The following is a 56,860-nucleotide window of genomic DNA, read 5'->3' as shown; positions in this document are numbered from 1 at the left end:
AAGGAGCAGGGCCGCCAGGCCGAGCTGTTGCAGGCGCTCTACCAGGCCAACTTCGCCGAGGAGCGGTCGCTCTTCGGCGACGACGAGCGGCTGGTGGAGATCGCCGTGGCCGTCGGGCTCGACGCGGACGGCGTCCGCGGGGTGCTCGCCGACCCCGGCGCGTACGCCGACGACGTCCGGGCCGACGAGCGGGAGGCCGCCCAGCTCGGGGCCACCGGGGTCCCGTTCTTCGTGCTCGACCGCAAGTACGGCGTCTCCGGTGCCCAGCCCGCCGAGGTCTTCGGACGGGCGCTGGCGCAGGCGTGGGGTGAGCGCTCGCCGCTGACCCTGATCGACCAGGGCGACGCGGACGCCTGCGGGCCCGACGGGTGCGCGGTGCCGCAGCGCGGCTGAAAGCCGCAGGTCGGCGCGGACGTATAAGGGCTCCTTAGCGGAACCACGTAAATATTCGCAATGGACGAGGGTCCGGGCGGGCAGCACAGTGGACCCATGGAGACCTTCGAGAGCCTGGTCCGCGCCGAGTTCACCCCGAAGACCACGTACCTGAACACCGCGAGCACCGGGCTGCTGCCCGCGCGTACCGTCACCGCGATGCGTACGGCGGTGGAGGCGGCGGCCGTGGGGCGGCCCACGGACATGCTCACCGACGTCGAGGAGTCCCGGGCGTCCTACGCCCGGCTGACCGGCGTGCCGGTGGACCGGGTGGCGGCCGGGGCGTCGGTCGCCGTGTACTCGGGGCTGATCGCCGCCGGACTGCCCGAGGGCGCCGAAGTCCTCACCGCGGAGGGCGACTTCAGCTCGGTGGTGAACCCCTTCCACGTCCGCTCCGACCTCAAGGTGCGCACCGTTCCGCTGGAGCGGGTCGCCGAGGCGGTGCGGCCGGGTACGGCCCTGGTCGCGGTGAGCGCCGCCCAGTCCGCGGACGGCCGGATCGCCGACCTGCCCGCGATCCGGGAGGCGGCCCGAGCGCACGGGGCGCGCACCTATGTGGACGCCTCCCAGGCCGTGGGCTGGCTGGACTTCGACGCGGACGCCTACGACTACACCGCCGCCGTCGCCTTCAAGTGGCTGTTCTGCCCGCGCGGGGTGACCTTCCTGACCGTCCCCGGCGACCTGGGCGGACTGTCGCCGGTGTTCGCCGGGTGGGTGGCGGGCGAGGAGCCCTGGGACAGCTGCTACGGCCCGGTCGAGGAACTCGCCCGCTCCGCCCGCCGGTTCGACGAGAGCCCCGCCCTGTTCTCCTACGCCGGTGCCCGCCGTTCCCTCGCCCTGCTGGAGGAGATCGGCGTGGCCGCCGTACGGGAGCACGACCTGGCGCTGGCCGAGCGGTTCCGGGCGGGGCTCGTCGCGCTCGGGCACGCGCCGGTGCCCGCGCCCGGATCGCCGATCGTGTCGGTGCCGGGGCTCGGCCACCGGCAGTCCGCGCTCAGCGGCACGGGCATCGAGGTGTCCGACCGGGCGGGCAATCTGCGGGCCGCGTTCCACCTGTACAACACCCCGGCCGACGTGGACCGGCTGCTGGACGCGCTGTCCGGCTGAGCGCGCGGGCGGGCCCCGTCACCGGTGGTGGTGACGGGGCCCGCCCGCTGCGCACGGCCTACTTCACCGGGGTGAAGTCCCGTGCGCCGATGAACTCCGGCCGCCGGACCGGGGCCGCGAAGGGCTCCACGGCCTGGTTCTCCACGCTGTTGAACACGATGAAGACGTTGCTGCGCGGGAACGGTGTGATGTTGTCGCCGGAGCCGTGCATGCAGTTGCAGTCGAACCACACCGCCGAACCGGCGCGGCCGGTGAACAGCTTGATGCCGTAGTCGCCCGCCATCTCGGTCAGCGCCTCGTGGGACGGTGTGCCCGCGTCCTGCATCTGGAGCGACTTCTTGTAGTTGTCCTTCGGGGTGGCGCCCTCGCAGGCCAGGAAGGTCTTGTGCGACCCCGGCATGATCATCAGGCCGCCGTTGGTGTCGAAGTTCTCGGTCAGCGCGATCGAGACGGACACCGTGCGCATGTTCGGCAGACCGTCCTCGGCGTGCCAGGTCTCGAAGTCCGAGTGCCAGTAGAAGCCGCTGGCCCCAAAGCCCGGCTTGACGTTGATCCGGGACTGGTGGACGTACACGTCCGAGCCGAGGATCTGCCGGGCGCGGCCGACGACCCGCTCGTCGCGCACCAGCGAGGCGAACAGCTCACTGATCTTGTGCACCTCGAAGACCGAGCGGATCTCCTGCGACTTCGGCTCGATGATCGACCGCTCGTCGGCGCGGATCGCCGGGTCGGCGATCAGCCGGTTCAGCTCGTCGCGGTAGACCTTGACCTCGTCGTCGGTGATCAGGTCCTCGATGGCGAGGAAGCCGTCACGGTCGAACGACTCCAGGTCGGTCCCGGCGATCGGGCCCGGCGTGCCCGGGGCGCCCCAGACGACGGGGTCCTTGCGGGGGATCTTCACCTCGGCGGTGCCCCGGCTGGGGTAGAGGTCGGTGACGGTGGTGTTCGTGGTCGTGGTGGTCACTGGGGACTCACACCTCCTCGGTGAGCAGGGGGTAGACGCCGTTCTCGTCGTGGTCCTCACGCCCGGTGACGGGCGGGTTGAAGACGCAGATGCAGTGGAAGTCCTCCTTCACGCGCAGCGTGTGCCGCTCGTGCCCGTCCAGGAGGTACATGGTCCCGGGAGTGATCGTGTACGTCTTCCCGGTCTCACGGTCGGTCAGTTCGGCCTCGCCCTTGGTGCACACGACGGCCTCGATGTGGTTGGCGTACCACATGGACGTCTCGGTGCCCGCGTAGAGGATCGTCTCGTGCAGGGAGAAGCCGACCTTCTCCTTGGCGAGGACGATGCGTTTGCTCTCCCAGGTCCCGGACGCGGACTTGACGTGCCGGTCGGTGCCTTCGATGTCCTTGAAGGATCGGACGATCACGGTGTTGCGATGCCTCCTCAGGTGGTGCTGGTCTCTCAGGCGGTGGTCGGTGCGGTCTCCCGGACGGCACGGGCCAGCGTGCGCAGGCCCTCGTCCAGTTCGTCCGGGGTGATGGTCAGGGCGGGCAGCAGCTTGACCACCTCGCTCTCCGGGCCGGAGGTCTCCACCAGCAGCCCGAGTTCGAAGGCGCGCTGCGCGACGCGTCCGGCGCGGTCCTTGTCGTGGAACTCCATGCCCCACACCAGGCCCCGGCCGCGGTACTCCTTGACGTCCGCGAGGTTCTCCTCGGTGATGGCGATCATGGCCTGCTCGACCTGCTCGCCGCGGGCGCGGGTCTGCTTCTCCATGGCGGAGCCGTCGGTCCAGTACATCTCCAGCGCGGCCGTCGCGGTGACGAACGCCGGGTTGTTGCCGCGGAAGGTGCCGTTGTGCTCGCCCGGCTCCCAGATGTCCAGCTCGGGCTTGAACAGGCACAGCGACATCGGCAGGCCGTAACCGCTGATGGACTTGGAGACGGTGACGATGTCGGGCGTGATGCCGGCCTCCTCGAAGGAGAAGAAGGCGCCGGTACGGCCGCAGCCCATCTGGATGTCGTCGACGATCAGCAGCATGTCCTGGCGCTCGCACAGCTCGGCCAGCGCCCGCAGCCACGCCGGGCGGGCGACGTTGATGCCGCCCTCGCCCTGCACGGTCTCCACGATCACGGCGGCGGGCTTGTTCAGGCCGGAGCCCTGGTCCTCCAGGAGCCGCTCGAACCACAGGAAGTCCGGGACCTGCCCGTCGAAGTAGTTGTCGAACGGCATCGGCGTGCCGTGCACCAGCGGGATGCCCGCCCCGGCCCGCTTGAAGGCGTTGCCGGTGACCGCGAGGGAGCCCAGCGACATCCCGTGGAAGGCGTTGGTGAAGGACACGATGGCCTCGCGCCCCTTGACCTTGCGCGCCAGCTTCAGCGCGGACTCCACGGCGTTGGTGCCGGTCGGGCCCGGGAACATGACCTTGTACGGCAGGTCACGGGGGCGCAGCACCAGGTTCTGGAGGGTCTCCAGGAAGCGGCGCTTGGCGGTCGTCGACATGTCGAGGCCATGGGTGACGCCGTCGCGCTCCAGGTAGTCGATCAGGGCGCGTTTGAGGACGGCGTTGTTGTGGCCGTAGTTCAGGGAACCGGCTCCGGCGAAGAAGTCGAGGTACTCGTGGCCGTCCTCGTCGTACATACGGCTGCCCTGGGCGCGGTCGAAGACGGCGGGCCAGCCTCGGCAGTAGCTGCGCACCTCGGACTCCAGGGTCTCGAAGACGCTCAGGTCGGGCTGGGTGATGGTCACGGCGAATCGCTCCTCGGTGCGACAGTGGGCCTGCGATACGGATGGTGCGAGTGGTCGGACAGAGTTCGACTGATCGGTCAGTGGTTCGGCAGGTCGGTCAGCGGGCCGATGCGGTACAGGACCTCGGGGTCGTGCGGTCCGTCCGGGAACTGGTCGGTGGCGAACAGCACCTCGCGCTCCACGCGGGCGCCGTGCCGTGCGGCGAAGGAGGTGAACAGCCGCTCGGACGCGGTGTTGCCGGGCGTGATGGTGGTCTCGACGGCGGTGAGGTCCCGCTCGGCGGCGACCCGGGCGGTCAGCGCGTCCAGCAGCCGTGCCGCGAGACCCCGGCCGCGGTACGCGGCGTCGACGGCCACCTGCCACACCAGCAGGGTGCCGGGGCGGTCCGGACGCACGTACCCGGTGACGAAGCCGACCGGCCGCCCGTCGTCCCCGCGGGCCACGGCCGAGGTGCCGGCGAAGTCACGGCACCAGAGCAGATAGGCGTACGACGAGTTGAGGTCGAGGCTTCCGGATTCCTTGGCGAGCCGCCAGAGAGCGGCCCCGTCGGCCACCTCCGGGCGATCGATGTGCAGGTCGGCTTGCGCGGCAGTCATGCGAATTGAATTTACCGAGAGAAAACTGAAATTGCATGGCTGCGAACCCTTGGGTCCCGTGGCCCGATGTGTTATCACGCGGGCGCGAGTGATCACTCAGACGCTGGGGGTTATGGGGTGATTTGGCCCGTAAATACATCGCAAATCGGACGCACTTGTGTGACGAGTCACAAACGCGTAACCCTTGTGAGACGCGCCCGAATTATGTCGCTTGGGGTTAGCGAAATCTTTGTGTTTAGGCCGGAGAAAAGCGGGCAGAAGAATACGGGAAGCTACGCTCCGTAGAATTATGGAATTGGGGATTGTGGAATCCGGTGAAGGTCAGGAATTCAGGAAACCGTCATCCGTGCCAGCTCTCCCCGGCGGCCCGCAGCGCCGCACCCGGGTCCACCTGAAGACCCCCCTGGGCCAGCGCCGCCCCCAGCGCCACCAGACAGCCCCGCACCGCGCCCGGCGTGGCGTCGGCGCCGTAGTGGTTGACCCGGATCATCTCCTTGGCCAGCGCGCCGCCCCCGGCCGCCAGCGGCAGCGCCGGATCGGCCGCCAGCGCCCGTGCGACCAGCTCCGCGGCGACCGTGCCGGACGGCGCCCGCAGGGTCGTGGCGACCGGCGCCGCCTGCGCCGCCTCGTGCACATACGGCTCCAGACCGCCGCCCAGGGCCAGCGCACCAGCCCGGGTCGCCGCGGCGGCGCGCGCGTGCCGGGCCATCACCGCGTCCGGGCCCTCCGCCTCGATCCGCGCCACACACGCCTCCAGCGCCAGCATCTCCAGCTGGGCGGGCGCGTGCGGCAGCACCCGGCGGCCACCGTCGATCCAGCGCTCCCGCCAGTCCAGCAGCGACAGGTACGACCGGCGCGGCGCCCTCGGGTTCGCCGCCATCCGCGCCCACGCCCGCTCGCTCACCGACACCGCCGAGACGCCCGCCGGACCGCCCATCGCCTTCTGCGCCCCGATCACGCACAGGTCCACGCCCCACGCGTCCGGCAGCACCGGCTCGGCCCCGACCGAGGCCACGGCGTCCAGGTAGAACAGGGCGCCCCGCTCCCGTACCACCGCGCCGATCTCCGCGACCGGGTTGGTGTTCCCGGTCGCCGCCTCCGCGTGCACCAGGGAGACGAAGTCGATCTCCGGGTGCTCGGCGAAGGCCTCCCGGATCTGCTGCGCGGTGACCGCCGTGTGGAAGGGCACCGCCAGGTCGATCACCGTCGCCCCGCAGTCCCGCAGCCAGTCGCCGAAGGTCTGCCCGTAGGGGCCGGTGATCACGTTCAGCGCGGTGGTGCCGGGACCGGCCGTGGCGCGGATCGCGCCCTCCAGCGGCAGCAGCGCCTCACCCTGCATGACCACCACGTCCTGCGCGGTGCCGAGCAGCCGGGCCACCCGGTCCTCGATCGAGGCGAAGCGCTCGGCGGTCAGCGGGGCCAGGTCCAGGAAGGGGTGCGTCACGGCGGTGCTCTCTCCGGGTGCGGCGGGACGGTCGCTGCCGAGCTTAGGTCAGGCCGTGCCAACCCCCACCACTGGCGACTTCTTAGGCCGGGCGGCCCCGAGACCATCGGTTTAATTTGAGGAACCCAAACATCTCCTTATAATCGGAACCCACAGTTTCTGCACAGGAGGTCCCCCGTGATCACGCTCCTTGGGCGCCGGGCCCGCGTTCTGGCCGCCACCACCGCGACGGCCGGGCTGGTTCTCGTGGCCGGCTGCTCCTCGGACGACGACGGCGGCGGCGCCGGCAAGACCGCCGCCGGCGGGGTCGAACTGGTCAAGGGCGGTCAGCTCACCACCTGCACCCACCTGCCCTACCCGCCCTTCCAGTCGGAGATCGACGGCAAGGTCCAGGGCTTCGACGTCGCCCTGATCGACCTGGTCGCCGACGACCTCGGGGTGCAGCAGGAGATCCTCGACACCCCGTTCGAGAACTTCAAGACCGGCGCCTTCCTCAACTCCGGCGAGTGCGACCTGGCCGCGGCCGGGATGACCATCACCGACGAGCGCAAGAAGAACGTCGACTTCTCCGACCCCTACTTCGAGGCCACCCAGGCCGTGCTGGCCGACAAGGACAGCGGCATCGCCTCCTTCGCCGACCTCAAGGGCAAGAAGGTCGGCGCCCAGGCGCAGACCACCGGCGAGGACTACGCCAAGAGCCAGGGCCTCGACCCGGTCTCCTTCGAGTCCTCCGACGCCGTCCTCAACGGCCTGCGCACCGGCCAGGTCGACGCCGTCGTCATCGACTACCCGGTCGTCCAGGGCTGGCTCAAGGACCAGGCCAACGCCGACGCCTTCGAGGTCGCCGAGCAGATCAACACCGGCGAGCAGTACGGCTTCACGGTGAAGAAGGGCAACGACAAGCTCCGCGAGGCCATCAACAAGGCGCTCGCCGACGCCAAGGCCGACGGCACCTACAAGGAGCTGTACGAGCAGTGGATCGGCCCGTACGACGAGGACGCCGCCGCCTCCCCGGCCGCGTCCTGACCCCATGGCCGACATCGAAGCAGCACCCGTACAGCCGAAGAAGAAGAGCCTCACGCGACGGCAGAAGCGCAGCCTGTCGCGTGGGGCGCAGTACGTCGTCTTCGTCGCCGCCGTGATCGCCTTCGCGGTGGCGGCGGACTGGGACCGGCTGAGGAACCAGTTCGCCCAGAAGGCCATCGCGGAACAGATGTTCCCCGAGGTCATCACGCTGGCGCTGAAGAACACCGTGCTCTACACGGTCTCCGGATTCGCCGTCGGACTCGCCCTCGGCATGCTCATCGCGCTGATGCGGCTGTCGTCCGTGGGCCCCTACCGCTGGCTCGCGGGCGTCTACATCGAGATCTTCCGCGGACTGCCCGCCCTGCTGATCTTCATCTTCATCGGCGTGGCCGTGCCCCTGGCCTTCCCCGGCACGCAGATCCCCGGCGGCACCTACGGCAAGGTCGCGCTCGCGCTCGGCCTGGTCGCCGCCGCCTACATGGCGGAGACGATCCGCGCCGGGATCCAGGCGGTGCCCAAGGGCCAGATGGAGGCGGCGCGCTCGCTGGGCTTCTCACCGGCCCGCGCGATGGTCTCGATCATCATCCCGCAGGCGTTCCGGATCATCCTGCCGCCGCTCACCAACGAACTCGTCCTGCTCTTCAAGGACTCCTCCCTGGTGCTGTTCCTCGGCGTCACCCTGGAGGAGCGGGAGCTGTCGAAGTTCGGCCGCGACCTCGCCAGCCAGACCGCCAACTCCACGCCCATCCTGGTGGCGGGCCTGTGCTACCTGCTGATCACCATCCCGCTCGGCTTCGTCGTGCGCCGCATGGAGGCCAAGGCCCAGGAGGCCGTGAAATGAGCCGTGCCGAGACCCCCGAGGTCCCCGAGATCCAGGTCCGGGGGCTGCACAAGGCCTTCGGCGACAACGAGGTCCTCAAGGGCATCGACCTGGAGATCCGGCGCGGCGAGGTGGTCTGCGTCATCGGCCCCTCCGGCTCCGGCAAGTCGACGCTGCTGCGCTGCGTGAACCTGCTGGAGGAGCCGACCAAGGGCCAGGTCTTCGTCGGTGGCACCGAACTGACCGACCCGGACGTCGACATCGACGCCGTACGCCGCCGCATCGGCATGGTCTTCCAGCAGTTCAACCTCTTCCCGCACCTGACCGTGACCGAGAACCTGACGCTTCCGCAGCGACGGGTGCTCCGGCGGGACAAGGCGACGGCGGCGAAGGTGGCCGCGGAGAACCTGGAGCGGGTGGGACTGGCGGAGAAGGCGGGCGCCTACCCCTCCTCCCTCTCCGGCGGCCAGCAGCAGCGCGTCGCCATCGCCCGCTCGCTCGCCATGGGCCCCGAGGTGATGCTCTTCGACGAGCCGACCTCGGCACTCGACCCCGAACTGGTCGGAGACGTCCTCGCGGTGATGCGGATGCTGGCGACCGAGGGCATGACGATGATGGTCGTCACCCACGAGATGACCTTCGCCCGCGAGGTCGCCGACCGGGTCGTCTTCATGGACGGCGGTGTGGTCGTCGAGGACGGCACCCCCGAGCAGGTCATCGGCAGCCCCCGCCACGAACGCACCCGCCACTTCCTCTCCCGCCTCCTCGACCCCGCGATGGCCGAGGTCGAGGAGGAGACGTCGGACCAGGTGGGCAAGACCCCGTAGCGCCTGGCTATCGTGCGGGGCATGAGCGAAGTGCTGCACGTCACGGGGCGGGTACTGGTCGGACCGGAGGAGATCCGCGACGAGCTGTGGGTGATCGGCGGGCGGATCTCCTACGACCGTCCCGTCGGCGCCCGTGACGTCCGCACGGTCTCCGGCTGGGCGCTGCCCGGCCTGGTCGACGCCCACTGCCACGTGGGCCTGGACGCGCACGGGGCGGTGCCCCGGGACGTGGCCGAGAAGCAGGCGCTGACCGACCGCGACGCCGGGACCCTGCTGCTGCGCGACGCCGGCTCACCCTCCGACACCCGCTGGACCGACGACCGCGACGACCTGCCGAAGATCATCCGCGCCGGTCGGCACATCGCCCGCACCCGCCGCTACATCCGCAACTACGCCCACGAGATCGAGCCCGGCGAACTCGTCGCGTACGTCACCCAGGAGGCCCGGCGCGGCGACGGCTGGGTCAAGCTGGTCGGCGACTGGATCGACCGCGACCTCGGGGACCTGTCGGCGTGCTGGCCGCGCGAGGCCGTCGAGGCGGCGATCACCGAGGCGCACCGCCTGGGCGCCCGCGTCACCGCGCACTGCTTCGCCGAGGACTCCCTGAAGGACCTGGTCGAGGCGGGCATCGACTGCATCGAGCACGCCACGGGTCTGACGGAGGACCTCATCCCGCTGTTCGCCTCACGGGGCGTCGCCATCGTCCCCACGCTGGTCAACATCGCCACCTTCCCCAAGCTGGCCGCCGGTGGCGAGACCCGGTTCCCCCGCTGGTCGGCCCATATGCGACGGCTGTACGACGCCCGCTACGACACCGTCCGGGCCGCCTACGACGCGGGCATCCCGGTCTACGTCGGCACGGACGCCGGGGGAGCGCTGGCGCACGGTCTGGTGGCGGGGGAGGTGGCGGAGCTGGTCACCGCGGGCATCCCGCCCGTCGAGGCCCTGTCGGCGGCGGCCTGGGGCGCCCGGCGCTGGCTGGGCCGTCCCGCGCTGGACGAGGGCGCACCGGCCGACCTGGTGGTGTACGACGAGGACCCGCGGGCGGACGTACGGGTGCTGGCGGCGCCGCGGCGGATCGTGCTCAACGGGACGGTCGTTGACGGGGCGTGACGGGGGGCGGCAGCGGTCGTTGAACCTCGCTCATGCGCCGGGTCGGCGCCCCCGGGTGGGGGGATGTGGGTGACGGCGGGGAACAACCGTGCCGACAGATTCGAAAGTCCGCACGGAATCCCCACGATGGGGTGAAGTCACGCAGGATCGCCACGTGTTCACTCTCAGTGCGTAATTCTTGCCGGGTCCCAAGCAAGTCTCTTGTCTTCTGAGGGGTCCCACCACCTTGAACGGCCACACCTTCCGCCTGCCCGCACGCCGTCTCACCACCGTCGCCGCGGCGACCGCCCTGGCCGCCGGACCGGCCGCCCTGACCGGCGCGGGCACCGCGCACGCCACCGAGGAGGGCCGCGCGAGTGCCGTGGTGCTGCGCACCGGCCTCGACGTGGCCCTGCTCAACAAGACCGTGCAGGTCCCGCTCACGGTCTCCCTCAACGAGGTCGAGGCACCGCGGAGCGCCGAGAAGACCGCCCTGACGGCGCGACTGGACGGCGTCGACGGCGGACAGCCCTTCACCGTCCTGGGCGCGGACGTCGCCCAGGCCAGGGCGACGGTGACGGACGCGAAGGCCGAGGCGTCCACGCGGCTGGCGCACGCCAAGGTCCATGTCCCCGGCCTCCCTCTGCTCTCCCTCATCGAGATCGAGGGGGTCACCTCCACGGCGACCTGCGAGGCCGGGAAGGCGCCAGTCGCCGAGTCCAACGTGCTGGGGGCGGTGACCGTGCTCGGCAAGCGGGTCAGCCTGACGGCGGGCGGGCCGACGAAGGTGGCCGTGCCGGGTGTCGGTGAGGTGCGACTCGAACTGTCCCAGCGGGAGACGACGACGAGTACGGCGAGTGCGACGGCGCTGGAACTCGCCGTGGAGGTGAACCCGCTGAAGCTGAACGTGGCGGAGGTGACGGGGGCGGTCACCTTGGCCGAGGCAAGGTGCGAGGCGCCGCCCGCCCCCGTCGAGGCCTCGGCCGAGGCGTCGTCCGCGCCGCCTGCCGCGGGTGTCAAGCCGCAGGGGGCCCCTGCGGAGGCGAACCTGGCTGAGACCGGGGGTAGTTCGGCTACGCCGTATGTGGTGGGCGGAGCGGTGGCGCTGCTGGTTGCCGGTGGGGGAGCGGTGGCGGTGGCGCGGCGGCGTCGGGGGGCGTGAGTCCTGCCGGTGGTGCCGTCGGATGGGTCGCGCGGCCCGGCGCTGACAGGGTCCCTCCCCGCAGCTGTGGGCGGCTACGTCCGTGCTATCGCTCGTCGCAGCGAGGCCAGGAACCCGTTCGTCGTCCCCCGGTCGCGTACCGCGAGGCGCAGCCACTGGTCGTCCAGGCCCGGGAACGTGTCGCCGCGGCGGACCGCGTAGCCGAGGGAGCGGAGGCGGTGGCGGACGGTGGGGGCCTCCGGGAGGCGGATGAGGACGAACGGGGCCTCGGCGGGCCCCGCCACGGTCAGCCCCGCCGGGGTGAACTCCGCCAGGCCCGCGAGGAGGTGGGCGCGGTCCGCGGCGATGCGGTGGGCCGCGTGGGCCGCTTCCGCGAGGGCGCGTGGGCTCACGCAGGCCTCGGCGGCGGCCAGCGCCGGGGTGGACACCGGCCAGAGCGGCTGGGCGCGTTCCAGGTCGCCGATCGTCTCCGGTGCCGCGAGCACGTAGCCGATGCGCAGCCCGGCCAGGCCCCACGTCTTGGTCAGGCTGCGCAGGACGATCAGGCCCGGGACGTCCGTCCGGTCGGCCAGCGCCTCCCGCTCGCCGGGTACCGCGTCCATGAAGGCCTCGTCGACGACCAGGAACCGGCCCGGCCGGGCGAGCCCCGCGAGGGTGGCCGCCGGGTGCAGTACCGATGTCGGGTTCGTGGGGTTGCCCACGACCACCAGGTCCGCGTCCTCCGGTACGGCCGCCGGGTCCAGGCGGAAGCCGTCCGCCGCCCGAAGCAGCACCCGGTCCACACTGTGCCCGGCGTCCCGCAGCGCCGCCTCCGGCTCCGTGAACTGCGGGTGCACCACCACCGGCCGCCGTACCTTCAGCGCCCGCGCCAGCAGCACGAACGCCTCCGCCGCGCCCGCCGTCAGCAGCACCCGCTCCGGCCGCAGCCCGTGCCGCGCCGCCACCGCCGCACGTGCCGCCCGCCCGTCCGGGTAGGCGGCGAGGGACGACAGCGACGCGGCGATGTGCGTGCGCAGCCACTCCGGCGGGGTGTCCGCGCGGACGTTCACCGCGAGGTCGACGAGGGCCGAGCCGTCGTCGCGTACCTCCGCGTCGCCGTGGTGGCGCAGATCGTGTCCGTCAGTGCGCATGGGAGTGCGTGTGCCCTCCGTGATGGTGGTGGCCGTGACCGTGGTGGTGCCCGTCGTCGTCGGGGTGGAAGTGCGGCTGCTGCGGCAGCCCCACCTTGTCCTCGAAGCCGGGCAGCGCGATCCGGTACACGCACGAGTCGCAGTTCATCCGCAGATCGCCGCGCACCGCCTCCCGGTACCGCTCCATCACCAGGTCCAGCAGCTCCGGCTCGGGCCCGATGACGTCCGCCGACCGCACCTCGACCTGCGGGTGCGCCGCCGCCCAGTCCTCGGTCTGCCGCCGGACGCGGTCCGGGAGGATGCCGGTGAAGAGGAAGTAGGGGAGGACGACGATCCGCCGCGCGCCCAGCTTCGCGCACCGCTCCAGCCCGCTCGGCACGTCCGGCGCCGCCAGCGACACGAACGCCGTCTCCACCCCGGCGTACCCGCGCCCCTCCCACAGCAGCCGCGCCGCCTTGTGCACCTCGGCGTTGGCGTCGGGGTCCGTCGACCCGCGCCCCACCAGCAGCACCGTCACGTCCGCCCGGTCAACGGGGGTGCCCGCGCCGCCGCCGAGCGTCTCGTCGAGGCGCCGCTCCAGCACGGACAGCAGCGCCGGGTGCGGGCCCAGGGGACGGCCGTAGGAGTACGAGATCCCCGGGTGCCGTTCCTTCTCGCGGGCCAGCGCCGCGGGGATGTCGCCCTTGGCGTGCCCGGCGGACACCAGCATCAGCGGTACGGCGGCGAAGCGCCGTACCCCGCGCTCCACCAGCTCGGTCACCGCCTCGCCCAGCGGCGGCGGGGACAGCTCGATGAAACCGCCCGCGACGGGCAGTTCGGGGTGGCGGCGCCCCAGTTCGCGCACGAAGTCACGGAACGCCTCGGCCCCGGCGTCGTCCCGGGTGCCGTGACCGGCGATGAGCAGGGCGGGCGGCGGCGGGGTGGTCACTGGTTCTCCTCGGCGGAAATCGGGTGGTACAGCAGGGCGTTGAGGGCGGCGGCGGCGACCGCCGAACCGCCCTTCTCGGACACGTTGCTGACGGCGGGCAGTCCGCTCTCGCGCAGCGCCGCCTTGGACTCGGCCGCGCCGACGAAGCCGACGGGCAGACCGATGACGAGCGCGGGGGAGGCGTCCAGCGTCAGCAGTTCCTCCAGGGCGGTCGGGGCACACCCGATCACCCACAGCGCGCCGGGCCCGACCTGCTCGTAGGCGAGCCGGACGGCGTGCGCCGAGCGGGTCAGCCCGTCACCGGCGACGGCGTCCCTCAACCGGCAGACGGTCTCGCGCCGGGTGATCCCGGCGGCCACCATCTCCACGTCCACGACGACGGGCGCCCCGGCGTGCAGCGCGGCATGGGCCGTGACCAGGTCCTCCTCCGTCATGACGAGGTCGTCCGCGTACTCCAGGTCGGCGGCGGAGTGGATGACCCGCTCCACCACCGCCCGGGTCAGCGGCGGGAGGCCCGAGGTGTCCAGGCGGGCGCGCAGCCGCCGGAAGGACTCCTGCTCGATGGGGTGGACGACACGGCTCACTTGGGTTCCTCCTGCCAGCGGTAGCCGCGCGGGGTCACCATGCGGCCCGCTATCCGCCGGGTCGCGGTGTTGCCGACCGTCACGACCGTCATCATGTCGACCGTCGCCGGGTCGAGTTCACCGAGCGTCGTCACCCGGCTGGACTCGTCCGCGCGCGAGGCGTTGCGCACGACACCGACCGGGGTCCTCGGCGACCGGTGCTCGGCGAGGAGCTTAAGCGCCTTCGGCAGCTGCCAGTCCCGGCCCCGGGAGCGCGGGTTGTAGAACGTCACCACGATGTCCGCCTCGGCCGCCGCCCGCACCCGCCGCTCGATGACCTCCCACGGGGTGTGCAGGTCGGAGAGGCTGATGGAGACGTGGTCGTGGCCGAGCGGCGCCCCGAGGACCGCCGCGGCGGCCAGCGCCGCCGTCACCCCCGGCACCCCCACCACGTCGATGTCGTCGCTCGCCTCCGCGAGCGCGGGCGACGCCATCGCGTACACGCCCGCGTCACCGCTGCCGATCAGCGCCACGGCCCGCCCGCGCCGCGCCTCGGCCACCGCGGTGCGCGCCCGCTCCTCCTCCGCGCCGAGCCCGGACTCCAGGACCCGGGTGCCCGGCCGCAGCAGGTCGCGGATCTGGTCGACGTACTGGTCGAGCCCGACCAGCACCGACGCCCGCCGCAGCTCGGCCTCCGCACGCGGCGTCAGCAGGTCCCGCGCGCCCGGCCCCAGCCCGACCACCGCGAGCCGTCCGCGCCCCGGACGGCGTACCACCGCGCAGGTCGCCATCGCGGGCCGCGCCGCCGACTTCCGCTTCGGCACCAGCAGTTCACCGCCGCGCACCAGCGCCGCCGCCTCCGCGACCGACGGCGTGCCGACCGCGGCGAGCGGCGCGTCCGACGGGTTGGGCACCTCCACCTGGGACAGCTCCTCGGCCGAGTAGGTGACCACGGGCACCCCCAGCCGCTGGGCTGCCCCGACGATGCCGGGCTCCTTCGCCTTCGCGTGCACGGTCGCCACCTCGGCGACGCTGCGCGCGGAGAGCCCGGCGTCCCGCAGCGCGCCCTCGACCAGCGCCAGCACCTCCCCGACCGGCGCGCCCTTCGACGCGCCGACCCCCACGACCAGCGACGGCGGACGCAGGACCACCTCCCGCTCACCCGGCGCCACGGCACGGTCGGTGACCCGGACGGTGTACGCCGCCGCCCCGGGCCCGGTCAGCGGCAGCGCGGGCAGCGGCCAGGGCACCTCGGCGTCCAGCGCGACCGGCTCGCCGTCCAGCAGCGCCCGGGTCACCCCGGCGACATCGCCCTCCACCGGGAAGCCGAGCGTGTCGAGGCCGGGCAGCCCGACCGCGTCCGTCGCCGTGGTCACCACCGGCTCCGCGCCGAGCAACGCGCCCACCTCACGGGCGAGTTCATTGGCCCCGCCGCCGTGCCCGCCGACCAGCGACACGGCGAACCGGCCGCCCTCGTCGACGCACACCACACCCGGGTCGGTCCGCTTGTCGGCCAGCAGCGGCGCCAGCAGCCGTACCACCGCGCCCGTCGCCAGGAAGCACACCAGCTGCTCGCACTGCGCGTACGCGGCCCGTACGGCGTCCGGCACGGCACCGTCGTACACGCGCGTCCGGTCCGGCCAGGCCGCAGCCAGCCGGTCCCGGGCCGCCGCCCCCGCCGCGGTGGCGGAAATCAGGCCGATCACTGGTCAACTCCTTCGTCACGGGCGCGCGGTCGCACGCCCCACAGCAGAAAAACGGGATTGGCCGCGGCCAGCCGGGTCACGTCCCCCGGCAGCGGGGCCAGCCGCGACGACTGCAACAGCACCCCGTCGCAGTCGAGACCGGCGTGTGTCAGGGCCGCCCGCGCGGCGGGCACCCGGTCCAGCGCGGCCATGGCCACCACCACCGCACGGCGGGCGCGCCGCGCGCACGCGGTGACGATGGCGGGCAGCTCACGCCCCCCACCGCCGACGAACACGGCGTCCGGGTCGTCCAGCCCGGCCAGCACCGTCGGCGCCGCCCCGTGCACCACCGTCACGTCGACACCGTGCGCGGCGGCGTTGGCGCGAATGCGCCCCACCCCGTCCGCGGTCTTCTCCACGGCGGTGACGGCGGCCCCGAACCGCGCGCACTCCACGGCCACCGAACCGGACCCCGCGCCGATGTCCCACACCTGGTCACCGAGGCGCGGACCGAGCCGGGCCAGCGCCAGCGCCCGCACCTCGAACTTGGTGATCATCGAGTCCCGGTGCGCGAACGCGTCCTCGTCCAGGGCCCACCCGGGCCCCATCGCGTCCGGCCCCGCGACCGTGCGCGCCGCCCCGAGCGCCCGCGCCCCGTCCAGACACAGCACGACGCTCACCGCCGTACCCCAGTCCCGCGCGGCGGCCTCGGCGGGCGTCACCCGCTCCACCCGCTCCCGCACCGGGTCGCCCAGCGCGGTCGCGACGACCAGCATCCGGTCGTGGTGCAGCAGCGCCGCGCCCAGCTCCGCCGGACCGCTGCCCGGCCCGGTGAGCACCGCCACCTTGGGCCGCGCGCGGCACACCTGCACCGCCGTGCGCAGGGCCCTCCCGTGCGCGCTGACCACCACCGCGTCGTCCCACGGCAGCCCGAGGCGCGCGAACGCGGCGGCCACCGACGACACCCCCGGCCGCACGTCCAGCAGCCCCGGCCCGAACCGCTCCGCCAGCACCCGTACGATCCCGAAGAACCCCGGGTCCCCGGAGGCCAGCACCACCACCGGCCGCTCCTTGGCGACGTACTCGCCGATGGTGTCCAGCGCGGGCGCCAGCGGCCCGAGCACCACCCGCTCCGCCCCCTCGGGCAGCCGTACGGCGTCCAGATGGCGCCGCCCGCCGACCACGAGTTCCGCCCCCGCCACCGCCTCTTCGGGGGGCGGCGCCCCCGTCCCCGTACCGACGACCGTGATCACGTCCGCGTCCCCCGGGCGGCGCGCAGCGCCCTGCGGGCCTCCGGGTCGGCCTTGCGGTAGCCGTGGAAGTGCCCGGGGTGGTACAGGTGCGAGCGGGTGCCGTGCGCGTCGAGCGCCGGGCCGACCAGGAAGAGGGTGTGCTTCCAGAGCTTGTGCTCCTTGACCGTCTCCTCCAGCGTTCCGACGGTGCACCGCACCACCAGCTCCTCCGGCCAGGTCGCCTGATGGGCGACGACCACCGGCGTGGACGTCGGGTAGCCGCCCTCCAGCAGCTCCCGCACCAGCTGCCCGCTGCGGGCCGCGGACAGGAACACGGCCATGGTCGTGCCGTGCCGGGCGAACTCCCGCACCTCCTCACCGGGCGGCATGGGCGTCTTCCCGCCGCCCAGCCGGGTCAGCACGACGGACTGCGCCACCTCGGGGATCGTCAGCTCCCGCCGCGCGATCGCCGCGACCGCGGAGAACGCCGAGACACCCGGCACCACCTCGGTCTCGATCCCGATCTCCGCACACCGGTCGAGCTGCTCCTGCGTGCCGCCCCACAGCGCCGGGTCACCGGAGTGGATACGGGCCACCCGCAGCCCTTCGGCGTACGCGCGTTCGTACACCGCCACCACGTCCTCCAGCGACATCGCCGCCGAGTCCAGGACCTCCGCGCCCTCACGGGCATGCTCCAGGACCTCCGCCTGGACCAGGCTCGCCGCCCAGATCACGACATCGGCCCCGGCGATCGCCCGCGCCGCCCGGAACGTCAGCAGATCGGCGGCGCCGGGCCCGGCACCGACGAAGGTCACCTTGCCGGTGGAGGCATCGGCCATGAGTCGGAGTCCTCTCCTGAGAAGTGTCTGGGTGTACTGCGGTTGCTACGGACGACGGTCTTCGTCGCGCTCGGCGCGTTCCTGATGACGCTGGCGGCCCGTCAGGCCGCGCACGGAGCGAAGGGGCTGGCGGTCGGAGTCGGCGAATGAGCGGAGGACACCGCCCGGCGCTCCGTCACAGCTTCCCGCCCCGCCCACCGTCCCGCCGCGCGGGCGCGATGAGCGTCGACAGATACGGCAGCACGGCACCCTCCAGATCGGCGGCGGGCCGGATCGACTCCTCCGGCAGCCCCAGCGCCGACCCCCACACGGCACCCTCCAGCCGCCCGCTGTCCCACAGCGCCTCCGCGACCTCGGCGGCATGCCGCCCGAACTTGTAGGCGACGACCGTCCCGGGCCCGCTCAGCGCGTCCTTCAGCACCGCCGCGCCCGCCGTCACCGGCACCAGCGTCAACGGCTCCGTCCCCTCGGTGAGCACGGCACCCGACCGGGCGGCGAGGTCCTGCATGGCGGTGATCCCCGGCACCGTCTCCACGACCAGCCCCGGCACCAGCTCCCCGACGGTCTGCGCGAGATAGGTGAAGGTGGAGTACACGTTCGGATCGCCGATGGTCGCGAAGGCGACGCGGGCGTGCTCCCGCAGCAGCCCCGCCACCCGTTCACCGGCCGCGTCCCACGCCGCCTCCCGCCGTGCCCGGTCGGTCCGCTCGTTCAGCGCGAACACCACCCGCACGACCTTCTCCGCCGGCACGTAGTGGGACACCGTCGCCTCGGCCCGCCCCCGCTCACCCGTGTCCATCACCGGTACGACGACGACGTCCGCGGCACGCAACGCGTTGACGCCCTTGACGGTCACCAGCTCCGGGTCACCGGGCCCCACCCCGACCCCGACCAACGTGCTGTCGCTGCTCATGACGTCCGGCACCTCTCCACGAACCGACGGGCCACACCGGGCGCCGACGCCCAGTGCGTGTGCAGATAACTCGCGTGCACACCGCGCTCCACAAAGCCCTCCACCCGGGGCCGCGCGCCCCGCACACCCCACGCGGGCGCCGCCCCCGCCCCCGGCTCGACGACCGTCCGGTGGAACTCGTGCCCCCGCATCCGGGCCCCCGGCGCGGCCAGCACACTGTCACTGACCGCCACGGCGTCCCGGTACCCGAGCGTGAGCCGCTCCGACATCCGCGCGCCGGCGTCCAGCACCCCGCACATCGGCCGCCCGTCCAGCTCCCGGCACAGATACAGCAGCCCCGCACACTCGGCCGCCACCGGCGCCCCGCTCATGGCCAGCTGCCGCAGGGCCTTGCGCAGCACCTCGTTGGCCGACAGCTCACCGCCGTACACCTCGGGAAAGCCTCCACCGACGACGAGCCCCCGAGTCCCCTCGGGCAACGCCTCGTCCCGCAACGGATCAAAGACGACGACCTCGGCCCCGGCGGCAGCGAGCAGCTCGGCATGCTCGGCATAGGAAAAGGTGAAGGCGGGCCCCCCGGCAACGGCAACGACAGGAGCCGTACCACCCGACCCGGCACTCTCAGCCCGTCCGGCGCTTGAGGACGAGGCCCGTTCAGGGCCGAAAGGGGGGTCCGGGGGCACAGCCCCCGGGGTCGGGAAGGGAAGGGGCGGCGGGGGCGAAGAAGCCAGAGCCGCACCCGGCTCCCACCCCGCACAGGCCAGCGCCCCAGCGCTACGCGCCAACGCGGCCAACGCCTCCAGATCACATCCGCCCGCGACCTGTGCCCCCATCGCCGCGACCGCCCCCACCGCCGCACCCCGCCGCTCGGCCACCGGCACCAACCCCAGGTGCCGGGACGGCGTGGCCACCTGATCCACCCGCCGCAAAACCCCCAGCACCGGCACCCCGACCGACTCCAGCGCCTCCCGCAACAACGCCTCGTGCCGGTCGGACCCCACCTTGTTGAGGATCACGCCCCCGACCCGCACCTCCGGATCCCACGACACGAACCCGTGCACCAGCGCCGCCACCGACCGCGACTGCGCCGACGCGTCCACGACGAGCACCACCGGCGCCCGCAGCAGCTTCGCGACCTGCGCGGTGGACGCCAGTTCACCCTCCCCCGCGGCCCCGTCGTACAGTCCCATCACACCCTCGACGACGGCGATGTCACACCCCCGCGCACCGTGCGCGAACAGCGGGGCGATCAGCTCCGTCCCGCACAGGTACGCGTCGAGGTTGCGCCCCGCCCGCCCGGTGGCCAGCGCGTGGTAGCCGGGATCGATGTAGTCGGGCCCGACCTTGTGCGGCGACACGGCCAGCCCCCGCGCGGCGAACGCGGCCATCAGCCCCGTGGCGACGGTGGTCTTGCCGCTGCCCGACGACGGCGCCGCGACGACCAGCCGAGGGACGGCACACGTCACCACTCGATGCCCCTCTGCCCCTTCTGCCCGACGTCCATCGGGTGCTTCACCTTGGACATGTCGGTCACCAGATCGGCGAAGTCGACCAGCTTCCGCGGTGCGTTCCGCCCGGTGATGACGACGTGCTGGGTCCCGGGCCGCGCCCGCAGCACCTCCACCACCTCGTCGGTGTCGACCCACCCCCAGTGCATCGGGTACGCGAACTCGTCCAGCACGTACAGCCGGTACGTCTCGGCGGCCAGGTCACGCTTGACCTGCTCCCAGCCCTCCCGGGCCTTCTCCTCGTTGTCGAGCTGCGCGTCGCGCTGCACCCAGGACCAGCCCTCGCCCATCTTGTGCCAGGCGACGGAGCCGCCCTCCCCGGAGTCCCCGAGCACGCGCAGCGCCCGCTCCTCGCCGACCTTCCACTTCGCCGACTTGACGAACTGGAACACCCCGATCGGCCACCCCTGGTTCCAGGCCCGCAGCGCGAGCCCGAAGGCGGCGGTGGACTTCCCCTTGCCGACGCCGGTGTGCACGACGACGAGCGGACGGTTACGCCGCTGACGTGTCGTCAGGCCGTCCTCCGGCACGACACTCGGCTGCCCCTGCGGCACTACGCGGCCCTCCTCGACGTCACGTCCTTCACCAACCCGGCGATCGCGTCCGCCCGCAGCTCGTCGAGCGTCACGGCACTGCCGCCCAGCTCACCGGCGAGCCGCCCCGCGAGCCCGAGCCGCACCGGCCCCGACTCGCAGTCCACGACCACCGAGGCGACCTCCTCGGCCGCGAGCAGCCGCGCGGCGCGGGAGGCCAGCGCCACGGGCTCGGGCCCGCCGGTGGCCCGTCCGTCCGTCACCACGACGACCAGCGCGCGCCGCGAGGGGTCCCGCAGCCGCTCCACCCGCAGCACGTCATGCGCCTTGAGGAGCCCGGCCGCCAGCGGCGTACGGCCACCCGTGGGCAGCGACTCCAGCCGGGCCGCCGCCGCGTCGACCGACGACGTCGGCGGCAGCGCGACCTCGGCCGCCGACCCCCGGAACGTCACCAGCCCCACCTTGTCCCGGCGCTGGTACGCGTCCAGCAGCAGCGACAGCACGGCCCCCTTCACCGCACTCATCCGCTGCCGCGCCGCCATCGACCCGGAGGCGTCCACGACGAACAGCACGAGATTGGACTCACGCCCTTCGCGCACCGCCTGCCGGAGGTCGTCCCGGCGCAGCACCAGCCCGGCCCCGCCGCGGCCCCGCGCCCGCTGGTGCGGTGCCGCCGCCCGCACGGTCGCCGCGAGGTGCAGCTTCGACAGCACCCCCTGGGGCCGCCGGGCCCCGATCGTCCGCCCCTGCTCGGTCCGCGCCCGGGACCGCCGCCCGGCGGCACCCGTGCCGATCCCGGGCACGCTCAGCACCTTCGTCCGGAACGGCTCGGCGGCCCGCACGGCGGACTGCTCACCCGCCCCGGCTGCCGAAGTCCGCGACTCGCCCCCGTCCCCGGCCTCAGGGGGCGCGGAGCCGTCACCGTCCTGCGGACCGGGCTGCCCGCCACCGCCGGGCCCACCGGGCCCCGGGTCCGGATCGTCGTCCCCGCCCCCGTCCCCCTCCCCGGAGAACTCCTCCAGCGTCTCGTCGAGCTTGTCCTCGTCGAGGCCCGGCGCGTCGAAGGGATTGCGGCGCCTGCGGTGCGGCAGCGCCAGCAGCGCGGCCTGCCGCACGTCCTCCGCCAGCACCTCCGTGCGCCCGGCCCAGGCCGCCAGCGCGGTGGCCGTCCGCGCCATCACGATGTCGGCCCGCATGCCGTCCACCTCGAAGGCCGCACAGGTCGCCGCGATCTGCCGCAGCGCCCCGTCGCCCAGCCGGACCGACGGCAGCAACTCCCGCGCCGCCCCGATCCGCTGCCGTACGGCGGCCTCCTCGTCCGCCCACCGCGCGGCGAAACCCGCCGGATCGTCGTCGTAGGCGAGCCGCCGCCGTACGACCTCCACCCGCTGCTCCGGCTCCCGTGACGCGGCGACCTCGACGGTCAGCCCGAACCGGTCGAGGAGCTGGGGCCGCAGCTCGCCCTCCTCGGGATTCATGGTCCCGACCAGCAGGAACCGCGCGGCGTGCCGCACGGAGACGCCCTCGCGCTCGACGTACGAGGCACCCATCGCGGCGGCGTCCAGCAGCAGGTCGACGAGGTGGTCGTGGAGGAGGTTGACCTCGTCGACGTAGAGGATGCCCCGGTGCGCGTCGGCGAGGAGGCCCGGCTCGAAGGCCTTCACGCCCTCCGCGAGCGCCCGCTCGATGTCCAGCGCGCCGACGAGCCGGTCCTCGGAGGCGCCGACGGGCAGCTCGACCATCCGCGCGGGCCGTGCGGCACCGTCGCCACGCTCGTGCGGCCCGTCCGGGCAGGAGGGGTCCGGTGCCGTGGGATCACAGGAGAAACGGCAGCCCGGGACGACCGCGACCCCGGGCAGCAGCGCCGAGAGCGCCCGTACGGCCGTGGACTTGGCGGTGCCCTTCTCGCCCCGCACCAGCACACCGCCGACCTGCGGGGAGACCGCGTTCAGCAGGAGCGCCAGGCGCAGGTCGTCCTGACCCACGACGGCCGAGAACGGAAACGGGGTGGTCACTTGTCGTCACCCTCCAGGTCGCCTTCGAGTTCCAGATAGGTGGCCCGCAGCCGCTCCAGCGTCTCCGCGTCCGGCTCCGCCCACAGCCCCCGGTCCGCCGCCTCCAGCAGCCGTTCGGTGATGCCGCGCAGCGCCCACGGGTTGGACCGCTTCATGAAGTCCCGGTTCTCCGGGGCGAAGACGTACTCGGCGCTGAGCTTCTCGTACATCCAGTCGTCGACCACGCCCGCCGTGGCGTCGTAGCCGAAGAGGTAGTCCACGGTCGCCGCCATCTCGAAGGCGCCCTTGTAGCCGTGCCGCCGCATGGCTGCCATCCAGCGCGGGTTGACCACCCGCGCCCGGAACACCCGGTGGGTCTCCTCGCCCAGCGTCCGCGTCCTCACCTGGTCCGGTGTCGCGGAGTCACCGACGTACGCCTCGGGGCTGGCGCCCGTCAGGTGCCGGACCATGGCGACCATGCCGCCGTGGTACTGGAAGTAGTCGTCCGCGTCGACCAGGTCGTGCTCGCGCGTGTCGACGTTCTTCGCCGCCACCGCGATCCGCCGGAACGCCGTCTCCATGTCGCCCCGGGCCGCCCGCCCGTCGAGGCCGCGCCCGTACGCGTAGCCGCCCCACACCGCGTACACCTCGGCGAGGTCCGCGTCCGACCGCCAGTTCCGCGCGTCGATCAGCGGCAGCAGCCCGGCGCCGTACGCCCCGGGCTTGGAGCCGAAGACGCGGGCCGTCGCCCGCCGCCGGTCGCCGTGCCCGGCGGTGTCCTCGTCCACGTGCGCCCGTACGTAGTTGGCGTCGGCGGGCTCGTCCAGCTCCGCCACCGCCCGTACCGCGTCGTCGATCAGCCCCACCACGTGCGGGAACGCGTCCCGGAAGAAGCCGGAGATCCGCACCGTGACGTCGATGCGCGGCCGTCCCAGCTCCGCGAGCGGCACCACCTCGAAGCCGGTCACCCGCCTTGAGGCGTCGTCCCACACCGGACGGCAGCCCAGCAGCGCCAGGATCTCCGCGATGTCGTCGCCCTGGGTGCGCATCGCGGAGGTGCCCCAGACGGTGAGGCCGACCGACTTCGGGTATTCGCCGGTGTCGGTCAGGTACCGCTGCACCAGCGAGTCCGCGAGCGACTGCCCGACCTCCCAGCTCAGCCGGGACGGGATCGCCTTGGGGTCGACGGAGTAGAAGTTGCGGCCCGTCGGCAGGACGTTGACCAGCCCGCGCGTAGGCGAACCGGAGGGCCCGGCCGGGACGTAACCGCCGTCCAGGGCGCGCAGGATGTGCCCGATCTCGTCGCTCGTACGCGCCAGCCGGGGCACGACCTCCGTGCAGGCGAACTCCAGGACCGCCACCGCCTCCGGCAGCTCCGTGCCGATGACCTCACGGACCAGCGCGGGCACCGCCGCGGCGTCCCAGCCGCGCGCCTCCATGCCCTCCGCGGCGCGCCTGCACAGCTGCTCCAGCAGGTCGACCGCGTCGGCGGCGGACCGGGCCGGGCCGTCCACCAGGTCCGTCAGCTCCACCGGCACCTTCACCGGCGCCCCCGGCTCGGCCAGCAGTTCCTTCTCCACCAGCCCGAAGTGCGCCGCCAGCGCCGCCCGCAGCCCGGGCAGCGCGTTCGCCTGCCCGCCCCACACCTGCGAGGCCCGCAGCACCGCCAGGACGAGGTTCACGCGCGGCTCGCCCACCGGGCCGCCGCCGAGGATGTGCAGCCCGTCCCTGATCTGCACGTCCTTGATCTCGCACAGATAGCCGTCGATGTGCATGACGAACTCGTCGAACGCGTCGTCGTCGGGCTGCTCGGCCACATGCAGGTCGTGGTGCAGCTCGGCCGCCTTCACCAGCGTCCAGATCTGCGCCCGCACGGCCGGGGCCTTCGCCGGGTCCAGGTCGGACACCAGCGCGTACTCGTCGAGCAGTTGCTCCAGCTTCGCCAGGTCCCCGTAGGTGTCCGCGCGGGCCATCGGCGGCACCAGGTGGTCGACCACGGTGGCGTGCCCGCGCCGTTTGGCCTGGGTGCCCTCGCCGGGGTCGTTGACGATGAACGGGTAGACCAGCGGGAGGTCGCCGAGGACGGCGTCCGGGGCGCAGCCGCCGCTCAGCCCCAGGCCCTTGCCCGGCAGCCACTCCATCGTCCCGTGCTTGCCCATGTGCACGACCGCGTCCGCGCCGAAGCCGTTCTCCAGCCAGCGGTAGGCCGCCAGGTAGTGGTGCGACGGCGGCATGTCGGGGTCGTGGTAGATGGCGATGGGGTTCTCGCCGAAGCCGCGCGGCGGCTGGATCATCACCACGACGTTCCCGAACCGCAGGGACGCCAGGACGATGTCGTCCCCGTCGACGTACAGCGACCCCGGCGGTTCGCCCCACGCCGTCACCATCGCCTCCCGCAGCCGCGGGTCCAGCTTCTCGAACCACGCCCGGTAGTCCGCCAGCGGCACCCGCGCCGGAGCGGCGGCCAACTGGTCCTCCGTCAGCCACTCCACGTCGTGGCCACCGGCCTCGATCAGCCGGTGGATCAGCTCGTCGCCCTGGTCGGGGTGGCCCTCGACGCGGTACCCGGCGTCCCGCAGGGCGTCCAGCACCCGGACCGCCGAGGCGGGGGTGTCCAGGCCGACCGCGTTGCCGACGCGGGAGTGCTTGGTCGGGTAGGCGGTGAAGACGAGCGCGATCCGCTTCTCGGCGTTCGGCTTGTGCCGCAGCCGGGCGTGCCGCACGGCGATCCCGGCGACCCGCGCGGCCCGCTCCGGGTCGGCGACGTACACCGGGACGTCGTCCGGGCCCTGCTCCTTGAAGGAGAACGGCACGGTGATCAGCCGCCCGTCGAACTCCGGGATCGCCACCTGCATCGCCGCGTCCATGGGGGAGAGCGCGGCGTCCGACTCCTCCCACGCGGCCCGCGACGAGGTCAGGCAGAGCCCTTGCAGCACGGGCACGTCCAGCTCGGCGAGCGCGCCCACGTCCCAGGCCTCCTCGTCGCCGCCCGCGGACGCCTGCGAGGCGTGGGTGCCGCCCGCGGCGAGGACGGTGGCGACGAGCGCGTCGGCCCGGCCCAGCAGCTCGTACAGCCCGGCGTCCGCGTCGCGCAGCGAACCGCAGTACACGGGCAGCGCGTTGGCGCCCTTCGCCTCGATCGCGTCGCAGAGGGTGTCCACGAAGGCGGTGTTGCCGCTGAGTTCATGGGCCCGGTAGAAGAGCACGCCGACGGTCGGACGGCCGTCCGGGAGCGGGCGCTCCCCGTGGACGCCGTACTCCGGCATCTTCCGCGGCTCCTCGAACCCCTCACCGGTCAGCAGCACGGTGTCGGAGAGGAACCGGGCGAGTTCGGTCAGGTTGGCGGGCCCGCCCTCCACCAGGTAGCGCAGCGCCTCCGCGACCACCCCCGCGGGCACCGACGACTCCGCCATCAGCTCGGCGTCGGGCACGGCCTCCCCGCCGAGCAGCACGGTCGGCACCCCGGACGCCTTCAGCGCGGCCAGCCCCTCCTCCCAGGCGCGCTTGCCACCCAGCAGCCGTACGACGGCCAGGTCCGCGCCCTCGATCAGCGCGGGCAGCTCGGCGGCGACGTCCACGCGGGTCGGGTTGCCGATCCGGTAGGGCGCGCCGGAGGCCCGCGCGGCCAGCAGATCGGTGTCGGCGGTCGACAACAACAACACTGTGCTCATGCGGGCGCTCCCGGTGGGATGAAGGGCAGTCCTGGTGGCGCGCCGGACTCGATGAGCCGCCACAGCGCGTCCGTGTCCGCGTGCTGTTCGATCAGGTCGCCGAGCCGGTCGAGCTGTTCCTCGCGCAGCGCGGCGAACGACGTGTCGGGGGCGGGGGTGAAGCGGCGGCCCGCGGCGGCGGCGACCTCGCGCAGGAAGGCCCGCCGGAAGCCGTCCGACTCCAGTGAGCCGTGCCAGTGGGTGCCCCAGGTCTGACCGACCCGGCAGCCGTCGAGGAAGGGATCGCCGCCCTCGACGGAGGCGACCCCGTGGTGGATCTCGTAGCCGTCGACCCGCTGGCCGAGGGCCTCGCCGACGGGCCGGGTGAGAGTCTTCTCGCGGGCGAACCGCACCCGTACGGGGAGGACGCCGAGCCCGTCCACCTGACCCCGGCGGCTCTCCACCTCGTCCTCGATGCGCTCACCGAGGACCTGGAACCCGCCGCAGATCCCGAGCACGGGGCGCCCCTCGCGGGCCCGCCGCACCAGCGCCTCCCCGAGCCCTCGCTCCCGGAGCCACTCCAGCGCCCGGACCGTGCCGCGCGTCCCCGGTACGACGACCAGGTCCGCGTCGGCGAGTTCCTCCGGCCGGTCCACGAACCGCACCACGACGCCGGGTTCGGCGGCCAGCGCGTCGACGTCGGTGAAGTTGGACATCAGCGGCACGGCGCAGACGGCGACGCGCAGCACGTCCTCGCCGACGGGCGGGGCGACGTCCGACTCCCGCACGGCCCCGCGCAGGGAGACCCGGAGTCCGTCCTCCTCGTCGATGCCGAGCCCGTGCCGGTACGGCAGCACCCCGTACGTCCAGCGCCCGGTGAGGCCGTTCAGCATGTCGAGGCCCGGCTCCAGCAGGGACACGTCCCCGCGGAACTTGTTGACGAGGAACCCGGCGACCAGTTCCTGGTCCTCCCGCGACAGCAGTGCCACGGTCCCGAAGAAGGAGGCGAAGACACCGCCCCGGTCGATGTCCCCGACGACCAGCACGGGCAGCCGGGCGCCGCGGGCGACGCCCATGTTGACGATGTCGGTGCGGCGCAGGTTGATCTCGGCGGGACTGCCCGCCCCCTCACAGATCACCGCGTCATACGTGCCCCGCAACTCGGCCAGACAGTCCAGCACGGTCCCGAGGAGCCGCTGCTGCCGCCCGCCGTGGTACCCACGGGCGCTCAGCTCACCGACCGGCTTGCCGAGCAGCACCACCTGACTGGACTGCTCCCCGCCCGGCTTGAGCAGCACCGGGTTCATCAGCGCGGTCGGCTCGACCCGGCAGGCCTGCGCCTGCATGGCCTGCGCCCGCCCGATCTCGGCGCCCTCGCGGGTCACGAACGAGTTCAGCGACATGTTCTGCGCCTTGAACGGCGCCACCTTCACGCCCTGCCGCACCAGCCACCGGCAGATCCCGGCCGTGACGACGCTCTTCCCGGCGTCGGACGTGGTGCCCGCGACGAGAAGCCCCCCACCGGTCATGACGTACGCCCCCTTCTCCTGCCGATCAGCAGCCGCCCGGCGGCACACGCGCCGAGCGCGAGCAGCCCCACGCGGCGCGACAGCCGCACCGCCCGCTCCACGTCCGCCACGGCGACGGACCGCCCGGCGTCCCCGTTGAGGACCGGCCGGTGCTCGACCCGCCCCCCGTACGACAGCGTCCCGCCGAGCCGCACCCCGAGCGCGCCCGCGAACGACGCCTCCACCGGCCCCGCGTTGGGGCTCGGATGCTTCGCCGCGTCCGCACGCCAGGCCCGTACGGCACCGCGCGGATCGTCTCCCGCCAGGGCTGCGAGTACGGCGGTCAGCCGTGCCCCCGGCCATCCCGCGAGGTCGTCGAGGCGGGCGGAGGCCCAGCCGTAGCGGCGGTACCGGGGGGACTTGTGCCCGACCATCGCGTCCAGGGTGTTCACGGCGCGGAAGCCGAGCAGCCCCGGCACCCCGGCGACGGCGCCCCACACCAGGGCGCCCACCACCGCGTCGGAGGTGTTCTCGGCGACGGACTCCACGACCGCGCGGGCGATCCCGTCCGCGTCCAGCGCCTGCGGGTCCCGCCCGCACAGGTGCGGCAGCCGCTCCCGCGCCCCCTCGACGTCCCCGGCCTGAAGCGCACGCCCGATGGCCCGGGCCTCCCGGCCGAGCGAGGCACCGCCGACGACCGCCCAGGTGGCGACGCCGGTCAGCGCGACGGAGGCGGTGGGGGAGGGGCGTACGACCCGGGACGCCACGGCACCCAGGGCGACGGCGCCACCGGCGCACACCGCGGTGTGCAGGGCGCCCCAGCCGCGGTGGTCACGCCACAGCACCCGCTCCACACCGCTCGCGGCACGCCCGAACACGGCCACCGGGTGCCCGCGGCGCGGATCGCCGAGGAGGAGGTCACCCAGGAGGCCGACGGTGGCGCCGTACGCGAAGACGCGACCGGCACGCATCGGGCTCAGCCGACCGTGGGGTCGGACGGATGGGGGGCGCTTGTCGTCCGGGGGCGCAATCGGCAGCCGAGCATCGCGGTATGTCCTCACTCAGGGTGTCCACGCCCTGGTTCGACGAGACCGGCGGTGAGAGTTCCTGGCTCCCGGGGATGTCCTCCCCGGTCACAGTGGCGGGACCGCGCCGGATTCGCACCGGGCTTCCTCTCCTGCCGCCGTACATGGCCCGGGCAGTCCACCATGCCCCCCGAAGGGCCGTCAACTTGCCGTTGACCTGCGAGGCTGGAGTGTGTGGAGGCCCACACCGGGACGCGTGCGGACATGGCTCCGCCCTGCGGGGAGCGCTCGTGGGCGCCCCGCAGGGCGGAGTGCGTCGCGGCCCTAGGCCACGATCAGATAGATCCCGTACGCCACCGCCGCCGCGCAGGCCGCGAAGCAGGCGTACGCGCCGGTCACCGCGACCGCGTCCGAGCCGCCCCGCTGGGAGGCGCGCTCATGACGGGAGAGGCCCGCGATGCCGAGGGTGAACAGGGCCACGAGGGCCACGGTGGCCACGAGGCTGACGCCGAAGACGGAGCCGAGGGCCGCCCAGTCGATCTTCATCTGCTGAGTTCCTTACGTACCTGGATGCGGGCTCAGACCGTGGCCTGCGGTGCCTTGGTGTCCGGGCTGGCCGGTTCCGCCTGGGCGGGGACGGTGGCGACCAGTTCCTCGGCCGCGGCGGCGGTCGGGGGCGGGGTCACGGCGGCGATGGCCGCGGTGACGACCCCGGCCGACTCCTCGGCGCCGGTGACCGGGCCGGTGTCGTCCGTGTCGTTGACGTTGGTGTGGTCGACGACCTCACGGCGGGACATCTTCCAGATGTAGGCGCTGGAGGCGACCAGGAAGACGGCGACCAGCGCGGTGCCCCAGTCCCCGAAGCCGGTCACGTACTCGGCGAGCGCGGCGACCAGCGCGGCGGCCGGGAGGGTCAGGCCCCAGGCGACGAACATCCGGGTGGCGGTGGACCAGCGGACCACACCGCCCTTGCGGCCCAGGCCCGCGCCCATCACCGCACCGGAGACGGAGTGCGTGGTGGAGAGGGAGAAGCCGAGGTGGGAGGAGGCGAGGATGACCGTCGCCGCGCTGGTCTGGGCGGCGAAGCCCTGCTGCGGCTGGAGGTCGGTCAGGCCCTTGCCCATGGTGCGGATGATGCGCCAGCCGCCGAGGTAGGTACCGAGGGCGATGGCGATGCCCGCGGAGAGGATGACCCACATGGGCGGGTCGGAGTCGGGGGCGACGGCGCCTCCGGCGACCAGGGCGAGGGTGATGACACCCATCGTCTTCTGGGCGTCGTTGGTGCCGTGCGCCAGGGAGACCAGGCCCGCGGAGGCGATCTGCCCGGCGCGGTAGCCCTTCTCGGCGGCCTTGCCGTCGGCCTTCCGGCCAAGGCGGTAGGTCAGGCGTGTGGCCAGCATCGCGGCGATGCCCGCGACCAGCGGGGCGGCGATGGCGGGGATCAGCACCTTGGTGACGAGCACGTCACCGTGGACGGCGCCGACACCCGCGGAGGCGATGGTGGCGCCGATCAGACCGCCCATCAGGGCGTGCGAGGAGGAGGACGGCAGTCCGACGAGCCAGGTCGCCAGGTTCCAGAGGATCGCGCCGACCAGGGCGGCGAAGATGACCTCGGGACGAATACCGCTTTCGTCGACCAGCCCCTTGGAGATCGTGTTGGCGACCTCCACGGAGAGAAACGCACCGACAAGGTTGAGCACGGCGGACATGGCCACCGCGACCTTGGGCCTCAGCGCACCGGTCGAGATGGTGGTGGCCATCGCGTTCGCGGTGTCGTGGAAACCGTTCGTGAAATCGAACGCGAGTGCGGTTACCACCACAATCGCGAGGATCAGCGAGATGCCTTCCATTTACCCGGGCAATCGTTCGAGGTCATTGGCTGGATGAACGTAGGTAACCCAGGTGAACGAAAGGTGAACTGAGGAGGGCTTCAGGGTGTCCGTGAGTATGGATTGAGGTATGGACCGAGGAGATCCTGGTCACCCCGCGGCTCGCCGCCCCCCTCGCACGGCTGGCAGGATCACGGCATGGCCGGACCACGACACGATCAGCGAGACGACCGGGGCGCAGCGGACGGCGAGGAGGCGCGGGCCTGGGAGGCGCTCGTGGCCACCGCCCGCCGCACCGTCGCCGACGGCCTCGTCGTCGGCACCTCCGGCAACGTCTCCGTCCGCGTCGGCGACACCGTCCTGGTCACCCCCTCGGGCGTGCCCTACGACCGGCTCACCCCGGACGACCTGACCGGTGTCGACCTCGCCGGACACCAGGTGCGCGGCACCCTGGTCCCGACCAGCGAACTGCCCATGCACCTCGCCGTCTACCGCGCCACCGACGCGCGCGCCGTCGTCCACACCCACGCCGTGCACGCCACCGCCGTCTCCACCCTCGTCCCCGAACTGCCGCCCATCCACTACATGACCGGAGCGCTCGGCGGACCCGTCCGGGTCGCCCCCTACGCCACCTACGGCACCGACGAACTCGCCCAGAACATGCTGCGCGCCCTCACCGGCCGCTCCGGCTGCCTCCTCCAGAACCACGGCACCCTCACCTACGGCGACACCCTCGACCAGGCCTACGACCGCACCGCACAACTGGAGTGGATGTGCCGCCTCTGGCTCACCGCCTCCGCCCTGCCCGGCCGCTCGCCCGCCCTGCTGTCAGCACGGCAGCTGAGGGAGGCCGGAGAGCGGCTGAGGGGGTACGGGCAGCGCGACCCGGCGCCCGGCGACTGACCCCGGCACGCCCCCGCCTCCCTCCCCCCTCGCATCACCCGGCCCCGTCCTCCGGCTGGCCCGTCACCAGGTCCGCCCCGACACTGGAGCCGTGCGCACTGTCAGAGCGACGGCCGCGGCCGTCACCGCCGTGATAGGGGCCGGCGCCGCAGCGGTCGCCGTCGGCCGGTTCGCCAGCGCCGCGGCGCTCAAGGCGCCACCGGGACGGCCCCTGCCCACCGAACTCCGGCTCACCGTGCACGGCACGGCCGCGGGGCAGATCGCCCTCACCCGCGACCTCGCCTCCCTGCGCCCCGGCCGCTACGGCCTCGCCGGGGACGGCTCCCACGCCGTCGTCGGCCCCGTCCTGCGCACCGACTCCCACCCCGCCGACACCGTCGTACGCCGACTGGAACGCGTCACCCACGGCACCCTGGAACCCGGCGACAGGGTCTGGCTCACCCCGACCGTGCACATCGGCAACCCGGGCACCGCCCTCGGCCTCGACCACGCCGACGTCGACATCCCCGGCGAACTCGGTCCCCTGCCCGCCTGGTTCGTGCCCGGTGCCCGCGACACCTGGATGATCATGGTGCACGGCCTCGGCGCCACCCGGGAGCACCCCATGAACGTCATGGGCCTGCTGCACCGCCTCCGCTTCCCCGTGCTCTCCCTTGCCTACCGAGGCGACCTCGGCGCCCCCCGCTCACCGGACGGCCTGCACCACCTCGGCGAGACCGAGTGGCGCGACGTGGACGCCGCCATCCGGTACGCCCTCAGATACGGCGCCCGGCGGGTGGTGCTGCACGGCTGGTCCACCGGCGCCGCCATGGCACTGCACACCGCCACCCACTCCCCGGTACGCGAGAACGTCTCCGGCCTCGTGCTGGACTCCCCGGTGCTCGACTGGGAGGCGACCCTGCGCGCCCTGGCCGCGGCCCACCGCACCCCGGGCGTGCTGCTGCCGCTCGCCGTCCGCGCCGCCCAGGGCCGCGCCGGCCTGCACGGCGACCGCCTCGACAGCACCGCCACACCGGACCGCCTCGACGTCCCCACCCTGATCTTCCACGGCCCCGACGACACCGTGGCCCCCTGGGCCCCCTCCCGGCGCCTCGCCGCCCGCCGTCCCGACCGCGTCGCCCTGCGCACCGTCCGCCAGGCGCCGCACGGCGCCATGTGGAACGCCGATCCCGAGGGCTACGAGGAATCCCTCCGCCGCTTTCTCACCCCCCTGATGTGACCCTCGCCGGGCACCCCCCGTCCACCCGCCCGTCACCATTCCGTTTGCGATCCGTTCAAGGCCGTATCAGTGGCTTGATCACCCCTCCCGACCCCCTGCTGGACCCCGTGCTCTGGCCAGCCCCGTCGCCCGCCGTGACATTCCGTTTGGGTTTTCGGACCGTCAACCGGAAGACTGCCCCCGTGACGTCCCGTATCCCGCGCGACTCCAGGCTTCGACTCGTCCGCCCACGACCCCTGGCCGCCGCCCCCCGAGCCATGGACCAGCGGCGCCCGCGCCGCCCCGCACCGCGCCCGCCGGAGGGCACACCCGCCCCCGCGGAGCTGGCCAAAATGGCTCGCTCCCATCTGGCCGGTGCCGCCCGCGTCGCCCGCTGGGCCGACGCCGCGCTGCGCCCCGGCCGGACCGGCGCCACCGCCGACGGCAAGGCCACCCTCGCCGACGCGACCGCCGAACGGGCGGCCCACGACCTGGGTCTGACACCGGCGCAGGTCCGCGTCGACTGGGACACCGCCCGCCTCGCCGGGCTGGTCGAGGTGCACGGCGACAGCGCCCGCCCCGGCTGGCGGCTGCGCGCCTGGGACCGCGACGACAGCGCCGTACTGCGCGGCTGGGTCGCCCTCTTCGACGCCTGGTCGCTCGCCCGCCCCGAGCCCGAGCAGCAGCCCGCGGCCGTCGCCGAGGTCGTCTCGGCCATGCCCCAGCTCCTCTCCTTCCTCCAGCTGTCCGCCGGGCCCGTCCCCGTCGCCCAGCTCCTCGACCTCCTCGAACAACGCGTCCGCGAACTGCGCACCGAACGCTGCGAGATCCCCTACGGCCCCCAGCCCGAACCCCAGCCGCAGCCCGGGGACGACACCCCGCTCGCCCCGCTCCTGGACTGGGCCCTCGGCGCCCTCGCCGCCGTCGGCGCCCTCACCTACGGCGACGGACAGGCCACGCTCACCCCGCTCGGCAGCTGGGCGGTCTGGGTCAAGCTGGAGCAGATCTGCGTCGCCGCCCAGAGCCCCGCGGGCAACATCGAGGCCTCCGCCGAGGAGATGCTGCGCGGCTGCGCCCAGCTCCGCCCCAACGCCGCCCGCGCCGAGTACCGCGCCTGGCTCGCCGCCCGCCCCGTCGGCGGCGCCGTCACCGAACTCCTCGACGCCGCCCGCGGCGAGGACGCCCTGCTGCGCGGCCTGGCCTTCGAGGCGCTGCGGGTCGTCGGCGCCCCCGCCGAGCCCGAGGTGCGCGGCGTCCTCGACGTACCGACGCTGCGGCCCTACGCCCTGCTGTGGCTCGCGGAGCACGACGGCACCGACCCCGAGGACGCCCACGAGATTCTCACCAGGGAGGAGGCCACCTGGCTGTGGGTCGACACCGCCGCCGCCGTCGCCGACCACGGCGAGGCCCCGCTGCTGGTGCGGCACCTGGAGTCGGCCGTGCAGGCGACCGTCCCGGCGCTCCTGGACGAGGTGCGCGCGGTCGGCCATCCGCGCACCGTGCAGGTCCTGGTGGCGCTCGCCGCCGCCCATCCCGACCCCGCCCTGGCCAAGGCGGTCCGCCGGGCGGCCTTCCAGGTGCACACCGGGGGCAGCTGACCGGCCCGGGCGCGTCCGGGGCCGGGCCTCAGGCCGTCATGCCGAGGCCTCAGGCCGTTATCTCGGGCGCGTAGGTGCCGAAGCTCCAGATGTTGCCCTCGATGTCACGGGCCATGTAGTCCCGCGAGCCGTAGTCCTGGTCCGTCGGGGGCATCAGGATCTCCGCGCCGTGGTCCACGGCCCGTCGGTGGTGCGCGTCGACGTCGTCCACGACGACGTACACCCCCGTCGGGCCCGCGCCCTTCATCGCCTCGTCGAAGCGGCCGCCGCGGCCCTTGGAGCCGAGCATCACCGCGCCGTTGCCCTGCGCCAGCTCGGCGTGCAGCACCGAGCCGTCCTCGCCCTCGTACACGGACAGCTCCGTGAAGCCGAACGCCTCCGTGAGCTGGCGGATCGCCGCCTTCGCGTCGGCGTACAACAACGTGGGGCAGATGCTCGGCCGCCCGCCGCTCGTGCCTGCCATACCGATCACTCCCTCGTCGGTGGTCCCTCGACCCGGGTCGGGTCCGGCCTGTTGCACAGTCTGGCAGCCACCACTGACAACGCCCCCGCGGAGAGCCGAACGGCGGACGCCCCGCCCGCGGCCTGGCCGAAAGCCGAACCCCCGGACGCGGGAAAAAGGGCTTGCGCCGCCCCGTTAGACTGGCCCCATGGCCATTCTCCTCGCGCATTAGCGGCGGGTACGACCTCAGCCGCCCACCCCGCCCCTCCCCATCCGCCCTGGAGTCTGTCCGTGATCTCCGCCTCCGGCATCGAGCTGCGCGCCGGTGCCCGCGTCCTCATCGAGTCCGCCACCTTCCGCGTCGCCAAGGGCGACCGCATCGGCCTGGTCGGCCGCAACGGCGCCGGGAAGACCACCCTCACCAAGTGCCTCGCGGGCGAGGGCATCCCCGCCGCCGGCACCATCACCCGCTCCGGCGAGGTCGGGTACCTCCCGCAGGACCCGCGCACCGGCGACCTCGACATCCTCGCCCGCGACCGCATCCTCTCCGCGCGCGGCCTCGACGTACTGATCCGCAAGATGCGCCAGAACGAGGAGCGCATCGCCACCGGCAAGGGCGCCACCCGCGACAAGGCGATGAAGCAGTACGAGCGCCAGGAGACGGAGTTCCTCACCAAGGGCGGGTACTCCGCCGAGGCCGAGGCCGCCACCATCGCCGCCGCGCTCAACCTTCCCGACCGGGTGCTCGGCCAGCCCCTGCACACGCTCTCCGGCGGACAGCGCCGCCGTATCGAGCTGGCCCGCATCCTGTTCTCGGACGCGGACACCCTGCTGCTGGACGAGCCGACCAACCACCTCGACGCCGACTCGATCGTCTGGCTGCGGGACTACCTCAAGACCTACCGCGGCGGCTTCATCGTGATCAGCCACGACGTCGACCTCGTCGACACGGTGGTCAACAAGGTGTTCTACCTGGACGCCAACCGCGCCCAGATCGACGTCTACAACATGGGCTGGAAGCTCTACCAGCAGCAGCGCGAGGCCGACGAGAAGCGCCGCAAGCGCGAGCGCGCCAACGCCGAGAAGAAGGCCGCCGCCCTGCACTCGCAGGCCGACAAGATGCGCGCCAAGGCCACCAAGACGGTCGCCGCGCAGAACATGGCCCGCCGCGCCGACAAACTGCTCGCCGGTCTGGAGGCGGTCCGGCAGTCCGACAAGGTCGCCAAGCTGCGCTTCCCCGAGCCCGCGCCCTGCGGCAAGACCCCGCTGATGGCGGAGGGCCTGTCGAAGTCGTACGGCTCGCTGGAGATCTTCACCGACGTCGACCTGGCCATCGACAAGGGGTCGCGGGTCGTCATCCTCGGCCTCAACGGCGCGGGCAAGACGACGCTGCTGCGGCTGCTCGCCGGTGTGGAACAGCCCGACACGGGCGCGGTCGTCCCCGGTCACGGCCTCAAGCTCGGCTACTACGCGCAGGAGCACGAGACCCTCGACCAGAACCGCACCGTGCTGGAGAACATGCGCTCGGCCGCCCCGGACATGGACCTGGTCGAGGTCCGCAAGGTGCTCGGCTCGTTCCTGTTCTCCGGCGACGACGTCGACAAGTCCGCCGGGGTGCTCTCCGGAGGCGAGAAGACCCGGCTGGCCCTCGCCACCCTCGTGGTGTCCTCGGCGAACGTCCTCCTCCTCGACGAGCCCACCAACAACCTCGACCCGGCCAGCCGCGAGGAGATCCTCGGCGCGCTGCGCACCTACAAGGGCGCGGTCGTCCTGGTCACCCACGACGAGGGCGCCGTCGAGGCGCTCCAGCCCGAGCGGATCATCCTGCTCCCCGACGGCGTCGAGGACCTGTGGGGCGCGGACTACGCGGATCTGGTCGCCCTCGCCTGATCGGGCCCCGTCCCCCCGCTTGATCGAATGAGTGATCCACAGCGTATGGATCATTCGGCCCATCGGTGATCCACCATCTGTGTGAGATCTCCTCGTACCGGGGTGTGTCCTACATCGATTTCGCGGCCGAGTCCCCTGTCGACGGAGATTCGGCCGCCACACCATGCTGACCTGCGCCTTCGCGGAGAGGTCCGTTCGGCGGGACGCGCCCGACGCTTCGGAATTGGCAATTCCGGTTGTGGGGATGTGCTCCTGTCGTCAAAACCCTCTCGCATGGACCTTGCCGAATGGGTGGCCAGGACGGCGCGGAGGGGTGATCATGAGGAGACCAGAGCGCACTTCCCATGAGGAGGCACGGGTGGCCGAGACTCTGAAGAAGGGCAGCCGGGTGACCGGCGCCGCGCGCGACAAGCTCGCGGCAGACCTGAAGAAGAAGTACGACGCCGGTGCGAGCATCCGGGCGTTGGCCGAGGAGACCGGCCGCTCGTATGGCTTTGTGCACCGCATGCTCAGCGAGTCGGGCGTCACGCTCCGAGGGCGTGGCGGGGCGACGCGGGGCAAGAAGGCCGCCTCGGCCTGACCCCCCGGGCAGCCCACCGTCTTCGATGGTGACCACCCGGTCGGGCAACCGATCGGCCGGGTGGTTACTGTGCAGTCACTTACGACCGCACCCATCGGAGGCGCCCCATGGCTTCGCTCGACTCGGTAATCGATCCGGTACTCGACAAGGACGGCGTACGGCTCACCGTCGACGACGCGATCGCCACGGTGACGCTGACCAACCCGGCCAAGCGCAACGCGCAGAGCCCCGCTCTGTGGCGGGCGCTGACCGAGGCGGGCCGGCTGCTGCCGGGCACCGTCCGCGTGGTCGTGCTGCGCGCCGAGGGCAAGTCCTTCTCGGCCGGTCTCGACCGGCAGGCGTTCACGCCCGAGGGCTTCGACGGCGAGCCGTCGTTCATCGACCTCGCGCGCGGTGGCGACGCCGAGCTGGACGCGACCATCGCCGAGTACCAGGCGGCGTTCACCTGGTGGCGGCGCAGCGACATCGTCTCCATCGCCGCGGTGCAGGGACACGCCATCGGTGCCGGGTTCCAGCTCGCCCTCGCCTGTGACCTGCGCGTCGTCGCCGACGACGTGCAGTTCGCCATGCGCGAGACCAGCCTCGGTCTGGTGCCCGACCTGACGGGGACGTATCCGCTGGTCTCGCTGGTCGGGTACGCGCGGGCGCTGGAGATCTGCGCGACCGGGCGCTTCGTCCAGGCCGAGGAGGCCGAGCGCACCGGGCTCGCCAACCTCGCCGTGCCCGGCGACCAGCTCGACGACGCCGTACGGGATCTGGCGGCGGCGTTGCTCAGCGCCCCGAGGGACGCCGTGATCGAGACGAAGGCGTTGTTGCAGGGGGTGGGGGAGCGGACGTACGAGGAGCAGCGGGTCGCCGAGCGGGCGGCGCAGGGGCGTCGGCTGCGGGATCTCGCGGGGGTCGGCGAGTAGCGCCGCCGGGGGCGTCTCAGATCACGGCGGTTACCAGTACCGCCACCGTGGGGTGGTCGGGCAGCGCCTCGGCTACCTGGGTGCGGACCTCCCGGGTGACGTCCAGGGTGCGGTGGGTCGCCTGCACGGCCAGTTCCAGTTGGACGTGGGGGCGGGGCAGGGTGGCCTCCCGGGTGGTCTCCGTGAGGTGCACCGCAGGTCCCAGGAGGGCCGTCAGCCGGGCCACGCCGGGTACGGCCAGGGCGGTGGCGGCGGCCCGTGCCTGCGTGGGGTCCGTCGATGCGCGGGCCGTCGGCGGTTCCGGCGCGGTCGCCGCCGGGGCCTGCGGTTCCTCGTCGTCACCCAGCAGGCCCATCACCCGCAGGTCGATCTCCGTCACCGTCAGACCGAGCCGTCGCTCCGCCGCCGTCGCCAGTGCCGTACGCAGCCGGGACGCCGAGGCCGGCAGGGGCTCGGCGGCGGTGGCGGCGAAGTCGGCGGTCAGCCGCAGCGGCCCGGGCGGCAGCGCGCTCGGCGGGGGCGGTACGGCGGGGTCGTAGGTCTGCTCCGGGTCGGCCAGGCCGATGCGGACCCGGCCCAGCCGGGTGCCCGGTACCGCCTCCACCGCCCGCGCGAGCGCCGTGCGCGCCGCGTCCTCGGAGAGCCACGCGCCGTCGCGCGGGCCACCCAGCGGGAGGAGCCGTCCGAGGCCGAGTTGCTGCCGTACCGCCTGTGTCCAGTCCGCCGTCATTGCTCCAGCCTGCCGCATTCATGGAGCGAGGTGGGGCAACCTTGCTTACGGTGGTCGAAGGACGACCACCGAAAGGGACGTACGGCGATGACCGATATGGACCGGAATCGAACGCAGACCACCGAGGGCCAGGGGGAGCAGTCGCAGACGTCGACCCGCAAGGCCACCCGGCGCGGTGGCGGGGACCCGGGGACCCGGGGCCGCACCACCATCGCCGACGGCGTCGTGGAGAAGATCGCCGGGATGGCCGCCCGTGACGTAGTCGGCGTGCACGCCATGGGCAGCGGGATCAGCCGCACCTTCGGGGCGGTCCGGGAACGCGTGCCCGGCCAGACCAAGTCGGTGACCCGAGGGGTCAAGGCCGAGGTCGGCGAGGTGCAGACCGCGCTCGACCTGGAGATCGTGATCGACTACGGAGTGTCGATCGCCGATGTCGCCCGCGCCGTGCGCGAGAACGTGATCGCGGCCGTGGAGCGGATGACCGGCCTTGAGGTCGTCGAGGTCAACATCGCGGTGAGCGACGTCAAGCTCCCCGACGAAGAGGAAGAGGAGCCGGAGCCCCGGATCCAGTGACCCGTACAACTGAATGCTGAGGAGCGCACCATGAGCATGGCCGTGGTCGGCATGATCGCCGGGATGGCGTTGGGCTTTGCCGGCTACTTCGGCGGGTTCGGCGCCTTCCTGCTGGTGGCGGCCCTGGGCGCCGTGGGGTTCATCGTCGGCCGGTTCCTGGAGAGCGACATGGACCTCGGTGACCTCTTCCGTCCGCGCGACGACCGGCGGCGGTGACGCCGGTGGACGCCACGGCGGAAGAGGCGCGCGGTGAGACCCGCGACCCCCTGGCCGCCGTTCCACCGGGGGAGCGCGGCGCCACCCGGATCGCCGACCGGGTGGTGGCCAAGATCGCCGGGCAGGCGGCGCGCGAGGCGCTCGGCGCCCTGCCGCCGGACGCCTCCCGCCCGCACGCCACCGTGGTCGTACACCACCAGGTCGCGCGCGTCCGGGTCCACCTGGAACTCGACTATCCGGGTGACATCGGCGCCCGCTGCGGGGCGGTGCGCCGCCATGTGGCCGAGCGGGTGGGCACGTTGGTGGGAATGGACGTACCGGAGGTCGCCGTCCAGGTGGAGCGGCTCCATGTGCTCCCGGCGCACGGCGTGGCACAGGGGAGGACCCGATGAGCGAGCCCCAGGGTTCCGACGGCGGCACACAGCGGCTGCCGGTCATCGAGAAGCCGCGGGCCGACGCGGGCGGCGCCGACCAGCCGGTGCCACCGGCGAAGGACGACGGGGGTGACCGCGGACGCCGCTTCTGGTCGGCGCGGCGCGTCCCCGCGGCCGTCGTCGCCGTGCTGGTGCTGGGCGTCGTCGGTCTCTTCCTCTACGACATCGCCGCCGTGCGCGCCGATCAGCCGGGCATGCGCTGGCGCCGTGAACTCGCCGACCAGCTCGCGCGTCGTCAGCTCGACGACATCTGGGTGCTGGTCGGCGCCGGGGTCGCCGCGGCCCTCGGACTGTGGCTGCTGGTGCTGGCGGCGACGCCGGGCGTGCGTGCCGTGCTGCCGATGCGGCGCACGCACCCCGATGTGCGCGCCGGTCTGCACCGCGACGCCGCCGCCACCGTGCTGCGGGACCGGGCCGTCGAGGTGGCCGGTGTGCAGTCGGTGCGGGTGCGGATGCGCCGCCGCAAGGCCGACGTCCGCGCGGTCTCGCACTTCCGGGAACTGGACGACGTACACACCGATCTGGACACCGTGCTCGCCGACGCGATGGAGGAGCTGGGCCTGGCCCGGCCGCCGGCACTGTCGGTGCGGGTGCGGCGGCCCGGCCGGAAGGGGTGACAGCGGTGCTCAGGACCGTCAACCGGGTGCTGATCGGGCTCGTGGGCCTGGTCCTCGTGGTGCTCGGCGGTGCCGTGCTCGCCGTCGGTCTCGGTCTTCAGCCGCCGGCCTGGTGGCTGCACCAGGGGCCCGACGACGTACTGCTCGGCGATGCCGAGCGGACCCGCTGGCGGGACGAGGGCTGGTGGTGGCCGGTCGTCATCGCCGCGCTCGCCGTCGTCGTCCTGCTCGCCCTGTGGTGGCTGACCGCCGTACTGCGCCGCCGTCGGCTCGGCGAGGTGCTCGTCGACACCGGCGACGGCGAGGGCGCCCTGCTGCGCGGCCGGGCCATGGAGGACGCCTTCGCCACCGAGGCCGCCGCGCTGGACGGCGTCGCCCGCGCCCGGGTCCACCTCACCGGCCGCCGCACCGCGCCCGCCGCCCGGGTGCGCCTCAACGTGGAGCCCCATGTCGCCCCCGCGACCGCCCTGCACCACCTCACCGACCGGGCCCTCACCCACGCCCGTGGCTCGGCGGGCCTGGCGTCCCTGCCGACGGAGGTACGGCTGCGCGGGGTGCGGCACCGGCCGGGGAGGGTGAGCTGACGGGCGGCCGGGAGGCGCTGCCTCAGAAGCCGTGCCGCGCGCCGCCGTCGATCGGCAGCATCACACCCGTCAGGTACGACGCCGCGGGCGACAGCACGAACGCCGCCGTACGGCCGAACTCCTCCGGCGTCCCGTAGCGGCGCATCGGGATACGGGACTCGGCCGCCGCCCGGGTCGCCTCGGGGTCGGCGGACAGGGAGTCCAGTTCCCGCACCCGGTCCGTGTCGAAGCGGCCCGGCAGCAGCCCGACGACGCGGATGCCGCGCGGCCCCAGCTCCACCGAGAGGGACTTGGCGAGCCCGGCCAGCCCGGGACGCAGCCCGTTGGAGATGGTCAGCCCGGGGATCGGCTCGTACACCGAGCCCGACAGCACGAAGCCGATGACCCCGCCCGCCTCCAGCTCCGCCGCCGCTGCCCGGGCCAGCCGGGCGGCGCCCAGGAACACCGACTCGAACGCCGACCGCCATTGTTCGTCGGTGTTGTCGGCGATGAAGCCGGGCGGCGGGCCGCCGACGCTGACGAGGATGCCGTCGAAGCCGCCGAACCGCTCCCGGGCCACCGCGACCAGCCGAGCGGGCGCCTCCGGGTCGCTGTTGTCCACCGCCACCCCGACCGCGTCGGGGCCCAGTCCGGCCGCAGCCTCGGCGGCCCGCTGCTCGTCCCGCCCGGTGACGACCACCTTCGCGCCGTCGGCGATCAGGGCACGCGCGGTGGCGTTGCCCAGTCCGCGGGTGGCGCCGGTGACGACGTACACCCGGTCCTTCAGTCCAAGATCCATGGCCCCTATCCTGCCCCGTCGTCCCCGTAGAGGGCGAGGGCGGTGTTCACCAGGCCGATGTGGCTGAACGCCTGCGGGAAGTTGCCGAGCTGCCGGCCCGCCACCGGGTCGTACTCCTCGGACAGCAGCCCGACGTCGTTGGTGAGGCCGACCAGCCGTTCGAACAGCTCCTCGGCCTGCGCGCGGCGGCCCGTCGCGAGGAGTGCGTCGGCCAGCCAGAACGAGCACACCAGGAACGTGCCCTCACCGCCGGGCAGCCCGTCGACGGCCGTCTCGGCGGCGCTGTAGCGGCGCAGCAGACCGTGGTGGCCCAGCTCCGCGCGGACCGCGTCGATGGTGCCGGCCACCCGAGGGTCGTCCGGTGGGAGGAACCCGGTGCGCGGGATGAGCAGCAGGGCGGCGTCCAGCTCCCGGGAGCCGTAGAACTGGGTGAAGGTGTTCCGCTCGGGGTCGTAGCCCTTCTCGCAGACCTCGCGGTGCACCTCGTCGCGCATCGCCCGCCAGCCCTCCAGGTCGCCCTCCAGTTGCGGGTAGCGCTCCAGCGCCCGCACCGCGCGGTCGGCGGCCACCCACACCATGACCTTGGAGTGCACGAACTGGCGGCGCCCGCCGCGCACCTCCCACAGCCCCTCGTCCGGCTGCCGCCACGCCGTGCGCAGGAACTCCATCAGCGCCACTTGCAGCGCCCAGATGTCCGGCCGGGAGTGCAGGCCCGCACGGCGCGCCACGGCAAGCGAGTCCATCACCTCGCCGTAGACGTCCAGCTGCAACTGGCGTACGGCGTCATTGCCGACCCGGACGGGTGCGGAGCCGCCGAAACCGGGCAGCCAGGGCAGCTCGAACTCGGTCAGCCGCCGCTCGCCCGCCACGCCGTACATGATCTGGAGGTCCGCCGGGTCGCCCGCGACCGCGCGCAGCAGCCAGTCGCGCCAGGCCTCGGCCTCCTCGACATAGCCCGCCGCCATCGCCGCGCGCAGGGTGAGGGTGGAGTCGCGCAGCCAGCAGTAGCGGTAGTCCCAGTTGCGCACCCCGCCGAGTTCCTCGGGCAGCGAGGTGGTGGGGGCGGCGACGATGCCGCCGGTCGGCTTGTAGGTGAGCGCCTTGAGGGTGATCAGGGAGCGGACGACGGTGTCGCGGTGCGGGCCGTCGTAGCGGCAGTGCGACGCCCACTCCTGCCAGTCGGTGACGCTGTGGCGCAGCGACTCGTACGGGTTCACCAGCGGCGGGCGTGGCTCGTGCGAGGGGTGCCAGGTCAGGATGAAGGCGACCTTCTGCCCCGCCTCGACGGTGAACTCGGCGTGCGTGCCGAAGTCCTCGCCCCAGCTGGGCACTTCCGGCTCGCTGCGCAGCCACACCGAGTCCGGGCCCGCGACCGCCACCCGGTGGCCGTCGGCGCGGCGCACCCACGGCACGATCGAGCCGTAGTCGAAGCGGAGCCGGAGCGTGCTGCGCATCGTCACGCTGCCGCTCAGGCCCTCGACGATGCGCACCAGATCGGGTGCCCGGTCCCGCTGCGGCATCAGGTCCGTGACCCGGACGGTGCCCTCGGACGTCTCCCACTCGGTGTCCAGGACGAGGGTGTCGGGGCGGTACGCGCGCCGGGTGCAGGGCCCGGTCGCGTCCTTCGGGGCGAGCCGCCAGTGGCCGTTGTCCTCGTCCCCGAGGAGTCTCGCGAAACAGGCCCCCGAGTCGAAGCGCGGCAGACAGAGCCAGTCGACCGAGCCGTCCCTGCCGACGAGGGCGGCGGTCTGCTCGTCCCCGATGATCGCGTAGTCCTCGATACGCCGGTTCACGCAGGTGCGGTTTCCCTGCGAAGGGGGGACGCAATCAGCGTGAAGGGCCGGGCGGGTGACGAAGGACGGCCGGCGGCGTCACACCGTCGCCGGTTCCGACTCCGTCGGCTCTTGCTCGTCGGCCTCGGCCGCGGCCGCGCGGTCGCGGGACTCGCGGCGGACCAGGACGATCCAGCCGAGGGGCACGCCCGCGGCGAACAGCCACCACTGGATCGCGTAGGCGAAGTTCAGCGCGGCGTTCTCCCTGCCGGGGTTGCCCAGCTGCTGCGGAGTGCCGCCCGCGGGCTCGGGGGCCGTCTGCACGACGTAGCCGCCGAGGACCTCGGCGTCGAGCCGCTCCGCCTCGCGCTCGCTGTCGATGAGCATGATCTGCCGGTCCGGCAGGCCCTCGAGGTCCTTGATCCCGCTCGCCTCGGTGGTCTCGTCGGGCATCAGCCGGCCCGTGACGGTGGTCTCACCGCGCGGCGGCGCGGGGATCTTCGGGAACGCGCTCTGGCTCTGCGGGTCCGAGGGGATCCAGCCGCGGTTGACGAGCAGCACCTTGCCGTCGGCGAGGACGAAGGGGGTCAGGACGTGGTAGCCGATCTCGTCGTTGCCGTTGGTGCGGCGGCGGACCACGACCTCGTCGTCGGTGTCGAAGTGCCCCTTCGCGGTGACCGTGCGGTAGCGCTCCTCGGTGGTCACGGCGTGTCCCGGCGAGGTCAGCCGCTGCACCGGCACCGGGTCGGCGGCCAGCGCCTCGGCGACCAGGTCGTTGCGGGCGGCGCGCTCGTCGTGCCGGTGCATCTGCCAGATGCCCAGCCTGATCATCGTGGGGATGAGCAGCAGGGCGACCAGCGTGGTGATCACCCACTGCCGGGACAACAGGAAGCGGTACACCCCACGACGGTACCTCTCACGCCGCGGGGTGCCCCCAGGGGGGTGCTCGGACCCCGCTTCCGGGGGAGCGCTCAGACCCGGTCCACGATGCCCGCCTTTCCCTCGGCGCGGGCGCAGTGGGCGCCGCAGTACCAGTGGCCCTCGACCTCGACGCCCTGGCCGATGATCTGCACCCGGCAGTGCTCGCAGATGGGGGCCATGCGGTGGATCGCGCAGGAGAAGCAGTCGAAGACGTGGACCGCGCCCTGTGCGTGCACCTCGAAGGTCATGCCGTAGTTGTTGCCGCATACTTCGCATGTCGCCATGGGCCACAGGGTGGGCCGTCGCCGTGGCGCGGGCGAGCGGGCGGTGGGCGAGTCGCCCGGCAATCACCCGTCCGTACGGCTCACTCGTCCGCCGGTTCCACGTCCCCGAGCAGCTGCCCGAAGGCCGCCTCGTCGACCACCGGTGTGCCGTACTGGCGGGCCTTGACCACCTTCGAGGTGCCCGAGTCGGGGTCGTTGGTCACCAGCAGGCTGGTCAGCCGGGACAGGCTCGTCGCGACATGCAGCCCGGCCTCGGCCGCCCGGTCCTCCAGCAGTTCGCGCTCGACCGAGGTGTCCCCGGAGAAGGCCACCCGCATGCCCTGTTTGAGGCGCTTGCCCACTTCATACCGGCCTGGGTTGGGATAGGGGCAGGCGGGCCTTTTGCGGGAGGGGCGCCAACTGCTCGGCCGGTACCCGCCGTAGCCGCCCGGTCCGCCCGCCTGCTGCCCGATCCGCGGCGCCGGACGGTCCGTCCACTCGGTGAGCGGCCGGCACTCGTGCAGCGGCAGCCGCAGTCCGGCCTCGGCCGCGGCCCGCAGGCTCGGCCGGAACGCCTCGGCCAGCACGCGCGCGTCGTCCAGCGCGTGGTGTGCCCGCCGCTGGACGACGCCGAAGTGCGCGGCGAGGGACTCCAGCTTGTGGTTGGGCAGCGGCAGCGCCAGCTCCTTGGCGAGGGCGATGGTGCACAGCCGGTGCCGCACCGGGGCCTCGCGCCGGGCGCGGGCGTACTCCCGGGCGATCATCTGCCAGTCGAAGACGGCGTTGTGCGCGACGAGCACCCGGCCCTCCAGACGGGTCGCGAACTCCTCGGCGACGTCCGCGAACAGCGGCGCGTCCCGCAGCACCTCGCTCGTCAGACCGTGGATCCACACCGGGCCCGGGTCGCGCTGCGGATTGACCTGCGTGTACCAGTGGTCCTCGACCTCGCCGCGCGCGTCCAGCCGGTAGACGGCGGCGGAGACGATCCGGTCGTCCCGGGCCAGGCCGGTGGTCTCCACGTCAACGACCGCGTACCCCTGGGGATACGCGGTCGGCCACACGGTGGGGGACGACGCTGCGGTCGTGCGGTCTTCGAGCATGGTCCCTGAGGATACGGGCCGGGACTGACAGCGCACGCCCGCGGTGCCCCGTCAGGTGGGCGGCGGCGCCCGTCCGTTCGAGTGTCTGTCGGGGACAGCGCGTCAAGTTCCGGCCCCGGTACGGCGCGTGGGGTGACATTCTCCGGGGGTGACGCGACCGACGGCGGGTGCACCGCACGACGACGAGGCGCACGGGAGCGCGCTGGGGGCGCGGCTGAACTGGCTGCGCGCGGCCGTGCTCGGCGCCAACGACGGCATCGTCTCCACCGCCGGTCTGGTCGTCGGCGTCGCCGGTGCCACCGACGACCGCTCGGCACTGCTGACGGCGGGCCTCGCCGGACTGCTCGCCGGGTCGATGTCGATGGCGGCGGGCGAGTACGTGTCCGTCTCCACCCAGCGGGACTCCGAGCGGGCCGCGATCGCGCTGGAGCGACGGGAACTGAGGGAACGGCCGGAGGAGGAACTGGCGGAGCTGGCCGAACTGCTCCGGCGGCGGGGGCTGTCGAGGGAGGTGGCCCGTGAGGCGGCGGCCCAGCTCACCGAACGGGACGCCCTGCGGGCGCACGCGCGCGTGGAACTCGGCATCGACCCCGACCAGCTGACCAACCCCTGGCACGCGGCCGGGGCGAGCTTTCTCGCCTTCACCGTCGGCGCCCTGCTGCCGCTGTTCGCCATCGTGCTGCCGGGCGCGGACTGGCGCCTTGTGGTGACGGTGGGATCCGTCCTGCTCGCGCTGGCGGGCACGGGCTGGAGCAGCGCCCGCCTGGGCGCCGCACCGCCCGCCCGGGCCGTCGCCCGCAACATGGGCGGGGGAGCGGTGGCCATGGGGGTCACGTACGTGGCGGGGTCGCTGCTGGGGGCGGCGGGGGTGTGACGCGCGCGTACGCCGCGATCCTGCCAGTGACCATTGGCGGAGATCGCCAACAAGCAAGCGCGTACCCTCGGTAATGCTTGTCGGTAACAACGTCTAGCCGTGGCCCGGCGACCGTCCTACCGTGCAGCCATGCCGAACCTCCCCGATGTCGTGGTCTGGTCGATACCCGCCTTCGTGCTGCTCACCGTGGTCGAGGTGATCAGCGTCCGGCTCCATCCCGACGAGGACGCCGCCGGGTACGAGACGAAGGACGCCACGACCAGCGTCACCATGGGGCTCGGCAGCCTGTTCTTCGACTTCCTCTGGAAGATCCCGATCGTCGCGATCTACACCGCGGTGTACGAACTCACCCCGCTGCGCGTCCCCGTGCTGTGGTGGACCGTCGCCCTGATGCTCCTCGCCCAGGACTTCTTCTACTACTGGTCCCACCGCGGCCACCACGTCATCCGCATCCTGTGGGCCTGCCACGTCGTCCACCACTCCAGCCGGAAGTTCAATCTCACCACCGCGCTGCGCCAGCCCTGGACCTCGCTGACCGTCTGGCCCTTCTACGTCCCCCTCATCGCCCTCGGCGTCCACCCCGCGGCGCTCGCGTTCTGCTCCTCGGCGAACCTCGTCTACCAGTTCTGGATCCACACCGAGCGGATCGACAAGATGCCCCGGTGGTTCGAGTTCGTCCTCAACACGCCGAGCCACCACCGGGTGCACCACGCCTCCCAGGGCGGCTACCTGGACCGCAACTTCGGCGGCATCCTCATCGTCTGGGACCGGCTCTTCGGCTCCTTCGTCGCCGAGACCGAGCGCCCGGTCTACGGACTGACCAAGAACATCGACACCTACAACCCGCTGAAGGTCGCCACCCACGAGTACGTCGCCATCGCCAAGGACCTCAGGGCCGCGCGCGGTTGGCGCGAGCGGGCCGGGCGGGTCTTCCGCGGCCCCGGCTGGACCCCGGCACCCCCGGCGGCCACCGAGGCGGCAGAGAAGACCGTGGCCGCGTGAGCCTCCCGCGCGCCCTGCTCGCCGCCTTCTGCCTCGCCGTCGCCGTCGACCTCGCCTGCCTGGTGACGGGCCTCGACACCGGGCACACGGCGGCCAAACCGCTCCTCATGCCGCTGCTCGCCGCCCACGCCCTCGTCAGCGGCGCCCCGAGGCTCCTGCTGGCGGCCCTCGCCCTCGGCTGGGTGGGGGACCTCCTGCTGCTGTCGGACGCCGACCCCGCCTTCCTCGCGGGCATGGCCTCCTTCGCGGGCGGCCACGTGTGCTACCTCGTCCTGTTCGCCCGGTACGGCCGCCGCGACACGCCACCGGCACGCACGCCTGCCCTGCGCGTGGCCTACGCCGCCGCCCTGACCGTCACCCTCGCGCTGCTGTGGCCCGGACTGCCCGCCGACCTCCGCGCCCCCGTCGCCGGATACAGCCTGCTGCTCACCGCCATGGCCTTCCGGGCGAGACGGCTCGGGCCCCTCGCCGCCGTGGGTGGGGCGCTGTTCCTGCTCTCCGACACCCTGATCGCGACCGGCGTCGCCGACTGGCCGCAGCTCCCGGCACCCGACTTCTGGATCATGCTGACCTACGCCGCAGCCCAGGCCCTGCTGGTGCGGGGTGTGCTCGCGGCGGCCGGGACCCCCGAGCGCCGTCCCGCGACCGTCTGACGGCCGCGCCCCTCACCAGCGGATCGGCAGCGGCAGCGCGGTGAGCAGCCCCGACACCGCGACGACCGCGCCCAGCGCGACCACCTCCGCCCGCGCGGGGGAGCAGGCGGCCAGCGGATCGGCCGCCCGGCGCAGCCGCCGCCGCGCCCACAGGGCGAGCGCCGCGACGGCGGCCACGAGGAGCACCTTGGCCAGCAGGGTCCGCCCGTACGCCGTCGACGTCAGCTGCTCCACCACCGTCTCCGGCGGCATCCGCCGCAGCGAACTCCACACCCCGGTCGCGGTGATCGCGGCCAGCAGCAGGACCGCCACGCGCGCGTAGAGCCCCAGCAGCGCCGCACCCGCCGCCGGGGCGCGCCAGCCGCGCAGGGTGCGCAGCGCGTAGAGCAGACCGCCGACCCACAGTGACGCGCACGTCAGATGGGCCAGGGTCAGCCCGGAGCCGACCAGTGGGGTGTGCTCGGTCGGGGGATGCGCCCGCAGCGCCTCCGCGACGACGATCGCCGCCAGCGGCCACACCTGGGTGCCCGGCCGCCGCGACAGGGCGCACAGGCCCGCCGCCGCGAACGCGTTCACCTCCAGCAGCGCGAGCCTGCCGTCCCGTGACTCGTACAGTCCGCCCGGGTCCATCTCGGAGAGGCTGGTCGGCATCAGATTGCCGGTCGCCACGACCGACGCGAGGCCCAGCGCGGCGCCGAACCCGACGGCCGCGGCGACCGGCGCCCAGCTGCGGGGCCGCTCAGCGGGGGCGCCGGGCACCCCGCGGGCCAGCCGGCCCACAAACATCTCGCCCAGCGGCACGCACAGCGCCGCGAACAGCACCGTGCGCAGCAGGGCTATGCCCCCGGCGCCGGGCGCGGCGGCCTCACCGGTGCCGTGCAGGGCGGTGGACGGTCCGAGCAGGGGTATCAGCGCCCCCAGCGCCACCAGGACGAGGACGGCGGCGGCCCGGCCCGTGCCGGCGCCGCCGGGCGCCGCGCTTCCGTCGGCGGCCTCGGGGGTCGGTCGTATCAACGTCACCTCAGGATCTTCACCAGCCGTCACAGAACCGGGCAAGTTCAGGGGAACAACCGGCGGACGGCGTTCCCCCCACGGGTACGGCCGCGGGGCTCTGTCCGCTCAGCACCAGCGGGCGTCGTCCGCGCCCCAGACCCCCGGAGGCCGGGCCCAGTCGTCCGGGCCGCCGTCGAAGGCCACCGGCGGCAGCGCGTACCGCAACCGCCCGAGGCCACTGTCCCGCTCGCGCAGCCAGCGCTCCACCCCCGCGGGCGCCCCCTCCGACGGTGCCCCGCGACTCTCCGTCAGCCAGGCGGCCGTGCGCGCCAGGGCCAGCCGTACGACCCTCGTCCCACCGGTGCGGGTCTGCTCCGTCAGGGCGCGCAGCACGGCCGCCGCCAGCAGGTACCCGGTGCCGTGGTCGAGCGCCTGGGCGGGCAGGACGCCCGGCCGGTCCGGTACGCCCTCCGTGGTCGCGATGCCGGTGGCGGCCTGCACCAGGCTGTCGAAGCCCCGCCGGGCCCGCCAGGGGCCCGCACCGCCCCAGGCCGACAGCTGGGCCACGACCAGGCCGGGCCGCCGCTCGGCGAGGGCCCGTGGCGAGAGCCCGAAGCGGTCGAGGGCGTCCGGCCGGTACCCGGTGACGACGACGTCCGCCGACGCGAGCAGCTCCTCGAAGAGATGACGGCCGGTCACCAGGTCGAGCGTGGTGGAACGTTTCCCGAACCCGGTGTCGGCGTGCTGGTCGGGCAGTTCGGGCAGGCCGGGCGGGTCGACGCGCAGCACGTCCGCGCCGAGCAGCGCAAGCGTGCGGGTGGCGACCGGACCCGCGATGACCCGGGTGAGGTCCAGCACCCGCACCCCGGCGGCGGGCAGCGGCCGGCCGGCGTCGGCACGGGGGAACGCACGCGCGCGTGCCGCGTCCAGGCGCTCTCGCTCCACCAGCGGCAGCCGCCCCACCGCGACGCCCTGCGGATGCCCCGCCCACTGCTCGGGCGTGCGCAGGGCGACGGCGAGGCCCCCGGCGTCGTACACGGTTTCCTCGACCTCCATGGCGGACCGCTCGGCGAGCGCCGCCTCGACGGCGGGCACCTCACCCTCCGTCAGGTCCAGCGCGGCCAGCAGCCGTCGCCGGTGGTGCGGATAGTTGGCGTGGGTGCGCACCCAGCCGTCCGCCGTGCGCCAGAACCGCGACAGCGGCGCGAAGGTGACCGGCGCCCGCCCGTCGACGAGCAGGTGCCGCTCGCTGGTGAACGCGGCGGCCACCGCCCCGTCGTCGACCGTGACCCCCGGCACCGCGCCGCCCCCGCGCACGGCCGCCAGCTCCGCCGCGGCCAGCGCGCACGCGCCGACGCAGGCCCGCGCCAGCTCCCGCACTGGAAGCCGCGCCTCCAGCACCCCGGGACGGACGACGGGGGACACCCGCGCGAGCAGTGCGGGATCGCCGCCGAGGGCGTCCCAGGCATGGGCGGTGAGTGGGGCGGACGACGAGGAGGAGGCCATGGCCGCACTATGCCGGACGGGCCGGACGCCCTCGACGGCGCCCGGCCCGCACCCGCTGTTCCTGTGCTCCTGTGCTACTTCGTCACGGCGTCCAGGGCGTCCGCCGTGCCCCATCCGTAGAAGCCGTTGTAGTTCTTCGGCCCCTCGCACACGGCGTCGATCTTGCCGTCGCCGTTGATGTCGTACGGGTCCGTGCACGGCGTGGCGTCGGCCTGGGCGTACAGCAGGGCCTTCACCAGGGCGGGGGTGGCGCGCGGGTGCGTCGACTTGATGAGCGCGGCGACGCCCGCGACGTGCGGCGACGCCATCGACGTACCGGCCATGTAGCCCCATCGGCCGCCGGGCAGCGGGCCGAGGATCAGACCGCTGGTCGCGGGCGCCTGCGGGGTCTGGTAGGCGGTGGAGTCACCGCCGGGGGCGGCTATGTCGATGACACCGAGACCGTGGTTGGAGAACGAGGACTTGATGCCCTTCGCACCGGTCGCGGCGACCGTCACGATCCCCGGCAGCTGGGTCGGGATGTCGAAGCACTCGGAGGGGTCGATGACCCGCTCGGTGGGCGCCGGGGTGTCGTTCGGCGAGACCGGGTCGGTGATCTCGTCGGCGGCCAGGTCGTAGTTCTCGTTGCCCGCGGCGGCGACGTTGACCGCGCCCTTCTTCTCCGCGTACCGCGACGCCCGGGTGATGGCCTCGACGAGCGCTTTCTGGTCGGGGTCGTCGACGCAGTTGAAGTACCAGGGGTCGGTGTAATAGCTGTTGTTGGTGACGTCGACGCCGTGCTCGGCCGCCCACATGAAGCCGCAGACGACGGCCTCGGTGTAGAAGTAGCCGTCCGGGTTGGACACCTTGATGCCGGAGACCTTCACCCCCGGCGCCACACCGGTCATGCCGACGCCGTTCTTGGCGGCGGCGATCTCACCGGCCACGTGGGTGCCGTGCGGGCTCTCCGTGGCCCCGGGCCGCCAGGCGCCGTCGGCGGTGTCCGGCTTGCCCGTGACGCAGTTGACGGACGCGTCGCGGTCGAAGTTCGGGGCGATGTCGGGGTGGGTGTCGTCGACGCCGGTGTCGATGACGGCGACGGTCACCTTGCTGCTGCCGAGGGACTTCTCGTGCGCCTGGTCGGCCTTGATGGCGGGCAGGTCCCACTGGAGCGGCTGGAGCGGGTCCTCGCCGGCGACCGCGTCGACCTCGGCGAGGTCGTCGGCGGTGAGCACCTTCGGGGTGCCCACGTCGGTGGTGGACTGCGCGGGCAGCGGCGCGTGCCGGGTGGCCCCGGCGGACTGGACGCCGCGCGCCTTGCGGATGGTGGTGGCGAAGTCCGGGTTCGACGAGTGGACGACGACCACGCCGATCTTGTCGTACGACGTCAGGATGGTGCCCTCGGCCTTGCCGATGGCCTTCTTCAGCGAGGGGGACGGGCCGTCGCCGGGGCGGATGTTGACGACGTAGCTCAGCGGGGTCGCCTCGGCCGTGACGGCGGGGACGGACCCGGCGGCGGAGGCCGTGGCGTTCGGCAGGAACGCCAGGGCGGTCGCCATCGCCATGCCGACCGGGATCACCAGTGCGCGGCGGTGGCGCGGAGCGGTCGCTGTCATGTGTCGTGTTCTCCAGTTCGTTCGCGGTACCTGCGGTGGTGAGGCCGTGCGGGCGGCCGGGTGGCACCCCGGACCGGCGGTGCCACCCGGAAAGGGGTACGAGGTCTACTTCACCGCGCGCAGCGCGTCGACGATCCCGAAACCGTAGAAACCATTGACGCGTGTGCCCCCCTCGCACACCGCGTCCTGGGTTCCGTCGCCGTTCTGGTCGTACGACTCGGGGCAGCCCGGGTTGTTCGCCTGCGCCTTGAGGAGGACCTGCAACTGCGCGGGGCTCGCCCACGGGTGAGTGGACTTCAGCAGCGCGGCGACGCCGGAGGCGTGCGGCGCGGCCATCGAGGTGCCCTGGAGGAAGCCGTACTGGTTGTTCGGCATCGTGGACAGGATGCGGCCGTTCTTCGACGGCGTGTCAGGGATCTGGTAGAGCCGGTCGCCGCCCGGCGCCGCCACGTCGACGACCTTGTGGCCGTAGGAGGAGTAGTACGACTTCACGTCGTCGACGCCGGTCGCGCTGACGGTGACCACGCCCGGCAGCTGGGTCGGCAGGTCCAGGCACTCGCTCGGGTCGACGGTCCGCTCGACCGGGGTGGTGTCGTTGGGGCTCGTCGTGTCGACGATGGCGTCCCCGCCCAGGTCGTGGTTGGAGTTGCCCGCCGAGGCCAGGTGCAGGGTGCCCTTCTTCTGGGCGTACAGCTGGGCCCGGTTGACCGCGTCGACGACCGCCTTCTGGTCGGGGTCGTCCATGCAGTTGTAGAGCCACGGGTCGATGTAGTAGCTGTTGTTGGTGATCTCCACGCCGTGGTCGGCGGCGAAGACGAAGGCGCAGACCACGGCCTCCGGGTAGAACAGGCTGGTGTCCGGCTCGCTCACCTTGATGGAGGACACCCTGACGCCGGGCGCGACCCCGGCGACGCCTATGCCGTTGCGGGCGGCGGCGATCTCACCGGCCACGTGCGTGCCGTGGTAGTCGTCCGCGGTGTACGGCCGCCAGGCGCCCTCAGTGGTGTCGGCGACGCCGCCGACGCAGTTGGCGGACTGGGCCGCGGAGAAGTTCGGGGCGAGGTCGGGGTGGGTGTCGTCGACGCCGGTGTCGATGACGGCGACGGTGACCTTCTTGCTGCCGGGGTTGATCCGCGCGGCCCGGTCGGCGCCGATGGCCCGCAGGTCCCACTGGTCGGCCTCCAGCGGCTCGCTCCCCGGGACCGCCCCCGAGGCGGCCTCGGTCCGCGTGGCCTCGGCGGCCGTGAGGTAGTCGGCCCCGCCGACGTCGGTGGTGCCCGCGGCGGCCAGCGGCGCGGTGCGGGTGGCGCCCGCCGACTGCACGGCGCGGACCTTGCGTATCTGCGTCCCGAAGTCCGGGTTCGCCGAGTGCACGACGAGGACGCCGATTTTGTCGTACGTGGTCACCACGGTGCCGTCGGCCGCGGCGACGGCCTTCTTCACCGCCGCGATCGTGCCCCGGTCCGCCCTGGTGTTCACGACGTACGTCAGCGTGCCCTGGGCAGCCCGCTGCGCGGTGGTCTCCGCGGCGGGCGCGGCCGACGCGGCGGCCGGGAGGAACCCGAGCGAGGCGGTCAGCGACAGCACCACGGGGACGGCGAGGGCGAGCCGCCGTCTGGAACGCAGATGAGACATGGGGTCTCCACATCATCCGGAAACGAAACCGGCCCGAGGCACAGGTGCTGCTCGGGCAGGTACATGACGGGTCTTGCAGGCTGAAGCTATCTCCCGCGGTCGCTGGCCAGCAATGACTTCCTCGAACTGATTTCTGGGTGGTTTCCGAAAGAACCGATTGCGCGTTGAACCGGTCATCGCGCGGCGCCGTGGACCTTGGGCAGGGAACGCCGGAACCGTCGGGCGCCCCTTTTGGATCAAGCCCACGGCGCCTACCATCGCCAACCGGCCAATGTGATCCACATCACAAGAAATGCAGAGCCGTCATGTCCGTCGTACGAGGAGACTCCGTGGCAACCGACGCACCGCCCCCCTCGAAGACAACACACCAACTCCCCTCCGCCGAGGAGTTCGTCGAGGTGCAGCAGAGCGCGGAGTTCAGTGAACTGCGCCGCTCCCACCGTTCCTTCGCCTTCCCGCTGACCGTCGCCTTCATCGTCTGGTACCTGATGTACGTCCTGCTCTCCAACTACGCGGGCGACTTCATGGGCACCAAGCTGTTCGGCAACATCAATGTCGCGTTCGTCCTCGGCATCGCCCAGTTCGTCACCACGTTCCTCATCGCCTGGTGGTACTCGCGGCACGCCAACGCGAAGCTCGACCCCAAGGCAGAGGCGATCAAGACCCGTATGGAGGGCGGCGCATGAGCCCCGCGATCACCCTGGCCGCCAACGAGGCCAGCGAGCACCGCACGCTGATCATCACCCTGTTCGCACTCTTCGTCGTCGCCACCCTCGGCATCACCGTCTGGGCGGGCCGCCAGACCAAGGACGCCGCCGACTTCTACGCCGGCGGGCGGCAGTTCAGCGCCTTCCAGAACGGCCTCGCCGTCTCCGGCGACTACATGTCCGCCGCGTCCTTCCTCGGCATCGCGGGCGCCATCGCCCTCTTCGGCTACGACGGCTTCCTCTACTCCATCGGATTCCTGGTCGCCTGGCTCGTCGCCCTGCTGCTGGTCGCGGAGCCGCTGCGCAACTCCGGCCGCTACACGATGGGTGACGTGCTCGCCTACCGGATGCGCCAGCGCCCGGTCCGCACGGCCGCCGGCACCTCCACCATCGTGGTCTCGATCTTCTACCTGCTCGCCCAGATGGCCGGCGCCGGTGTGCTGGTCTCGCTGCTGCTCGGCATCACCTCCGACGCGGGCAAGATCCTCATCGTCGCCCTGGTCGGCGTACTGATGATCATCTACGTCTCCATCGGCGGCATGAAGGGCACCACCTGGGTCCAGATGGTCAAGGCCGTCCTCCTCATCGGCGGCACCCTGCTGATCACCTTCCTGGTGCTGCTGAAGTTCAACTTCAACATCTCCGACCTGCTCGGCACCGCCGCCGACAACAGCGGCAAGGGCGCGGCCTTCCTGGAGCCCGGCCTCCAGTACGGCGCCACCGCCACCACCAAGATCGACTTCATCTCCCTGGGCATCGCCCTGGTGCTCGGCACCGCCGGTCTGCCGCACATCCTGATCCGCTTCTACACGGTGCCCACCGCCAAGGCCGCCCGTAAGTCCGTGAACTGGGCCATCGGCATCATCGGCGGCTTCTACCTGATGACCATCGCCCTCGGCTTCGGCGCCGCGGCGCTGATCTCCCAGGACGAGATCATCGAGTCCAACCCGTCCGGGAACACGGCGGCACCCCTGCTCGCCCTGCACCTCGGCGGCGTGGACTCCGCGTGGGGCGCGATCCTGCTCGCCACCATCTCCGCGGTGGCCTTCGCGACCATCCTCGCCGTGGTCGCGGGCCTCACCCTGGCGTCCTCGTCCTCGTTCGCCCACGACATCTACGCCAACGTCATCAGGAAGGGCCAGGCCACCGAGAAGGAGGAGGTCCGCGCCGCCCGCCTCGCCACCATCGGCATCGGCGCCGTCTCCATCCTCCTGGGCGCCCTCGCCCGCGACCTGAACGTGGCCGGACTGGTCGCGCTCGCCTTCGCGGTCGCCGCCTCCGCCAACCTGCCGACGATCCTCTACAGCCTGTTCTGGAAGCGCTTCACCACCCAGGGCGCCCTGTGGTCGATCTACGGCGGTCTGATCGTCGCCACCGGCCTGGTGCTGTTCTCGCCCGTGGTCTCCGGCGACCCCAAGGCGATGTTCCCGGACGTCGACTTCGCCTGGTTCCCGCTGAAGAACCCCGGCATCATCTCCATCCCGTTCGGCTTCCTGATGGGCTGGCTCGGCACGGTCCTGTCCAAGGAGGAGCCCGACACCAAGAAGTACGCGGAGCTGGAGGTCCGGTCCCTGACCGGCACCGGCGCCCACTGACCGCACCCCCGCCGAAGCGGCCGCGTCGTAGCTGTCCACGACGCGGCCGCGTCCATGTCGTGGGATCGGGGACTGTCGATGTCGGAGGCGTCGCGTACGCTCGTGTGAGTAGGAAGACTGGAGGGGGCCGCGTGCTCATCGACACCTACGGCCGGGTGGCCACCGACCTGAGGGTCTCGCTGACCGACCGGTGCAACCTGCGCTGCACGTACTGCATGCCGGAGGAAGGCCTTCAGTGGCTGGCCAAGCCGGATCTCC

General features: G+C 73.0%; 54 protein-coding genes, 1 pseudogene and 1 riboswitch (1 of these 56 cut by a window edge). Of the genes and pseudogenes, 24 read left to right on the top strand and 31 right to left on the bottom strand.

Annotated features, from left to right (window positions below; all coding sequences use genetic code 11):
- Together KBY47_RS00275 and KBY47_RS00270 are read left to right on the top strand one after the other, a co-directional pair.
- On the top strand, window positions 1–393 hold the 3' portion of the coding sequence (locus tag KBY47_RS00275) for a DsbA family oxidoreductase (protein ID WP_210918763.1). It extends 324 nt beyond the left edge of the window; only the last 393 of its 717 coding nucleotides appear in the window; its start codon lies beyond the left edge, outside the window; the stop codon is at window positions 391–393.
- Between the two features lie 60 nt (window positions 394–453).
- A complete protein-coding gene (locus KBY47_RS00270; protein WP_210918762.1) occupies window positions 454–1,539 on the top strand; it encodes an aminotransferase class V-fold PLP-dependent enzyme in 1,086 nt (361 codons plus the stop codon).
- A 58-nt stretch (window positions 1,540–1,597) separates the two neighbouring features.
- Here KBY47_RS00270 and thpD read toward each other — a convergent pair whose 3' ends face one another.
- From thpD to KBY47_RS00245, 5 genes are all read right to left on the bottom strand, one after another.
- Window positions 1,598–2,503 (bottom strand): ectoine hydroxylase, encoded by a 906-nt coding sequence (gene thpD, locus KBY47_RS00265; RefSeq protein ID WP_210918761.1) that lies wholly within the window; start codon window positions 2,501–2,503, stop codon window positions 1,598–1,600.
- A gap of 7 nt (window positions 2,504–2,510) precedes the next feature.
- Window positions 2,511–2,909, bottom strand: coding sequence for an ectoine synthase (locus tag KBY47_RS00260; protein WP_210918760.1), 399 nt, complete (start codon window positions 2,907–2,909; stop codon window positions 2,511–2,513).
- A gap of 35 nt (window positions 2,910–2,944) precedes the next feature.
- Window positions 2,945–4,228: a diaminobutyrate--2-oxoglutarate transaminase gene (ectB, locus tag KBY47_RS00255; protein WP_210918759.1), complete on the bottom strand. Its 1,284-nt coding sequence runs from the start codon at window positions 4,226–4,228 to the stop codon at window positions 2,945–2,947.
- 77 nt (window positions 4,229–4,305) lie between these two features.
- Window positions 4,306–4,824 carry a diaminobutyrate acetyltransferase gene (ectA, locus tag KBY47_RS00250; RefSeq protein WP_210918758.1) on the bottom strand — a complete coding sequence of 173 codons (519 nt, stop codon included), beginning with the start codon at window positions 4,822–4,824 and terminating at the stop codon, window positions 4,306–4,308.
- A 340-nt stretch (window positions 4,825–5,164) separates the two neighbouring features.
- Window positions 5,165–6,268: an aminotransferase class V-fold PLP-dependent enzyme gene (locus tag KBY47_RS00245; protein ID WP_210918757.1), complete on the bottom strand. Its 1,104-nt coding sequence runs from the start codon at window positions 6,266–6,268 to the stop codon at window positions 5,165–5,167.
- Window positions 6,269–6,445: 177 nt separating this feature from the next.
- Here KBY47_RS00245 and KBY47_RS00240 point away from each other — a divergent pair, with 177 nt between their 5' ends.
- The 5 genes from KBY47_RS00240 (at window position 6,446) to KBY47_RS00220 (ending at window position 11,195) form a co-directional block, all read left to right on the top strand.
- Window positions 6,446–7,294 carry a transporter substrate-binding domain-containing protein gene (locus KBY47_RS00240; protein ID WP_210918756.1) on the top strand — a complete coding sequence of 283 codons (849 nt, stop codon included), beginning with the start codon at window positions 6,446–6,448 and terminating at the stop codon, window positions 7,292–7,294.
- Window positions 7,295–7,298: 4 nt separating this feature from the next.
- The gene (locus KBY47_RS00235; RefSeq protein WP_210918755.1) at window positions 7,299–8,135 is read left to right on the top strand and encodes an amino acid ABC transporter permease; all 837 of its coding nucleotides are present in this window, start codon (window positions 7,299–7,301) and stop codon (window positions 8,133–8,135) included.
- Window positions 8,132–8,941 carry an amino acid ABC transporter ATP-binding protein gene (locus KBY47_RS00230; RefSeq protein ID WP_210918754.1) on the top strand — a complete coding sequence of 270 codons (810 nt, stop codon included), beginning with the start codon at window positions 8,132–8,134 and terminating at the stop codon, window positions 8,939–8,941. The genes KBY47_RS00235 and KBY47_RS00230 overlap by 4 nt, the downstream gene beginning before the upstream one ends.
- Window positions 8,942–8,962: 21 nt before the next feature.
- A complete protein-coding gene (locus tag KBY47_RS00225; RefSeq protein WP_210918753.1) occupies window positions 8,963–10,054 on the top strand; it encodes an amidohydrolase family protein in 1,092 nt (363 codons plus the stop codon).
- A gap of 226 nt (window positions 10,055–10,280) precedes the next feature.
- The gene (locus KBY47_RS00220) at window positions 10,281–11,195 is read left to right on the top strand and encodes an SCO1860 family LAETG-anchored protein (protein WP_210918752.1); all 915 of its coding nucleotides are present in this window, start codon (window positions 10,281–10,283) and stop codon (window positions 11,193–11,195) included.
- A gap of 74 nt (window positions 11,196–11,269) precedes the next feature.
- Here the strand turns inward: KBY47_RS00220 and cobC are convergent, their stop codons facing one another.
- The 15 genes from cobC to KBY47_RS00145 all read right to left on the bottom strand — a co-directional run bounded on the left by cobC (window position 11,270) and on the right by KBY47_RS00145 (window position 30,553).
- Window positions 11,270–12,325, bottom strand: a complete 1,056-nt coding sequence (gene cobC, locus KBY47_RS00215; RefSeq protein WP_210918751.1) for an Rv2231c family pyridoxal phosphate-dependent protein CobC — start codon at window positions 12,323–12,325, stop codon at window positions 11,270–11,272.
- The gene (locus KBY47_RS00210) at window positions 12,315–13,253 is read right to left on the bottom strand and encodes a sirohydrochlorin chelatase (protein WP_210918750.1); all 939 of its coding nucleotides are present in this window, start codon (window positions 13,251–13,253) and stop codon (window positions 12,315–12,317) included. The genes cobC and KBY47_RS00210 overlap by 11 nt, the downstream gene beginning before the upstream one ends.
- The gene (locus KBY47_RS00205) at window positions 13,250–13,837 is read right to left on the bottom strand and encodes a precorrin-8X methylmutase (protein WP_210918749.1); all 588 of its coding nucleotides are present in this window, start codon (window positions 13,835–13,837) and stop codon (window positions 13,250–13,252) included. The genes KBY47_RS00210 and KBY47_RS00205 overlap by 4 nt, the downstream gene beginning before the upstream one ends.
- The gene (gene cobJ, locus KBY47_RS00200) at window positions 13,834–15,522 is read right to left on the bottom strand and encodes a precorrin-3B C(17)-methyltransferase (protein ID WP_210918748.1); all 1,689 of its coding nucleotides are present in this window, start codon (window positions 15,520–15,522) and stop codon (window positions 13,834–13,836) included. The genes KBY47_RS00205 and cobJ overlap by 4 nt, the downstream gene beginning before the upstream one ends.
- Window positions 15,519–16,754: a precorrin-6y C5,15-methyltransferase (decarboxylating) subunit CbiE gene (gene cbiE / locus KBY47_RS00195; protein ID WP_210918747.1), complete on the bottom strand. Its 1,236-nt coding sequence runs from the start codon at window positions 16,752–16,754 to the stop codon at window positions 15,519–15,521. The genes cobJ and cbiE overlap by 4 nt, the downstream gene beginning before the upstream one ends.
- Window positions 16,751–17,572 carry a precorrin-4 C(11)-methyltransferase gene (gene cobM / locus KBY47_RS00190; protein WP_210918746.1) on the bottom strand — a complete coding sequence of 274 codons (822 nt, stop codon included), beginning with the start codon at window positions 17,570–17,572 and terminating at the stop codon, window positions 16,751–16,753. Before cobM ends, cbiE begins: the two co-directional genes overlap by 4 nt.
- A gap of 175 nt (window positions 17,573–17,747) precedes the next feature.
- Window positions 17,748–18,497 carry a precorrin-2 C(20)-methyltransferase gene (cobI, locus tag KBY47_RS00185; protein ID WP_210918745.1) on the bottom strand — a complete coding sequence of 250 codons (750 nt, stop codon included), beginning with the start codon at window positions 18,495–18,497 and terminating at the stop codon, window positions 17,748–17,750.
- Complete coding sequence (locus KBY47_RS00180) at window positions 18,482–19,951, bottom strand: cobyrinate a,c-diamide synthase (RefSeq protein WP_374103044.1); 1,470 nt, start codon at window positions 19,949–19,951, stop codon at window positions 18,482–18,484. The genes cobI and KBY47_RS00180 overlap by 16 nt, the downstream gene beginning before the upstream one ends.
- The gene (gene cobO, locus KBY47_RS00175) at window positions 19,948–20,547 is read right to left on the bottom strand and encodes a cob(I)yrinic acid a,c-diamide adenosyltransferase (protein ID WP_210918743.1); all 600 of its coding nucleotides are present in this window, start codon (window positions 20,545–20,547) and stop codon (window positions 19,948–19,950) included. The genes KBY47_RS00180 and cobO overlap by 4 nt, the downstream gene beginning before the upstream one ends.
- Window positions 20,547–22,541 (bottom strand): putative cobaltochelatase, encoded by a 1,995-nt coding sequence (locus tag KBY47_RS00170; protein ID WP_210918742.1) that lies wholly within the window; start codon window positions 22,539–22,541, stop codon window positions 20,547–20,549. The genes cobO and KBY47_RS00170 overlap by 1 nt, the downstream gene beginning before the upstream one ends.
- Window positions 22,538–26,191 (bottom strand): cobaltochelatase subunit CobN, encoded by a 3,654-nt coding sequence (gene cobN / locus KBY47_RS00165; protein ID WP_210918741.1) that lies wholly within the window; start codon window positions 26,189–26,191, stop codon window positions 22,538–22,540. Before cobN ends, KBY47_RS00170 begins: the two co-directional genes overlap by 4 nt.
- A complete protein-coding gene (locus tag KBY47_RS00160) occupies window positions 26,188–27,699 on the bottom strand; it encodes a cobyric acid synthase (protein WP_210918740.1) in 1,512 nt (503 codons plus the stop codon). Before KBY47_RS00160 ends, cobN begins: the two co-directional genes overlap by 4 nt.
- On the bottom strand, window positions 27,696–28,649 hold the full coding sequence (locus KBY47_RS00155; protein WP_210918739.1) for a cobalamin biosynthesis protein: 954 nt from the start codon (window positions 28,647–28,649) through the stop codon (window positions 27,696–27,698). The genes KBY47_RS00160 and KBY47_RS00155 overlap by 4 nt, the downstream gene beginning before the upstream one ends.
- 130 nt (window positions 28,650–28,779) lie before the next feature.
- A riboswitch (cobalamin riboswitch) is annotated at window positions 28,780–28,854 on the bottom strand.
- 173 nt (window positions 28,855–29,027) lie between these two features.
- Window positions 29,028–29,249: a hypothetical protein gene (locus KBY47_RS00150; protein WP_210918738.1), complete on the bottom strand. Its 222-nt coding sequence runs from the start codon at window positions 29,247–29,249 to the stop codon at window positions 29,028–29,030.
- 32 nt (window positions 29,250–29,281) lie between these two features.
- Window positions 29,282–30,553: an inorganic phosphate transporter gene (locus tag KBY47_RS00145; protein WP_210918737.1), complete on the bottom strand. Its 1,272-nt coding sequence runs from the start codon at window positions 30,551–30,553 to the stop codon at window positions 29,282–29,284.
- A gap of 177 nt (window positions 30,554–30,730) precedes the next feature.
- Here KBY47_RS00145 and KBY47_RS00140 point away from each other — a divergent pair, with 177 nt between their 5' ends.
- The 3 genes from KBY47_RS00140 (at window position 30,731) to KBY47_RS00130 (ending at window position 34,231) form a co-directional block, all read left to right on the top strand.
- Window positions 30,731–31,435, top strand: a complete 705-nt coding sequence (locus KBY47_RS00140) for a class II aldolase/adducin family protein (RefSeq protein ID WP_210918736.1) — start codon at window positions 30,731–30,733, stop codon at window positions 31,433–31,435.
- Window positions 31,436–31,526: 91 nt separating this feature from the next.
- Window positions 31,527–32,654 carry an alpha/beta hydrolase gene (locus tag KBY47_RS00135; RefSeq protein WP_210918735.1) on the top strand — a complete coding sequence of 376 codons (1,128 nt, stop codon included), beginning with the start codon at window positions 31,527–31,529 and terminating at the stop codon, window positions 32,652–32,654.
- A 182-nt stretch (window positions 32,655–32,836) separates the two neighbouring features.
- Complete coding sequence (locus KBY47_RS00130) at window positions 32,837–34,231, top strand: hypothetical protein (RefSeq protein WP_210918734.1); 1,395 nt, start codon at window positions 32,837–32,839, stop codon at window positions 34,229–34,231.
- A 49-nt stretch (window positions 34,232–34,280) separates the two neighbouring features.
- Here KBY47_RS00130 and KBY47_RS00125 read toward each other — a convergent pair whose 3' ends face one another.
- Window positions 34,281–34,694, bottom strand: a complete 414-nt coding sequence (locus KBY47_RS00125; protein ID WP_210918733.1) for a VOC family protein — start codon at window positions 34,692–34,694, stop codon at window positions 34,281–34,283.
- Between the two features lie 270 nt (window positions 34,695–34,964).
- On the opposite strand from KBY47_RS00125, the gene KBY47_RS00120 reads away from it, so the two are divergent.
- The 3 genes from KBY47_RS00120 to KBY47_RS00110 all read left to right on the top strand — a co-directional run bounded on the left by KBY47_RS00120 (window position 34,965) and on the right by KBY47_RS00110 (window position 38,054).
- On the top strand, window positions 34,965–36,563 hold the full coding sequence (locus tag KBY47_RS00120) for an ABC-F family ATP-binding cassette domain-containing protein (protein WP_210918732.1): 1,599 nt from the start codon (window positions 34,965–34,967) through the stop codon (window positions 36,561–36,563).
- A gap of 358 nt (window positions 36,564–36,921) precedes the next feature.
- Window positions 36,922–37,143, top strand: coding sequence for a helix-turn-helix domain-containing protein (locus KBY47_RS00115; RefSeq protein WP_018567695.1), 222 nt, complete (start codon window positions 36,922–36,924; stop codon window positions 37,141–37,143).
- Between the two features lie 107 nt (window positions 37,144–37,250).
- Entirely contained in the window at window positions 37,251–38,054 is an 804-nt protein-coding gene (locus KBY47_RS00110; RefSeq protein ID WP_210918731.1) for an enoyl-CoA hydratase/isomerase family protein, read from the top strand.
- Window positions 38,055–38,070: 16 nt separating this feature from the next.
- Here the strand turns inward: KBY47_RS00110 and KBY47_RS00105 are convergent, their stop codons facing one another.
- Window positions 38,071–38,784, bottom strand: coding sequence for a nucleopolyhedrovirus P10 family protein (locus KBY47_RS00105; RefSeq protein ID WP_210918730.1), 714 nt, complete (start codon window positions 38,782–38,784; stop codon window positions 38,071–38,073).
- An 87-nt stretch (window positions 38,785–38,871) separates the two neighbouring features.
- Here KBY47_RS00105 and KBY47_RS00100 point away from each other — a divergent pair, with 87 nt between their 5' ends.
- The 5 genes from KBY47_RS00100 to amaP are packed head-to-tail and all read left to right on the top strand — an operon-like array spanning window position 38,872 to window position 41,208.
- Complete coding sequence (locus KBY47_RS00100; protein ID WP_210918729.1) at window positions 38,872–39,357, top strand: Asp23/Gls24 family envelope stress response protein; 486 nt, start codon at window positions 38,872–38,874, stop codon at window positions 39,355–39,357.
- Between the two features lie 30 nt (window positions 39,358–39,387).
- A complete protein-coding gene (locus KBY47_RS00095; RefSeq protein ID WP_210918728.1) occupies window positions 39,388–39,573 on the top strand; it encodes a hypothetical protein in 186 nt (61 codons plus the stop codon).
- A gap of 5 nt (window positions 39,574–39,578) precedes the next feature.
- Complete coding sequence (locus tag KBY47_RS00090; protein WP_210918727.1) at window positions 39,579–39,965, top strand: Asp23/Gls24 family envelope stress response protein; 387 nt, start codon at window positions 39,579–39,581, stop codon at window positions 39,963–39,965.
- Complete coding sequence (locus KBY47_RS00085; RefSeq protein WP_210918726.1) at window positions 39,962–40,624, top strand: DUF6286 domain-containing protein; 663 nt, start codon at window positions 39,962–39,964, stop codon at window positions 40,622–40,624. Before KBY47_RS00090 ends, KBY47_RS00085 begins: the two co-directional genes overlap by 4 nt.
- Window positions 40,621–41,208: an alkaline shock response membrane anchor protein AmaP gene (gene amaP / locus KBY47_RS00080; RefSeq protein ID WP_210918725.1), complete on the top strand. Its 588-nt coding sequence runs from the start codon at window positions 40,621–40,623 to the stop codon at window positions 41,206–41,208. Before KBY47_RS00085 ends, amaP begins: the two co-directional genes overlap by 4 nt.
- A 22-nt stretch (window positions 41,209–41,230) precedes the next feature.
- Here the strand turns inward: amaP and KBY47_RS00075 are convergent, their stop codons facing one another.
- From KBY47_RS00075 to KBY47_RS00055, 5 genes are all read right to left on the bottom strand, one after another.
- The gene (locus KBY47_RS00075) at window positions 41,231–41,986 is read right to left on the bottom strand and encodes an SDR family oxidoreductase (RefSeq protein WP_210918724.1); all 756 of its coding nucleotides are present in this window, start codon (window positions 41,984–41,986) and stop codon (window positions 41,231–41,233) included.
- Between the two features lie 5 nt (window positions 41,987–41,991).
- Window positions 41,992–43,779 (bottom strand): glycoside hydrolase family 15 protein, encoded by a 1,788-nt coding sequence (locus tag KBY47_RS00070; RefSeq protein WP_210918722.1) that lies wholly within the window; start codon window positions 43,777–43,779, stop codon window positions 41,992–41,994.
- Between the two features lie 78 nt (window positions 43,780–43,857).
- Entirely contained in the window at window positions 43,858–44,658 is an 801-nt protein-coding gene (locus KBY47_RS00065; RefSeq protein WP_210918720.1) for an SURF1 family protein, read from the bottom strand.
- Window positions 44,659–44,729: 71 nt separating this feature from the next.
- Window positions 44,730–44,963 carry a hypothetical protein gene (locus KBY47_RS00060; protein WP_078957636.1) on the bottom strand — a complete coding sequence of 78 codons (234 nt, stop codon included), beginning with the start codon at window positions 44,961–44,963 and terminating at the stop codon, window positions 44,730–44,732.
- An 80-nt stretch (window positions 44,964–45,043) separates the two neighbouring features.
- Window positions 45,044–46,042 (bottom strand): DEDDh family exonuclease, encoded by a 999-nt coding sequence (locus tag KBY47_RS00055; RefSeq protein ID WP_210918719.1) that lies wholly within the window; start codon window positions 46,040–46,042, stop codon window positions 45,044–45,046.
- A 148-nt stretch (window positions 46,043–46,190) separates the two neighbouring features.
- Here KBY47_RS00055 and KBY47_RS00050 point away from each other — a divergent pair, with 148 nt between their 5' ends.
- The 3 genes from KBY47_RS00050 to KBY47_RS00040 all read left to right on the top strand — a co-directional run bounded on the left by KBY47_RS00050 (window position 46,191) and on the right by KBY47_RS00040 (window position 48,571).
- A complete protein-coding gene (locus tag KBY47_RS00050) occupies window positions 46,191–46,916 on the top strand; it encodes a VIT family protein (RefSeq protein WP_210918718.1) in 726 nt (241 codons plus the stop codon).
- 129 nt (window positions 46,917–47,045) lie between these two features.
- Window positions 47,046–47,918, top strand: coding sequence for a sterol desaturase family protein (locus KBY47_RS00045; RefSeq protein WP_210918717.1), 873 nt, complete (start codon window positions 47,046–47,048; stop codon window positions 47,916–47,918).
- Window positions 47,915–48,571: a lysoplasmalogenase gene (locus tag KBY47_RS00040; protein WP_210918716.1), complete on the top strand. Its 657-nt coding sequence runs from the start codon at window positions 47,915–47,917 to the stop codon at window positions 48,569–48,571. The genes KBY47_RS00045 and KBY47_RS00040 overlap by 4 nt, the downstream gene beginning before the upstream one ends.
- Window positions 48,572–48,583: 12 nt before the next feature.
- On the opposite strand, the gene KBY47_RS00035 is transcribed toward KBY47_RS00040, so the two are convergent.
- The 4 genes from KBY47_RS00035 to KBY47_RS00020 form a co-directional block, all read right to left on the bottom strand.
- A complete protein-coding gene (locus tag KBY47_RS00035; protein WP_210918715.1) occupies window positions 48,584–49,591 on the bottom strand; it encodes a CopD family protein in 1,008 nt (335 codons plus the stop codon).
- Between the two features lie 99 nt (window positions 49,592–49,690).
- Entirely contained in the window at window positions 49,691–51,070 is a 1,380-nt protein-coding gene (locus KBY47_RS00030; protein WP_247694001.1) for a CoA transferase, read from the bottom strand.
- Window positions 51,071–51,144: 74 nt separating this feature from the next.
- On the bottom strand, window positions 51,145–52,665 hold the full coding sequence (locus KBY47_RS00025) for a S8 family serine peptidase (protein WP_210918713.1): 1,521 nt from the start codon (window positions 52,663–52,665) through the stop codon (window positions 51,145–51,147).
- A 105-nt stretch (window positions 52,666–52,770) separates the two neighbouring features.
- Complete coding sequence (locus KBY47_RS00020; RefSeq protein WP_210918712.1) at window positions 52,771–54,300, bottom strand: S8 family serine peptidase; 1,530 nt, start codon at window positions 54,298–54,300, stop codon at window positions 52,771–52,773.
- Window positions 54,301–54,629: 329 nt separating this feature from the next.
- Here KBY47_RS00020 and KBY47_RS00015 point away from each other — a divergent pair, with 329 nt between their 5' ends.
- From KBY47_RS00015 to KBY47_RS37135, 3 genes and pseudogenes are all read left to right on the top strand, one after another.
- Complete coding sequence (locus KBY47_RS00015; RefSeq protein WP_210918710.1) at window positions 54,630–54,986, top strand: DUF485 domain-containing protein; 357 nt, start codon at window positions 54,630–54,632, stop codon at window positions 54,984–54,986.
- Window positions 54,983–56,602 carry a cation acetate symporter gene (locus KBY47_RS00010; RefSeq protein ID WP_210918708.1) on the top strand — a complete coding sequence of 540 codons (1,620 nt, stop codon included), beginning with the start codon at window positions 54,983–54,985 and terminating at the stop codon, window positions 56,600–56,602. The genes KBY47_RS00015 and KBY47_RS00010 overlap by 4 nt, the downstream gene beginning before the upstream one ends.
- A 131-nt stretch (window positions 56,603–56,733) precedes the next feature.
- Window positions 56,734–56,860, top strand: a pseudogene (locus tag KBY47_RS37135) (GTP 3',8-cyclase MoaA); the annotation flags it as partial.

Source organism: Streptomyces sp. B93 (genome assembly GCF_018070565.1).
GTDB lineage: Bacteria > Actinomycetota > Actinomycetes > Streptomycetales > Streptomycetaceae > Streptomyces.
Note: the sequence above shows the minus strand (reverse complement) of the source record. Positions and strands in the feature narration are given on the sequence as shown.

Coding starts and splice junctions, on each gene's coding strand:
- KBY47_RS00025 (WP_210918713.1), bottom strand. CDS start 52,665: ATGACAGCGACCGCTCCGCGCCACCGCCGCGCACTGGTGATCCCGGTC.
- KBY47_RS00235 (WP_210918755.1), top strand. CDS start 7,299: ATGGCCGACATCGAAGCAGCACCCGTACAGCCGAAGAAGAAGAGCCTC.
- ectA (WP_210918758.1), bottom strand. CDS start 4,824: ATGACTGCCGCGCAAGCCGACCTGCACATCGATCGCCCGGAGGTGGCC.
- KBY47_RS00140 (WP_210918736.1), top strand. CDS start 30,731: ATGGCCGGACCACGACACGATCAGCGAGACGACCGGGGCGCAGCGGAC.
- KBY47_RS00110 (WP_210918731.1), top strand. CDS start 37,251: ATGGCTTCGCTCGACTCGGTAATCGATCCGGTACTCGACAAGGACGGC.
- cobC (WP_210918751.1), bottom strand. CDS start 12,325: ATGCGCACTGACGGACACGATCTGCGCCACCACGGCGACGCGGAGGTA.
- KBY47_RS00150 (WP_210918738.1), bottom strand. CDS start 29,249: ATGAAGATCGACTGGGCGGCCCTCGGCTCCGTCTTCGGCGTCAGCCTC.
- KBY47_RS00045 (WP_210918717.1), top strand. CDS start 47,046: ATGCCGAACCTCCCCGATGTCGTGGTCTGGTCGATACCCGCCTTCGTG.
- KBY47_RS00020 (WP_210918712.1), bottom strand. CDS start 54,300: ATGTCTCATCTGCGTTCCAGACGGCGGCTCGCCCTCGCCGTCCCCGTG.
- KBY47_RS00270 (WP_210918762.1), top strand. CDS start 454: ATGGACGAGGGTCCGGGCGGGCAGCACAGTGGACCCATGGAGACCTTC.
- KBY47_RS00055 (WP_210918719.1), bottom strand. CDS start 46,042: ATGCTCGAAGACCGCACGACCGCAGCGTCGTCCCCCACCGTGTGGCCG.
- KBY47_RS00100 (WP_210918729.1), top strand. CDS start 38,872: ATGACCGATATGGACCGGAATCGAACGCAGACCACCGAGGGCCAGGGG.
- KBY47_RS00160 (WP_210918740.1), bottom strand. CDS start 27,699: ATGACCGGTGGGGGGCTTCTCGTCGCGGGCACCACGTCCGACGCCGGG.
- KBY47_RS00145 (WP_210918737.1), bottom strand. CDS start 30,553: ATGGAAGGCATCTCGCTGATCCTCGCGATTGTGGTGGTAACCGCACTC.
- KBY47_RS00030 (WP_247694001.1), bottom strand. CDS start 51,070: ATGGCCTCCTCCTCGTCGTCCGCCCCACTCACCGCCCATGCCTGGGAC.
- cobM (WP_210918746.1), bottom strand. CDS start 17,572: ATGGCCGATGCCTCCACCGGCAAGGTGACCTTCGTCGGTGCCGGGCCC.
- KBY47_RS00230 (WP_210918754.1), top strand. CDS start 8,132: ATGAGCCGTGCCGAGACCCCCGAGGTCCCCGAGATCCAGGTCCGGGGG.
- KBY47_RS00125 (WP_210918733.1), bottom strand. CDS start 34,694: ATGGCAGGCACGAGCGGCGGGCGGCCGAGCATCTGCCCCACGTTGTTG.
- KBY47_RS00105 (WP_210918730.1), bottom strand. CDS start 38,784: ATGACGGCGGACTGGACACAGGCGGTACGGCAGCAACTCGGCCTCGGA.
- KBY47_RS00060 (WP_078957636.1), bottom strand. CDS start 44,963: ATGGCGACATGCGAAGTATGCGGCAACAACTACGGCATGACCTTCGAG.
- KBY47_RS00225 (WP_210918753.1), top strand. CDS start 8,963: ATGAGCGAAGTGCTGCACGTCACGGGGCGGGTACTGGTCGGACCGGAG.
- KBY47_RS00155 (WP_210918739.1), bottom strand. CDS start 28,649: ATGCGTGCCGGTCGCGTCTTCGCGTACGGCGCCACCGTCGGCCTCCTG.
- KBY47_RS00075 (WP_210918724.1), bottom strand. CDS start 41,986: ATGGATCTTGGACTGAAGGACCGGGTGTACGTCGTCACCGGCGCCACC.
- KBY47_RS00085 (WP_210918726.1), top strand. CDS start 39,962: ATGAGCGAGCCCCAGGGTTCCGACGGCGGCACACAGCGGCTGCCGGTC.
- KBY47_RS00010 (WP_210918708.1), top strand. CDS start 54,983: ATGAGCCCCGCGATCACCCTGGCCGCCAACGAGGCCAGCGAGCACCGC.
- cobN (WP_210918741.1), bottom strand. CDS start 26,191: ATGAGCACAGTGTTGTTGTTGTCGACCGCCGACACCGATCTGCTGGCC.
- KBY47_RS00095 (WP_210918728.1), top strand. CDS start 39,388: ATGAGCATGGCCGTGGTCGGCATGATCGCCGGGATGGCGTTGGGCTTT.